Raw genomic sequence first — 57,671 nt, forward strand, 5'->3', positions numbered from 1 at the left:
CTCGCCGCCGAGCCGCTTGAGGTGGGGCAGCAGCCGGGCGCCGACCCGGCCGGTCGCGCCGGTGAGCAGGATCCGGCCGAGCGGCGCCGGCTCGGCGTCGACGGTCTCCAGGGGTACGCGCATGGCTGTCGCCTCTCTGCGAGGTGGCCGCGCGAACAGGTGCGGGCGTACGCGGCCGGGTTCCGTCCTATGCGGCCGCGCGCAGCGGCCGGCGCTCCTCGGCCAACCGCTCCAGCAGCTCGATGCCCCGTTCCACGCCGGGCATCCCGGCCATCTCCGCCTGGAGCCGGGCGGCGTTGCGCCGGTAGAGGTCGTCGTCCAGGGTGGCGCGCACCGCGTCGCGGATGCGTTCCGGCGTGGCCGCTGCCTCGTCGAGGCGGATCGCCACCCCGGCCGCGCTGAGCCGGTGGGCGTGGTACGGCTGGTCGACGGCGACCGGGACGACCACCATCGGCAGGCCGTGCCGCAGCGCGCCGACTGTGGTCAGGTAGCCGGCGTGGTGCAGCACCACTGCGGTGCGGCGCAGCACCTCGTCCTGCGGGATGTACGTGGCCAGCCGCACGTTCGGCGCGTCGATGCCGGTGGCGGCGAGGTCGACGCCGGAGCCGAGCGTCATGACCACGTCGACGTCCTCGTCGCGCAGGCCCCGCGCGGCGGCGCGGAACAGGTGCGGCGTCTGGTTGAACGCCGTGCCCATGGTCATGTAGATCAGCGGCCGTGTGGCCGGGGCGGTGAGCCAGTCCGGCACCGGGCCGTCCACCTGGTACAGCGGCGGCATGATCGGGTGCACCACCTCGTCCTCGGCCCGTCCGCCGAACCACAGCAGCGGGTCGTCGGACAGCGGCTGCATGCTCGGCAGGTACGCGTCGAGGTAGAGGTACGGGTAGAGCCGCGCCATGCCCGGGTCGGCGGGCAGTCCGAGGCGGGTGCGGGCCTGGCTCCAGCCCGCGCCCATCGTCTGCGCCGTGACCGCCCGGGGCAGGCGCGGGAGCTGGCCGAGCGCCGCGTAGGGCACGCCCACCGCGTCGGCGGCGAGCGGCCCGGCCCACTCCAGCGACTCGTGCAGCAGCACGTCGGCGCGGGTGTCCCGGAGCACCTCGACGATGCCGGGGATGAGCGCGGCGGTGGCCATGGCCATCAGCCGCAGCCGCCGGCGCTCGTCGTCGAACGCCGACGTCCTCGGCCCGTCGGCCAGCCACGCCGGGCCCACTTCCACCACGTCCAGCCCGGCCCGGGTCACCCAGGGGCCGAGGCCCCGTCCGGTGACCACCGTGACGTCGTGCCCGGCGGTGCGGGCGGCGAGCGCGAGCGGAGCGATCGCATGGAAGTGCCCGACTGCGGGCTGGCAGGTCACCACGACTTTCATGAGGGCCATCCACCTCCGGATAATGGGTGACGGAGCCCTGGCCCCCGGTATTCTCGCCCAGCCGATCCGCAGGCACCACAGTCGACGGAGGCCACCGATGACCACCTCCTCCCCGCCCGGAATCGCGGCGGATTTCCTCGCCACCGTGACCGGCGCCGCGTACGCCGACGACCCGTACCCGTTCCTGCGCCGGCTGCGCGACGAGGCGCCGGCGGTACGCACCAACGCGGGCATCTGGCTGGTGTCCCGGTACGACGACGTCCGCGCCGGGCTGCGCGACCCGCGACTGAGCTGCGACCTGGGCCGGCTCACCGCGTACGACGAGTACTTCCGGACCCGGGGCATCGACGCCCGGTTCCCGCTGCCGCTCAACGCGCTCGACGCGCCGGACCATCCGCGCATCCGCTCGGCGATGAGCCACGAGTTCGTGCCGCAGGCGGTGGACGCCATGCGCCCGGCGATCGACGCGGCCGTCGCCGAGGTGGTGGGCGCGCTGCCGGACCGGGGTGAGATCGACCTCGTCGCCGACGTCGCGTACCCGGTGCCGATCGCGGTGATCGGACGCCTGTTCGGGCTGCCCCGGGCGGACTGGCCGCTGCTGGAGCGGTGGTCCCGCGCGTTCGGCGCCGCCTCCGACCCGGACGCGCTGCTCAGCGACGCGCAGCGGGACGCGGCGGCCGAGGCGACGCGGGAAGCGGGCGACTACTTCGGTCGGCTGCTGACCCGCCGCCGGCGCGAGCCGACCGGCGACCTGATGAGCAGGTGGCTGGCCGCACAGCGCGCCGAGCGGACGATGACGCTCGCCGAGCTGCTGGTGAACGGCGTCTTCCTGCTCATCGTCGGGCACCACAACACGGTGAGCCTGATCGGCAACGGGATGCTGGCGCTGCTGCGGCACCCGGAGCAGCTCGACCGGCTCCGCGCCGGCCCGGCGCTGATGACGGGCGCGGTGGACGAGCTGCTGCGCTACGACAGCCCGGTGCAGACCGCGACCCGGGTCACCACCGGGGAGCACCGGGTCGGCGACGTCACGATCCCGGCCGGGCAGCCGGTGATGCTGCTCGTCGGCTCCGCCAACCGGGACGAGCGGGCTTTCCCCGACCCGGACCGGCTCGACGTGGACCGGCCCGGCGCGAACCGCAACCTCGGCTTCGGGCGGGGCGCGCACGCCTGCGTGGGCGGCTACCTGGCGCGGCTGGAGACGGCCGCGACGCTCACCGCGCTGCTGCGCGCCCGGCCCGGGCTGGCGCTCGCCGGTGCGCCGCGCCGGGCGGTGCCGAGCTTCAGTCTGCGGGCGCTGACCGCGCTGCCGCTGCGCGTCGACCGGGTGCCTCACTCCTCCCGGTAGCCGCGCGACGCGACCTCGGCGACCAGGCCCGGCAGTACGGCCAGGGACGGGCAGCGCGCCTGGTCGCCGGTCTCGGCCAGCTCCGCCACGGCACCGGCGACGGCCGCCACGACACTGGTCACGAGGTCGTCGCCGACGTCCCGGAACGCCAGGTCGTTGGTGCCGAACCGCAGCCCGCTCGTCTGCCCGACCGGTCGCGGGTCGTCCGGCACCGGGTTGCGGTTGGCGAGCACACCGTGCGCCTCCAGCACGTCGCAGACGTACCGGCCGGACACCGGGGCGTGCCGCAGGTCGACGAGCACCATGTGGGTGTCGGTGCCGCCGGTCAGCACCGGTACGCCCCGCCCGGTGAGGGCGTCGGCGAGCTGCCCGGCGTAGCGCACCACCCGGCCCATCGCGGCGGCGAACGCCGGCCGGGCCGCGTGGCGCAGCGCGACCGCCTTGCCGGCGATGGCACCGAAGTCGGGCGTGCCCTGGAAGCCGGGGAACACCGCCCGGTCCAGGTCGGCGGCGCGGATCCGGGACCGGGCGCCGAGCAGGGCCAGCCCGCCCCGGGGGCCGCGCAACTGCTTGTACGTGGACGTGGTCACCACGTCGCAGTGGTCGAACGGCGACGGGTGCAGCCCGGTGGCGACCAGGCCGCTGACGTGGCTGACGTCGGCCATCAGCAGCGCGCCGGTCTCGTCCGCGGCGCGGCGGAACGCGGCGAAGTCGACCGCGCGGGGACAGGCCGAGCCGCCGCAGATGAGCAGCCGGGGCCGGACCTCGCGGACCAGCGCGGCCACCGCGTCGGTGTCCACCAGCCCGTCCGGGCCGACCCGGTAGTGCCGGGCCCGCACCCGGCGGGAGACGCTCGCCGCGCCGGAGACGTGCGACAGGTGCCCGCCGTGGCTCAGCTCCAGCGACAGCACGGTGTCGTCCGGCCCGAGCAGCCCGTAGAGCACGGCCAGGTTCGCCGCCGAGCCGGACGCCGGCTGCACGTTCGCGTGCGCGGCGCCGAACAGCAGCTCGGCGCGGGCCCGGGCGAGCCGTTCCACCGCGTCGACGGTCTCGGCGCCGGAGTGGTAGCGCTGACCCGGGTACCCCTCGGCGGTGACGGCGCCGAAGCCCAGCGCACCGGCGGCCAGCACGGCCGGCAGCGTCGGGCTGGCCGCCGCGACCAGGTTGAGCTGCCGGCACCGCCGCTCCCGCTGCCGGTGGGCGAGTGCCACGAGCGCCGGGTCGGCGGCGGCGAGCCGGGCGAACCCCTCGCCCCCGGCGGCGGCTACGGCGGACAGCGCCGCGATCCGGTCGGTCGTGCCGGTGTCCGGCGCGCCGGTGAGCGCCTCGCTGGTCACGGCGTCGACGGCCAGGCTGCGGCGGCCGGCAGTGACCACGCGGTACGCAGCACCTCGGCGATCAGCGCGCCCCGCTGCGGCACCAGGTAGAAGTGGTCGCCGGGGAACAGCCGGGCGGTGAACGTCCCGGTGGTCACCGACCGCCAGCCGTCCAGGGCGGCCGGGTCGACCTCCGGGTCGCGGTCCCCGGAGCAGGCCAGCACCGGGCAGGCCAGCAGCGGCAGCGGCGCCGGCCGGTAGGTCTCGCTGAGCCGGTAGTCGGCCCGCAGCACCGGCAGCAGCAGCGCCCGCAACTCGTCGCTGTCGAGCACCTCCTGCCGGGTGCCGCCGGAGCGGGCCACGTCCTGCCACAGCTCGTCGCCGCTCATCAGGTGCACCGAGCGGCCCGGGTCCACCGGCGCCTGCCGGCCGGACACGACGAGCAGCACCGGCGACGGCAGGCGGCGGGCGGTCTCGAACGCGACAGCCGCGCCGAGGCTGTGCCCGAACAGGACGGTGGGCGCCGGGTCGAGACCGGCGAGCGCGTGCGACACCTCGGCGGCGAGGCGGCACAGGTCGGTCGCGGGCGGTTCGGCGATGCGCTCCTCCCGGCCCGGGTACTGCACGGCCAGCAGTTCCACCCCGCCGGGCAGGTGCCCGGCCCACTGCCGGAAGCCGCTCGCCCCGCCACCGGCGTGCGGGAAGCAGACGAGCCGCGTGGCCGGCGCGGCGGGCGCGGCGTACCGCTGGAGGCAGCGGGTCAGCGGGGTCATGCCGCCTCCGGTCCCGCGGACAGGTGCCGCGCGGACAGCACCGTGGGGGTGTCCCGCCGGACCAGGTGCATCGGCCCGAGCAGATCGAGCACGTCCTGGGTGAGGCGGCCGAGCGTGAGATGGTACTGGCCTCTGGTCATCGGATCCTCGCCGTCGGTCACCGCGTCCCACAATCCCGTCATGGCGGTCTGGACCGCCGCCGGCCACTGTCGTGTGAAGACCTCCGCGAACGTCGGCGCGGTCGCCGGACCAACCGGCTCCGCGACGCCGTAGCTCAGGTGCGCGTCGGCCAGCTCGTCGAACCCGGCCAGCCGGTCCGTCGGCGGCAGGTGCGGCCGGGGGCACCACAGCACCGGCCCGTTGCTGCTGACCAGCGTCAGCGTCCCGCCCTCGGCGCCGACGGTGATCCGGTGCCACAGGTGGGCGTGGTTGTCCGGCTCGCGCGGGTCGAGGTGGTGCTGCACCCGCAGCGTGGCCGGCACGCCGCCGAGCACACCGGCGAGGCTGTGGAACGGCGCCTCGGCCGGCGGGACGCCGGGCGGCGTGACCGGCGGGGCGAACGTCCACGGACGCAGCCGGGGCAGCGCCTCGCCGAGCACGTCGAACAGGGTGTAGAGCACCTGCACGCTGGTGGCCGCGTCGACGAACAGCAGGTCCTGCCGGGCCGCGAGGTCGCGTACCGCGGCGATGAAGCGGCGTACCGCGGCCACGTGGACGTGGTGGCTGTTGAGCCGGTACCGCACCCCGGAGGCGCGGGCCTGGCGCAGGCACTCCGCCAGTTCCCCCGGGTGCACCGGGTGCTCCTGGAGGACGTGCACGCCTCGGCGCATCAGCTCGACCGCGAGCCGGGCGCCGGGCCCGCCGGTGGGCGCGGAACCCACCACCACGCAGGCCACGTCCACGTCGCCGGGCAGGTCCGCCACCCGGGTCCACAGCGGTACGCCGTAGCGCTCGGCGCAGGCCCGGGACCGCTCGCTGCCCCGGGCGAGCACGCCGGCCAGCTCGAACGGGAACGCCGGGTCGGCGACGCCGGCCAGGTAGACCCGGCCGAACCCGGTGCCGGCGACGACCACCCGGGGCCCTGTCACAACGCGCCCTCCTCGACCGCCGACGCCGCCTCGGCGGCTGGTACGTCGAACGTCTCGAACGCGGTGAGCGCGCCGGTGCGCAGCAGCGCCTCGACCAGCCGCTCCGGGTGCAGGCCCTCGGCCGCGAAGTGCGTCCCCGGTTTCACCAGCCCGTCCAGCACCTGCCGCGCGGCCAGCGCCAGGACCGTGCCGGTGAGGGCGGACGTGTCGGTCGAGCGGGCCAGCACGGTCCGGGTGACCGGGTCGCCCGCGGCGTCCGCGCCGGACAGTTCCAGCAGCATCAACTGGTACGGCCGGCGCGAGAACATGTCCAGGTCGGCGGCGCGGGCCAGCTCGGCGGCGGCAAGGCTCAGGTCGCTCTGCCCGGCCATCGCCCCCTGGAGGCGGCCCAGTGTGGCCATCATCGCGGCGCCGCCGTCGAAGACGGAGTTCCAGCGGACCTCGTCCAGGCCGAGCCCGGCGCCGAGCCGGCGCGCCTCGTAGCCGAGGTACGGGTGCACGCCGACCGGGTTGGGGAAGAACGGCACCAGCGCGTCCACCTGTGGTTCGGCGGCGCGGGCGACCGGCCGGCCGCCGATCCACACGGCGCGCGACTCCCGCTCGCGGTCGTGCAGGCTGAGCAGGTAGTCGACCGCGCCGGCCGGGGTGAGCCGGTCCATCACGCCGAGGTGGGCGATCAGGCGCCGGGGCCGGGTCACGCCCCGCGCCGCCAGCCAGCGGGGCAGCAGCCCGCTGAGTCCCGGCATCATCCCGGCGGTGACGAGCGCGATCCGGCCCCGCGCGGCGAGGTCGCGCCCGGCGAGGCGGTCGTACAACGGCTCGTCCCCGCCGGCGTCCACGTAGTCCGCGCCGGCGGCCAGGGCGGCCACCGCCACCCGGTCGAGTACCTGGTGTGACGCGCCGCCCGCGCAGACGACGAGCCGGCAGCCGGCGCAGAAGCGGGCCAGCGAGTCCCTGTCGTACACGTCGACGGCGGCCGCCTCCCCGGCACCGCCGAGCCGGTCACGGACCAGCGCCGCAGCCCGGTCGGGGTTCCGGCCGCCGACGCGCAGCGGCCCCACGCCGTCGCGGTGCAGCCGGGCGACGGCGGCGCTGCCCACCGCGCCGTACCCGCCGACCACGGCGACCGGGCCGGCGGTCACCGCGACCACCGCACGTCGACCGCGCCGAGGCACTGGTCGCGCCAGCGGGCCGGGATCGCCTCCGCCGCCGCCGGCCAGAGCCCACTGTCGAACGCGAGCACCAGCGTGACGTCCCCGGCGTACGGCTCGGCGCGGTGCCGGGCCGCCGCGTCGAGGCTGTGCCGGAACATCTCGTACCGCCGCTCGGTCTCGGCCCCGGTCAGGCCGGCCCGCGCGGCGATGGCGGCGAGCCGCTCGCCGGCCGGGCGTTCGGCCTGCCGCAGCAGCACGTCGGTCACGCCGGGCGCCTCCTGCCCGGCCGGCGGATAGGTGAGCCGTCCCGGCGGCAGCACGCCGCCACCGGCCGCCTCGACGGCACGTGCCAGGTCCGCCTCGGCGGGCAGCCCGACGTCCGGCGGCGCCACGCCGAGAGCCCTGGCGAAGGCGTACTCGACGAGCAGGTCGTCGCGCAGGTCCGGGGTGAACGGCTCGGTGACGACGGCGACCAGCCGGCTGATCTCGCCGCCCTGCTCCAGCCGGCGCCGGGCCACCTCGACCGCGAGCAGGGCGCCGAAGTCCCGCCCGGCCAGCGCGAGCGGCGTGGTCCCGGCCAGCACGTCGGCGCAGGCGGAGGCGTGCCAGTCGACGAGCACCGCCGGGTCCAGGCCGAGGTACGTCTGCGGCGCGGCCACCACCAGGCCGGACCCGGCGGCGGCGAGGTCACCGGCGACCGGGGGGAGCCCGCCGGTGCCGTCGTGCACGAGCACGTCCGGCCCCGGACCGTCCAGGCCGACCAGTGTCACCGGCCCGTCCGGCCCGGCCTCGTCCCCGGACCGGGGTTCGGCGGCGGAACCGGCGCCGAGACCGGCCGCGAGTTCGGCGAGCGTGCACCCCTCCAGCAGGTCGCGCAGCATCTGGTCGAAGAAGGCGTCGGCGGCCGCCGGCACCGACTCGCGGATCCGGGCGACGAGCTGTGCCGCCAGCAGAGAGTCGCCGCCGAGCTGGAAGATGGTGTGGTCGCGGCCGACGGTGGGCACGCCCAGCACCTCCGCCCACGCCTTCGCCAGCGCGATCTCGACGTCGCCGGACGGCTCCGCCGACACCGGCGCGGCTCCGCCCAGCTCCGGTGCCCGCAGCAGCGCCGGCAGGGCGGCCCGGTCGACCTTGCCGTTGCCGGTCAGCGGCAGCGCGTCGACCACCCCGATCGTGCCCGGCACCATGTAGCCGGGCAGCCGCTCGCCCAGGTGCGCGGTGATCTCGGCCGGGGTGACCGGCACCCGGTCGGCCTTGAACCGCACCGCGAACACGTGCATGCCGATCCGGTCCAGGGCCTCGTCCTCGTCGGACAGGCACACCACTGTGGAGGCGCCGGCCTCGGTGAGCAGCGCCTGCCACTGCGGCCGGGAGATGAACGTCTCGTCCTGTCCGGCCCGTACGTCCTCGAAGTCGCCGGCGGTGGCGTCGAACAGGAACTCCATCGAGGTGAGGATCTGGTAGTTGTCCCGGGTCGTCTCGATGAAGACCAGCCAGCCGCCGGGGCGCAGCATCTCCCTGAACCGTGCCAGCGCCCGGCCGGCGTGGCGGGCGTAGTGCAGCACGTTGGCGCAGAGGATCACGTCGAACGCGTTGGACTCCAGGCCCTGCGCCCGGTAGTCGGCGTTCAGGTCGTAGATGCCGTAGCCGACCCAGGGGTACGCGGCGAAGCGTTCCTGCGCGGCGTTGAGGAAGAAGGTGGAGACGTCGGTGAACAGGTAGCGCACCGGGTGCGCGGCGAGCGCCGGGATCAGGTCGATGCTGGTGCCGCCCACCCCGGCGCCCACCTCCAGCACCTGCATCGGCCGCCCGGCCGGGAAGTCGGAGGCGAGCGTGCACATCGCCTCGACGACCAGCCGGTTGACCGTGTCGCTGAGGAAGTTGCCCTGGTAGGCCGACTCCTGGATGTCCAGCCGCCCCTCGGGGAACAGCAACTGGATCGGGTCGGCGTCGTCGCGCAGCAGCTCGGGGAGCCGGGTGGTGGCCGCGCGGAAGTACTCGACGAGTTCGGGCCGGTGCCCGCCACCGGGCAGCAGTTCGTCGACCCGCGCCCAGGCCGCCGCCACGTCGTCGGCGGTGACCGGCGGTACGCCGGTGAGCCGGTCGCCGTCGCGGTGCATCATGCCGCCCGCGATCAGGCCCTTGACCCAGCGCCGGACCAGCCGGTGGTGCTTCGGGGCGACGCGGGCGGCGTCGAGCACCTCCGGCAGCGTGTGCGCCGACCCGGCGGTACGGAACAGGCCGGCTCCGCGCAGCGTGGTGACCATCGCCAGCAGCGCGGTGCGGTCCAGTTCGCGGGCGAACGCGACTGCCGCGTCGGCGTCCATCTCCCGGCGTACCTCGGCGAGCCGGCGCCGGGCGCCGTCGAGGAGCCGGGCGGTGTCGCGGACGGCGGCCTCCCGGTCCGGCTCCCGGTGTGCGGTCTCGACCACGGCGGCGAGGCGCCGGTCCAGCGGCGGCTCGCCCTCCACGAACGCGACGGCGGCACCGACCGCCGGGTGCGACTGCATCGCCGCCTCGACCTCGGCCAGTTCGATCCGGTGGCCGCGGATCTTGACCTGGTCGTCCTCCCGGCCGAGGAACTCGATGACGCCGTCGGGCCGGTAGCGGCCGAGGTCGCCGGTACGGTACCGGCGCTCGCCGCCGGGCTCGTGCACGCTGAACCGGCGGGCGGTCTGCTCCGGGTCGCCGAGGTAGCCGGCCGCGACGCCCACGCCGCCGATGTACAGCTCCCCCACCGTCCAGTCCGGGCAGTCACGTCCGGCCTCGTCGAGCACGTGGAACGTCTGGTTGGTCAGCGGCGTGCCGTACGGGATGCTGCGCCAGTGCGGCGGGACCGCCTCGATCGGGTGGTGGATCGACCAGATCGACGCCTCCGTCGCGCCACCGAGGCTGACCAGCCGCAGCCCGGGCAGCCGACCGCGGATCTGGTCCGGCAGGGTGACCGGGATCCAGTCGCCGCTGAGCAGCGCCAGCCGCAGCGACGGCAGGTCGACGCCGGCCTCCACGGTCAGGTAGTCGGCGAGCATCTGCATCTGCGCCGGGACGGAGTTCCACAGCGTGACGCTGTGCAGCAGCATCGTGTCGACCCAGTGTGACGGGTCGGCGCGCCGGTCGTGGTCGGGCAGCACCAGTGCGCCGCCGACGGCCAGCGGGCCGAACAGGTCGTACACGGACAGGTCGAAGGCGAGGCTGGCCAGGGCCAGCACCCGGTCGTCCGGCCCGACGCCGAAGCGGGCGTTGACGTCCTCGACGGTGTTGACCGCGCCCCGGTGGTCGATCATCACGCCCTTGGGCGTGCCGGTCGAGCCGGAGGTGTAGATGACGTAGGCCAGGTCCGCCGGGCCGGCGGCGGGCGTCAGTAGCCGCTCGTCGGGCTCGACCGGGTCCAGCCGCTCGACCAGGATCGGGGCGTCGAGCCCGTCGGCGGTGGCGGCGGTGGCCAGCACGTGCCGCGCGCCGGCACCGGACAGCAGCGCGTCGCGGCGCGCCCGGGGGCTGCGGGTGTCGATCGGCAGGTAGACGCCGCCGGCCAGCAGCGCGCCGAGCGCCGCGACCGGCTGCTCCCAGCCGGTGTGCATGACGATGGCGACGATGTCGCCGGGCGCGCAGCCACGTTCGCGCAGCGCCGCCGCCACCGCGCCGGCCCGGCCGAGCAGCTCGCCGTACGTGAGCGTGCGCTCCCCGGACAGCACCGCCGGGCGGTCCGGGGTGCGCCGGCACTGCTCGACCACGCCGCTGTGCAGCAGCCGCCCGGACAGCGGCGCCGCGGTGTCGTTGACCTCGGCGCGGCGGCGGCGCTGCCGCTCCGGCAGGTCCACAGGGGACGGCTGCGACCAGGGCGGCGCGTCGCCGGCCAGCCGTCGTATGAGGTCGCCGAACGCCGCGAACATGTCCTCCGCGACACCGTCCGGGAACACCCCCTGCCGGACGTCCCAGTGCAGTTCGAGGCCGTCGCCCCGTTCCAGCGCCTGGCAGTCGATCCACACCTGCGGGGTCTGGCTGATGCCGTAGCCGGTCTCCCCCGCCTCCGGCCCGGGCGCTGTGGTGTCGCCGAGACCGAGCGCGCTGGTGAACACCACGGGCATGAGCGCGGCGTCGGCGCCCCGGCGGCGGGCCAGTTCCCGCAGCACGGTGACGCCGCCGACCAGCCGGTGGTCGAGGTCCTGCCACAGCCGCCGTTGCAGGGCGCCACCGCGTTCGGCGAGCGTGGTCCCCTCGGCGCCGTCGACCTCCAGCAGCACGGCGGAGGTGAAGTCGCCGACCAGCCGGTCCACCTGCGGGTGCAGCGGCAGCCGGTTGAGCATCGTCAGGTTCAGCACGAACCGTCGCCGCCGGCTCCACCTGCCGATCACCTCGGCGTACGCGGTGAGGACCGCCGCGGTCGGACTGAGCCCGTGCGCGGCGGCGGCCTCGCGCAGCGCGGCGTACCCGGCGCCGCCGAGACGCAGCTCGTGGCGCCGGAACCGGACCGGGTCGCCGGCGGACGGGTCGCCGAGGACCGGCAGGTCCGGCGCGGCCGGCAGGGTGTCGATCCGGTCGAACCAGTACGCCTGGTCCCGCTCGTAGCGGCGGGTGCCGCGCAGCCGCCGCTCGGCGGCCAGGTAGTCACGGAACGTGACGTCGAGCGGCGGCCGGACCAGGTCCGGATCGGTGTAGTGCTCCTGGAACTCGGTGAGCAGCAGCTGGATGCTGACGAAGTCGGCGATCAGGAAGTCGATCGAGACGTGCAGCAGCGCGCCGTCGTCGGCGCGGGTCACCGCCAGGTCGAACAGCGGCCACTCGTGCGGTTCGTAGACCCGGTGGTCCATGGCGGCCCGCACGGCCGCGACGTGTGCCTCGACCTCCTCGGCGGGGCGCCCGCGCAGGTCGGTGGCGGCGACCCGGACCGGCGGCACCTCGGCCAGGACGCGCTGCGAGCCGTTCGCGTCGATCACCGCCCGCAGCATGTCGTGCCGGTCCACCAGCGCCTGCCAGGCGTCACGGACCCGCTCCGGGTCCAGGTCGCGCAGCCGCACCTCGCCGTAGGCGTGACAGCCGACCCCGCCGTACGCGAACACGGTGCGCCGGCCCATCAGGTACGCGGCCTGGATGTCGGTGAGCGGGAACGGCTCGTGGCGGGCCGCCGGTTCGGGCTCGATGCGTCCCGACTCGGCCTCGGCGAGGTACGCGAGCAGTTCGGGTTTGGCGGCGAGCAGCCGGGCCCGCCGTTCCTCGGTCAGCACGCCCTGCGGCGCGCGGAAACGCAGCCGGGCGTCCTCGGCCCACAGCCGGACGCCGGCGGCCTCCAGCTCGGCCAGGATCGCGGCGGCGTCGGCACGCAGCGCTGCGGTCACAGCACACCCTCCTCGACGGCGAGTTCCACGGTGGACTGGGCGGCGACGAGGGCGGCCTGCTCGGCGACCGTCGGCGCGGTGAGCAGTTGGCGCAGCGACAGCTCGACCCCGAACCGGGCCCGGGACGCGGCCACCAGCCGGGTGGCGAGCAGGCTGTTGCCGCCGAGCGCGAAGAAGCTCTCCCGGCGGCCGGTGACGGGCTGGCCGAGCAGGTCGGCCCAGAGTTGCGCCACCGCCTCCTCGACCGGGTCGCTGATCCGTTCCCCGCCGGTGTGGTCGGGCCGGTCGACGATCGCCTCGACGCGTGCCCGGTCGACCTTGCCGTTGGCGGTCAGCGGCAGCTCGGCGAGGTGTTCGACGCGGGTCGGCACCATGTGCTCGGGCAGCCGGCGGGCCAAGTGCGCGCGCAGGTCGGCGGGATCGACGCCGCCGGGTGCGACCACCGCCGCGAGCAGCCGGCGCTGCCGTCCCCCGGGAGCGACGGCCACCGCCCGGGTCACCGCCGGGTGGCTCTCCAGGGCCGCCTCGACCTCGCCCAGTTCCACCCGATGGCCGCGGATCTTCACCTGGTGGTCGGCGCGGCCGAGGAACTCCAGCGTGCCGTCCGGCCAGTAGCGGCCCAGGTCACCGGTGCGATACCAGCGGCCGCCGTCGTGACGGACGAAACGCTGGGCGGTGCGGCGTTCGTCGCCGTGGTAGCCGAGCGCGACGCCCGCCCCGCCGATCCACAGCTCACCCGGCACCCAGTCGGGCCGGTCCGCGCCGGCCGGGTCGGCGACCCGGTAGCGCTGGCCGCGCAGCGGGAAGCCGTACGGGACCGACGTCCACTCCGGGGGCACCTCGGTCACCTCGAACGCGTTCGACCAGATGGCCGCCTCGGTGGCACCGCCGAGGGCGATCAGCCGGCAACCGGAGGTCACCGCGTCGAGGCGCCGCCGCAGGTCCAGCCCGACCCAGTCGCCGGAGACCAGGGCCAGGCGCAGCGGCAGCGGCGGCCGGTCGCCCGCCATGGTGAGCAGCATGTCCAGCAGCGCCGGGGCCGAGTTCCAGACCGTGACCCGGTGGGTGTCGGCCAGGCGCAGCCAGGCGGCCGGATCGGCGCGCTCGTCCTCGGCGGTGAGCACCACGGTCCCGCCGGCCGCGAGGACGCCGAACAGGTCGTAGACGGACAGGTCGAAGTCGAGGGCGCTGACCGCCAGCACCCGGTCGCCGGAGCCGACGCCGAAGCGCGAGCTGATGTCGTCCACAGTGTTCCAGGCGGCACCGTGCGCGGTCACCACGCCCTTGGGTTCGCCGGTGGAGCCGGAGGTGAAGATGACGTACGCGGGCTGGTCGGGCGTGACGGTGACCGGTTCGGCGAGCTCGGCGGCGGCCAGCGCCCGCGCGATCGGCAGCGCGGTCACGCCGTCGGGCACCGCCGACGAGGTGAGCGCGACCCGGATCCCGGCGCCCCGGTGGATCCGCTCCCGGCGCAGCTCGGGCTGGTCGGCGGCGACCGGGACGTACGCGGCGCCGGCGTGCAGGACGCCGAGCACCGCGGCGACCTGGTCCGGTCCCCGGGGCAGCGAGACGGCCACGTTGTCGCCGGGCCGCACGCCGGTGGCGACGAGCGCGCCGGCGACGCGGCGGCCCCGCCGGGCGAGTTCGCCGTAGCTCAGCGTCTCACCGTCGCCCCAGGCCAGTGCGGTACGGCCGGGGTCGTCGCGGGCGACGGCGGCGAACCCGGCGTGCAGCAGCCGGTCGGTGACGGGGGCGCCGGTGTCGTTGACCCGGGCCCGCACCTGCGCCTGCCCGGCCGGCAGCGGCACCGGCGCGGGCCGGTCCCAGCCGGCGGTGGCGAGGTGGCGCAGCAACGCGCGGTACGCGTCGAACATCGCGTCGAGCACGCCCGGCGCGAACAGCTCCTCGACCGCGTCCCAGTTGAACAGCAGCCCGCCCTCGTGTTCGGTGACCTGGTGGTCGAGCCACACCTGCGGGGTCTGGGACAGGCCGGTGACGTACCGGCCGAACGGGGTGGTCAGGCCGAACGGGCGATCGGTGGCGGCGCTGACGCCGATGGTGCTGGTGAACACCACAGGCATGGCGACCTCCGCCGAGCCGGTGTGCCGGGCCAGTTCCTGCAGAACCGCGATGCCGGAGAAGGAGCTGTGCTCGATGTCGGCCCAGACGCGGCCCTGGAGCCGGCGGACGGCGGCGGCGAAGCTCTCCCCCGGCTCGGGCGTGTTCGCGACCAGCAGCAGCGAGGTGAAGTCACCGACGATGCGGGGGATGTCGGGGTGGGTGGCGGGCCGGTCGAACAGCGTGAGGTTCAGCGTGAAGTCCGGCGTGGCGCTCCACCGCCCGAGGACGGCCGCGAACGCGGCGGCGACCACAGTGGACGGGGTCACGCCGTGCTCGGCGGCCCGCGCGACCAGGCGCGACCACGCCTGGTCGTTCAGGCGTCCCTCCCGCCGGGTGAAGCGGGGCCGGTCGACCTGGCGGGGGTCGCGGGCCAGCGGGAGCCGCGGGCCGGGCGGCAGGTGCGGCAGCCGTTCGACCCAGTGGCGCCGGGCGGCCTCGCGGCGCTGCGGGTCGGGATCCCCGGCCACCACGCAGTCGCGGAAGGTGATCCCCAGTTCGGGCAGGGCGGCCGCCGGGTCGGCGTACAGCTCGGCCAGGTCGGCCAGCACGATCATGATGCTGAGCGCGTCGAGGACCAGGAAGTCGAGGCTGAGGCCGATGCGGGTGCGGTCCGCCGAGCGGACCGCGCGGACCGCGAACATCGGCCAGGCGGCCGGGTCGTGCACCAGGTGGGCGAGGTCGTCGCGCATCCGCTCGACCGCGATCGGGTACGCGTCACCGTCGGCGTCGGTGACCGTGATCCGGTAGCGCGGCACCTCGGGCAGCACCCGCTGCCGGGCGTCGTCGTCGAAGACGGCGCGCAGCATGTCGTGCCGGGCGACGACCCGGTTGAACGCCTCCTCGAACCGCTCCAGGTCGACCTGCTCGCCCTCGAACTCCCAGTACCAGTGCGAGCCGACGCCGCCGAGGGTGAACTCGGGACGCCGGCCCAGCCAGTAGGCGCGCTGGACCTCGGTGGCGTCGAACGGGTCGTACCGTCGCTCGGGGTGGGCCTCGACCGGCACGGCAGTGGCGGGCGCGGCCGGGGCGACCGGCGCGGACGCCTCGCCGAGCCGGTCCACGAACGCCCGGAGCGTCGGCGCGGCGAACAGCGTGGACAGGCGCGCGCCCGGGAATCCGGCCGCCCGCACGGCGGTGACCAGGCGGGTGGCGAGCAGGCTGTTGCCGCCGAGGGCGAAGAAGCTGTCGTCGGGGCCGACGGCGGGCCGGCCGAGCAGGTCGGCCCAGACGGCCGCGACGGCGAGTTCGGCCGGACCGGTCAGCCGGCCCGCCGCCTCGGGTGCGGGCCGGGCGTCGTCGCTGAACCGGGCGGCGAGCGCGGTCCGGTCGATCTTCGCGTTCGTGGTGAGCGGTAGCGTGTCCAGCACGTCGACGCGGTACGGCACCATGTACGGCGGCAGCCGCTCCCCGGCGTACGCCCGGAGCGTCTCCGCGTCGACGGGCCCGCCGGCCGCCGGGGTCACCGCGGCGACCAGCCGCGGCCCGGCCTCGCCGGGTACGGTCAGCGCGACCGCGCGGGCCACGCCCGGGTGCTCGCGCAGCGCCGCCTCCACGTCGCCGAGGTCGAGCCGGTGTCCCAGGATCTTCACCTGGCCGTCGAGGCGACCGAGGAACTCCAGGCGCCCGTCGGGGTGGAAGCGGGCCAGGTCACCGGTGCGGTACCAGCGCTGCCCGTCCCGCTCGACGAACCGCGCGGCGGTGCGTTCCGGGTCGCCCCGGTAGCCCGGCCCGACGCCGACGCCGCCGAGCCACAGCTCGCCGGGCACGAGGTCGGGCCGGTCCCGGCCGAGCCCGTCGGCCACGCGGGTGAGCTGGTTGCGCAGCGGGGCGCCGTACGGCACCGACCGCCAGTGCGCCGGCACCTCGGTCACCTCGTGCCAGGTGGAGTGGATGCCGACCTCGGTGGCGCCGCCGAGCGCGACCAGGCGGGCGCCGGGCGCCCGCGCGGTGAGCCGGTCGTACAGGTCGAGCCCCACCCAGTCGCCGCCGACGAGAGCCAGCCGCAACGGCAGGTCGCCGGCCTGCTCCGCCGCCTCGCCCTCGGCCGCCACGAGCAGCATGTCCAGCAGCGCCGGTACCGACGTCCACACCGTGACGCGGTGGCGGCGGACCAGGTCGAGCCAGTGCTCGGCGTCGCGGCGGGCGGTGTCGTCGACGCAGACCAGCGCGGCGCCGGCGGTGAGGAACGCGAAGATGTCGTACACCGACCAGTCGTGGTCCAGCGCGGACAGCGCGAGTCCCCGGTCGTCCCGGCCGATGCCCCACCTGTCGCCGATGTCCTCGATGGTGTTCATCGCCGCCCGGTGCGTCATCTCCACGCACTTCGGGCCGCCCGTCGAGCCGGACGTGTGGATGACGTACGCCAGGTCGTCGGGCCCGGCCGGCCGGAGTTCGGCGAGCGGTGGCGCGTCGGTGGCCTCCTCGACGGCGAGCACCGGCAGTCCGTGGCTCCAGATCGGCTGGTCCCGGGTGGCCGTGTCGGTGAGTACGATCCGCACCCCGGCGGCCCGGTGGATGGCGGCGCGGCGCACCGGCGGCAGGTCGACACCGACCGGGGCGAAGACGCCGCCGGCGCACAGCACGCCGAGCACCGCCTCGATCTGCGCCGGCCCCTTCGGCAGGGTCACCGCGACCGTGTCGCCCGGGTCCAGTCCGGCGGCGACGAGCCGGCCGGCGATCCGCCGGGCCCGCTCGGCGAGGTCGCCGTAGCGCACGACGGCCCCGGCGGCGAGGAGCGCGATCCGGTCCGGTTCGGCGGCGGCGTGCGCCAGGAACCCCTCGGTGAGCGTGGTCCGCCGTTGCGGGCCGGCGGTGTCGTTCAGCGCCGCGCGGCGGCGGGCGGCGGCCTCCGGCAGCAGGCTCGGTACCGGCTCGGTCCAGGCCTGCGGATCGGTGACGATCCGGTCGAGCAGCCACAGGTACGCGGCGAACATGTCGTCGAGCACGTCGGCGGGGATCAGGCCGTCGACGGCGTCCCAGTTGAGCAGCAGCCCGCCGTCGTCCTCGGTGACCTGGTGGTCCAGCCAGACCTGCGGGGCCTGGGAGATGTTCCAGCCGGCGTCGCCGAAGCAGTCGCGTACCTTGCGGCTGAACAGCTCGCCGAGGCCGAGCGCGCTGGTGAACACCACCGGCGCGAGCGCCTGCGCGCCGCGTTCGGCGGAGAGCGCGCGCAGCACCTCCAGGCCGGAGAAGTCGCTGTGCAGGGCGTCGGCGCGGACGCGGTCCTGCAGCCGGCGGCAGGCGTCGAGGAACGTGCCCTCCCCGGTGTGCACGGCCACGATCAGCAGGTTGGTGAAGTCGCCGACCAGGTGCGCCACGTCCGGGTGCAGCGGATCCCGGTCGAACAGCGGCACGTTGAGCAGGAAGTCGGGCTCGGTGCTCCACGCGGACAGCACCTCGGTGAAGGCGGCGGCGAACACCATCGACGACGTGACGCCGTGCGTCCGGGCCCGCTCGTCGAGGCGTTCGCGCCAGGCCGCGTCGAGGCGGTGGAAGCGCCGGACCACCCGGTGGACCGCCAGGCGCTCGGGCGCGGTCGCCAGCGGCACCTGCGGCGCGGCCGGCATCTCCGGCAGGCGTTCGCGCCAGTACGCAACGGCCGCCTCTCGTCCCCGGGCCGGTGCGGCGCGGCGCTCGGCGAGGTACCGGCGGTAGCTGTAGCGGATCGGCGGCAGCGCGGCGTCCGGGTCGGCGTACAGCTCGGCCAGGTCGTTGAGGATGATCCGGAAGCTCAGCGCGTCCGCGACGATCATGTCGATGTTGAGGTGCAGCCGGCTGGCGCCGCCGGGCAGGACCGAGACGGCCAGGTCGAAGACCTCGCCCCGGGCGATGTCGAAGCGCCGGTGCGAGAGGCGGTCGCGGATCTCCGCCAGCCGCGCGGTGACCGCCGGCCCGTCGAGGTCGCGCAGGTCGTGGACGGTGGCGCCGGACCACGGCGAGGAGTCGGCGACCCGCTGCCGGCCGTCGTCGAGGATCGTCACGCGCAGCATGTCGTGGCGGGCGATGAGCGCCCGGGTGGCCGCGTCGAGCCGGGCGGTGTCGATCGCGGCGCCGTCGAACTCGGCGTAGAAGTGGGTGGCCACGCCGCCCAGCACGAGCTGTTCGTGCCGGCCGACCCAGTAGGCGTACTGCATCGGGGCGAGGTCGAACGGCTCTCCGGGGTCGTCCGCCGGGGCGCCGGACGCGGCGGGAGCGGCGGTGGCGGGTGCGGGCGCCTGGCGTGCGGTGAGCAGGTCCATCCAGCCCGCGAGCGTCGGCCGTTCCATCAGTTCGGCGTACTTGACGTCCACTCCGGCCGCCCGCCACCGGCTGGCCAGCCGCATCACCTTCAGCGAGTCGAGGCCGCAGGCGATGAGGTCGCCGTCCGAGGCGTCGAGCGCGTCGGTGTCGCCGACCGCGGCACCGATGTCGGCGCGGACCCGGTCGAGCGTCAGCTCGTGCTGCGTATCCATTTGTCCCCAATCCCACCGGTGGCGACGTCAGGCCGCCTCGTTCGCCCGCTGCCGGAGCTGGTCCGCGAACTCGAGCCACTCCTCGGCGATGCTGCGCGCGATGTCGGCGACCACGTACGTGCAGTGCGCCGGGATGGTGCCGATCAGCTCCGCGTAGCCTTGCGGCCCGGTGGCCTGGCTGTCGAGCCAGCGCAGCAGTGCACGGCCCGACTCGGTGAACCGGACGGACGGGTCGTGCCGCAGGTTCTGCAGGTTGACCGAGCGCTCCCGCATCGGTGGCCGGCGGCTCAGGCCGGAACGGGCCGGACGCGGCTCACCCCCGCGCTGACGCAGCGGCAGCGGGTCGTCGCCGCGCTTCATCCGCTCGCGTACGTCCCGGGCGGTGGCCGGGGAGATGCCGGCGGTCTTGGCGATCTCGCGCAGCGACGCCTCCGGTTTGCGGCTGATCAGCTCGCTGGCGATGCGGCGGCCCTCGGCGCTGTTGACCGGGCGCAGCCGGCCGTCGCGGCCGAGCCGGGCGTGCACGTCGGGGGCCCCGATGTCCTGCCGTCGGATGCTCGCCACGGTCTTCGCCGCGAGCCCGGCCGCGGTCGCGACCGCCCGGTCGGACCAGTGCGGGTGCGACCGGAGGATCCGCTGGGCCGCCGCCTCGCGGTCGGCCAGCGACAACGGCAGTCCATGGGTGACGTTGGCCTGCACCGCGAGGACGAACGCCGCCTCGACGGTGCCGTCGAACAGGCGGGCGGCGATCTGCGTCTCGCCGCGCAGGACGGCGGCGCGCAGCCGGTGCATGCCGTCGATCACGCGCATGGTGCCGCGGTGGACCAGGATCGGCGGCAGTGGCGCGTCCGTCTCGGCCAGTGTCTGCGCGTGCAGGTCGTCCTCGCCGGCCAGCCGGGGCGAGTCGGCCGCGCGCAGGCACGCGATGGGCAGCAGTTGCACCGGCCCGCCCTCGGCCGTACCCGTCGGCTCCTCGTCGAGGTCCGCCACCACCGTCATGGCTGCTCCCTTGGTCACGCCGCCTCCAGGGGATGTCGTATCTAGCTTTTACGTCTCTCGTCGCTTCGCAAGAGCCGTGATACGTGAATCCTAATCAGACGGGGAAGCCGAGCACACGCCCCGGACGTGCCGGGATCGCGACAGGTCAGTGATCGCCGTCGCTGCGCTATCTCGCTTTCAAGCGTCCCACCGGCGCTACGATCCCGTCGTGCGAGTGCGAGTGCGATACGACGCGACCGCGATCGCCGGACTGGACGACCCCTACCCCGCCTACGCGGCACTGCGGGAGGCCGGGCCGGTCGTGCCCGCCGGTCCCGGCGTGTGGGCGGTCACCGGGCACGCCGACGTCACCGCCCTGCTGGCCGACCCGCGCGTCGGCCACGAGTTCCCCGACGTCGTGTACCAGGCCTCGGGCGAGCCCGACGCGGTCACCGGCTTCTTCCGGGCCACAGTGCTCAACCGGGACGCGCCCGTGCACACCGTGCTGCGCCGGGCGATGTCCCGGCTGCTCGCGCCCCGGGCCGTGGCCGGGCTGCGCGGCCGCGTCGACGAACTGGTCGGCGAGCTGTTCACCGCGATGGACGGGGACGCCGACCTGGTCACCGGGCTGGCCGCGCCGCTGCCGGTGACCGTCGCCGCCGAGCTGCTCGGCATCCCCGTCGCCGACCGCGACCTGGTGCGCCCGTACGCGATGACGCTGGCCCGGGCCTTCGGCGCCGGCATCCGGGTGGAGGGCGACCGGGACGCCACCGCCGCCGCGGTGACCTGGCTGCGCGCCTACGTGCGGGAGCTGCTGGCCGAGCGCGAGCGCCGGGGTCGCGACGACGATCCGCTGGCCGGCCTGCTCGCCACCGCCGACCCGGGCGGCGCGATCACCGCCGAGGCGCTGGTGGACAACGTGATCTTCCTGTTCTTCGCCGGCTTCGACACGACCACCAACCTCATCGCCACCGGCTGCGCCGCCCTGCTGTCCCGCCCGGAGGTGCTGGCCCGGCTGCGGGCCGAGCCGGAGCTGGTGCCGAGCGCGGTCGAGGAGTTCCTGCGCTTCGACGCGCCGATCCAGGCCACCGCCCGGCTGACCCGCGCCCCGATCGAGGTGTCCGGCCGGCGGATCAACGCCAACCGGCTGGTCGTGCTGCTGCTCGCCGCCGCCAACCGGGACGGCAGGCGGTTCGCCCGCCCGGACGAGCTGGACATCGCCCGTACCCCGAACCCCCACGTCTCCTTCAGCGCCGGCCCGCACTTCTGCCTCGGCGCCACGCTCGCCCGGCTGGAGGGAGCGGCGGTGTTCGACCGGATCGCCCGCGGCCTGGCCGGCTTCGAGCCGGCCGGCGTCCCGGTACGCCGCCGGCACATGAGCTTCCGGGGGTACGACCACCTGCCGGCACGTGTTCGACTGGGCGCCTTCCCCGGTTGAACACCGCTACCGGACCAGGCGCACCGGCAACGACTTGATCCCGTTCATGAAGTTCGAGGCCAGCCGCTGTGTCGGGCCGACGCGGCGAAGATGCGGCAGGTGCGGGTGCAGCGCCCGCAGCAGCGCCACCGCCTCGGCCCGGGCCAGGTGCGCGCCCAGGCAGAAGTGCGGGCCCACGCCGAAGGCCAGATGCGGGTTCGGGGCCCGGTCCAGCCGCAGGCGGTCCGCGTCGGCGAACACCGCCTCGTCCCGGTTGGCCGACGCGTAGTACAGGACCACCTTGTCACCGGCCCGGATCGGCTGGCCGTCCAGCTCGGTGTCGGCGGTGGCGGTCCGGCGGAACTGCATGATCGGCGTGACCCAGCGCAGCAGCTCCTCCACCGCCGCCGGCACCCGGTCCGGGTCGGCCAGCGCGTCGCGGACGGCCGGGTCGTCGGCGGCCAGCTCCAGCGCGCCGGAGACCAGGTGACGGGTGGTCTCGTTGCCGGCCACCACGAGCAGCAGCCACAGGCCGCACAGCTCCGGCTCGGTCAGCGGCCGGCCGTCCACCTCCGCCGTCGCCAGCACGCTCGTCAGGTCGTCGCCCGGGTCGCGGCGGCGCGCGGCGGCGGCGTCGGCCGCGTACCCGAACGCGTCGGTCATGGCCCGCTTGAACGTCCGGACGTCGCCACCGCCGAACTCCGGGTCGTCGAAGCCGACCAGGTGGTTGCTCCAGGTGAACATCAGGTGCCGGTCCTGCGGCGGCATGCCGAGCAGGTCGGCGAGGACCACCAGGGGCAGCTCGGCGGCCAGGTCGCGTACCGCGTCGACCTCACCCCGGCCGGCCGCCGAGGCGACGATCCGGGCGGCGTGCGCATCGATGGAGTCCTGCAGCGCCCGGACCGTGCGCGGCGTGAACGCGGCGGTCAGCACCCGGCGCAGGCGGGTGTGCCCGGGCGGGTCCATGCCGGACAGCAGCTGGCGGGTGCGCTGCAGGTCGCCCCGGGTCTTCGGGTCGGCGAGGAACGGCCCGCGGGTGGCCGAGGAGAACAACGCCGGGTCGCGGGAGGCCCGCACCACGCTGTCGTACCGGGTCACCGCCCAGTACCCGTCGCCGCGGTGCAGCACCTCGCCCACCGGTCCGTCGCCCGCGCGCCCGGAGCGGCGGCGCAGGGCCGGCTCCCGTACCCAGGCCACCGGCGCCTCGGCCCGCCGCCTGGCGAACTCCCGCCACGGCGGTCCGGACACGTACGTGGCCGGGTCGGCGAGCAGTTCCGGCGACGCGTCAGGGCTCACCGCCGCCGTCATCCGTGGACCTCCGCCAGGATGCCGCGCTCACGCAGCAGCGGCAGCACGCCCTCGCCGAACCAGTACGCCTCCTCCAGGTGCGGCTGGCCGGACAGCAGCAGATGCTCCACGCCCAGCCCGTGCAGCTCGGCGATCCGGTCGGCGACCTGCTCGTGGCTGCCGACCAGGGCCGCCCCGGCGCCCGGCCGGAGCAGGCCGTACCCGGCCCAGACGTTCGGGTACACCTCCAGCCGGCCCTCGGCGCCGGCGCTCATCCGGGCCATCCGGCGCTGTCCCTCGGACTCGCTGCGCCGGAACCGCTCCTGGGCGGCGGCCACCGTCTTCGGGTCCATCCCGGCGGTCAGCCGGTCCGCCTCGGCCCACGCCTGCTCCGGCGTGTCCCGGGTGATCACGTGGAAGCGGGTGCCGCAGGAGAGCTTGCCGCCGGCGCGTTCGCGTACCTCGCCGAGCAACGCGCCCAGCTCCGGCGGCGACTCCCCCCAGGCCAGATAGACGTCACCGTGGCGCAGCGCGGTGTCCTGCGCACCGGCCGACGAGCCGCCCACGAACACCGTCGGCGCGGTCCGCGGCGGGCGTGTCACCAGAGCAGCCCGGACCCGGTGGTGCGCCCCCTCGAAGTCCACCGGTTCGCCGGTCCACGCCCCGCGCAGGATGGTGAGGAACTCGTCGGCGCGCTCGTAGCGCCGGTCGTGGTCCAGCCAGTCGCCGTAGCGGCGCTGCTCGTCCGGGTCGCCGCCGACCACCACGTTGAGCATGAGCCGGTCCCCGGACAGGCGCTGGAACGTGGCCACCATCTGCGCCACCAGGGTCGGCGACATCAGCCCGGGCCGCAGCGCGATCATGAACCGGATCCGCTCGGTGCGCCCGGCCAGCGCGGCCGAGACCAGCCAGGGGTCCTCGCAGAACATCCCGACCGGGATCAGCATGCCCTCGAAGCCGAGCCGCTCCGCCGCGAGCGCGACCTGGGCGAGGTAGGCGAGGTCGGGCTCCCGGCGTACCGTGCGCCGCGCGCCGGCACCCCGCGGACGCCAGCCGATGTCCCGCCCGTCGCTGTGCGACGGCAGGAACCAGTGCAGGTGCAGTGTCATCCGATCGTCCCTTCACCGGGCCGGGCACACGTTACGACTCCGCACATACGAGAGTCGACAAAGGAGGCCGCCGAAACCTACGTTGCTGGGGTCACCGACGGGCCGGGTGGCACCGCCCGGGCGAGGAGGATCCGCGATGGCGCAGCTGCTGCACCCGATGGTGGCCGCCGCGCCGGACGCGGTCGCGCTCGACGACGGCTACGCCGCGCTGAGCTGGCGGGCCCTCGACGAGCGGGTGAACCGCTGGTGCGACCTGCTGCGCCGGGAGGGGCTGCGCCCGGGCGACCGGGTGGGCGTGCTCGCCGGCAACCGGCACGAGGTGTTCGAGCTGCTGCTCGCCTGTCTGCACGCCGGTCTGGTGATCGTGCCGATGAACTGGCACCTCACCGGCGCCGAGGTCGCGTATCTGCTCTCCGACTCCGGCTGCCGGGCGCTGATCACCGACACCGAGCGCCTCCCGGCGGCCCGGGACGCGTGGCAGCGCAACGACCGCCGCCCCGGACTGCGCGTCGTGCTCGGCGACGAGCCGGTGAACGGGTTCGCCGCCGCCGAGCCGCTGCTCGCGCACGCCGACGCCGCCGAGCCGCCGGAGGCGGGCAGCGGCGCCACCGGCCTCTACACCTCCGGCACCACCGGCGCGCCGAAGGCGGTGGTCAGCCGGCTGTTCCGCCAGGGCGAGCCACTCCCCCGGCTGCGCGGACGCCTGAACCGGCTGTGCACGGTGCTGGGCATGCCGGCGGACGGGGTGAACCTGCTGTGCGGCCCCTGGTACCACTCCGGCCAGCTGTTCTTCTCGCTGCTGCCGCTGATCCGCGGGTTCCGGCTGGTCACCCGGCCCCGGTTCGACCCGGCCGCGACGCTGCGGCTGATCGACGCCGAGGGCGTCACCATGACGCACCTGGTGCCGACCCAGTTCGTGCGGCTGCTGCGGCTGGACCCCGCGGTACGGGCCGCGTTCGGCGGCGCCACGCTGCGGCGCGTCTGGCACGGGGCGGCGCCCTGCCCGGTGGACGTGAAACGGCAGATGATCGCCTGGTGGGGCCCGGTGCTGAGCGAGTACTACGCGGCCACCGAGGCGGGTATCGCCACGATCATCCACGCCGAGGACTGGCTGGCGCACCCGGGCAGCGTCGGCCGGCCGCTGCCGCGCACCGAGATCGTGGTGGTCGGCGCCGACGACATGCCGCTGCCGGCCGGGCACGAGGGCCGGGTCTACCTGCGCCGCCCGGACGGCTTCGAGTATCGCGACGCACCGGAGAAGACCCGGGCCGCGCACCGCGCCGACGGCAGCTTCACCTACGGCGACCGCGGCTACCTGGACGCCGCCGGCTACCTCTACCTGACCGGCCGCGCCGACGACATGATCCTGTCCGGCGGGGTGAACGTGTACCCGGCCGAGGTCGAGGCCGTCCTGCTGCGCCACCCCGCGGTCCGCGACGCGGTCGTCTTCGGCGTGCCGGACGAGGAGTTCGGGCAGCAGGTCCGGGCCGTGGTCGAGGTGGACACCCACGCGCTCACCGACGACCTGACCACCGCGCTGGACCGGCACTGCCGCCGCGAACTGGCCGGGTTCAAGGTGCCGCGCTCCTACGAGTTGTCCACCGCGCTGCCCCGGGAGGACTCCGGGAAGGTGCGGCGGCAGGCGCTGCACCGCAGTTCGGCACACCGATCGCAGATACCAGACAGCTGGCGGTGAGATGGACAAGGCCGGTTTCTACCGCGAGGCACGTCACGACGTGGACGGGCCGCTGCACGGCGTACGGGTGCTGGAGATCAGCAAGGTGTGGGCCGGGCCGATGACCGGCGCGGTCCTGGCCGACCTGGGCTGCGAGGTGATCCGGATCGAGATGCCCGGCAACCGGGAGGGCCGGATGCCGCCGGACATCCCCGGCACCGGCCTGTCCTGGTTCCGGGAGACGGTGCACCGCAACAAGCGCAGCGTGTCGCTGGACCTGCGCCGGGAACCGGCCCGGGAGGCGTTCCTGCGGCTGGTGGTCACCGCCGACGTGGTGGTGGAGAACTACCGGCCGGGCACGCTCGACGGATGGGGCGTCGGCTACGCGCAGTGCCGGCGCGTCAATCCCGACATCGTCTTCGTCTCCATCTCCGGCTGGGGCCAGTACGGCCCGCGCGCCACCGACGCCGGCTTCGACCCGATCGCGCAGGCAGCGGCGGGCTGGATGGGCCTCAACGGCGAGCCGGACGGCACACCGATGAAGGCGCCGTCCTTCCTCGCCGACGATCTGGCCGGGCTGCACGGCGCGATCGGCGCGCTGGCCGCGCTGCGCCACCGCGACCGCACCGGCGAGGGCCAGCACGTCGACGTGTCACTGCTGGACGCGTTGCTCGCCAACAGCGGCGGCTACCTGACGCTCGGCGCGACCGGCGTGCCGCTGCGCCGCTGGGGCGACCAGGCCGACTTCGTCGTACCGGCCGGCACGTACCGCTGCCGGGACGGCTGGCTCTACCTGGCGGTCGCGCTCGACAAGCACTGGCGCTCGCTCGCCGCGGCGATGGACCGGCCGGAGCTGGCCCGGGCCCCGGGCTTCGCCACGAACGAGGAGCGCCGTGCCCGCCGCGACGAGGTCAACGCGCTGGTCGGCGCGTGGTGCGAGGCGCGGACCGTGGCCGGGGCGGCGGCCGGGCTCGCCGCCGCGGGCATCCCGGCCGAGCCGGTACGCGACTTCGCCGACGCCGCCGCCGACCCGCACGTCCGGGAACGCGACATGGTGCAGACCGTCCCGCTGTGCAACGGCACCACGGGCCCGCTGACCGGCCCGGCTGCCAAGTTCTCCCGGACACCGACCCGGGTGCGGCACGGCGCGCCGGCCGTCGGCGCGGACACCGAGGCGCTGCTCACCGAGGCCGGCGTCGACCGGGCGGAGCTCGCGCGGCTGCGCGCGTGCGGCGCCACCGACCGACAGGAGGCCCCGGCGTGTACCCGCCCCCACTGAGCCCCTTCGACAGCATCGAGATCGAACGCTCCGGTCACGGGGTGCGCATCCGCACCCGTACCGTCGTCGAGCCGGACGGCCCGTACCTGTCCGGTCACTTCCCCGGCCGGCCGATCCTGCCCGGGGTATTCCTTGTCGACACGCTGCTGCGCGCCGTCTGCGCCGGAGTGGACGGCGCGCGCCTGACCGTGCTGCGCTCGGCCCGGTTCACCGCGCCCGTGCTGGCGCCGGGCGAGTTCACCATGCGCGTCGAGGTGACAGGTGACCCGGCGACCGGACCGCTCACCGCCCGCGCCCGCTGCCACCGGGGCGACGGGGAGCAGTGCGCCCGCCTGGAGGCGCAGTTCGACGCCGGGCGGTATCGGTGAGTGCGCCGGTCGGGCAGGAGGCGATCCGCGGGCTGCTGCCGCAACGGTTCCCGCTGCTGCTCGTGGACCGGGTGGTGGAGGTCCGGCCCGACGGGATCGTGGCCGAGAAGGCGGTCACCGCCGCCGAGTGGTGCTACGCGGGCCTGGACGAGACCACGTCTCCCGAGGCGTACGCGTATCCGGTGGCGCTGCTGCTGGAGTCGTTCGGCCAGGCCGCCGCGCTCGCCTGGTTCCTGCGCGCGGGCGTCGGCGTGCCGGGGCCGGGCAGCGGGCTGCTGCCGTTGTTCGTCGGCGTGCGTGAACTGCGGCTGTCCGGCGCCGCGTACCCGGGAGACGTGCTGCGCCACGACGTACGGCTGGACAAGGTCGTCGACGGCGCGGCCGTCGCGTCGGGCACCGTCACGGTCGGCGGGCGGACCACTGCGGTGATCGGTGAGCTGATCGCCGCCGTCCGGCCCGGCGCCGCGCTCGCGGAGCTGGGGTAGGCCGCGATGCCGGTGGAGATCGCGGCGAGCGCGGTGCGGACCTGCTTCGGCGACGGCGACGCCACGTTCGCCGCGCTGCTCGGCGGCCGGTGCGGGGTGGCGCCGCTGTCCGGCTACGACCCGGCCGCCGTGCACGTGCGGCACGGCTATCCGATCCCGGACGGCTCCGGCGGCGAGTTGTGGCCCGCCGCCGGCTGGCTGCGCGACTGCGTCCGGCGGGCGCTCGCCGACGCGGCGCTCGACCCGGCCCGGCACCGCGTCGCGGCGCTTGTCGGCACCGGGCTGCGCGAGCTGCGCGCGGTCGAGCGGGCGGTGGCCGACCGGGCGCCGTTCCGCGCGGGCGGGCTGCACTTCCGGTCCGCCGTCGCGGACGCCGGCGTGCCCGGCGCGGTCACCGTCGCGAACGCGTGCAGCGCGGGCGGGCACGTCCTCGCCCTCGCGCAGGACATGATCGAACTCGGTGAGGCCGACGCCGTCGTCGTCGCGGCCACCGACGCGATGACCGAGTCGATGCTCGCGATGATCGGCCGGGTCGCCGACGAGCCCGCCGACCGGGTACGCCCCTTCGACCGGGACCGGGCCGGCGTCCTGCTGGGCGAGGGGGCCGCCGCGCTCGTGGTGACCCGGGCCGGGCTGGCGCCACGCGTGCTGGCCCGGGTGGTCGCCACCGGACTGTCCTGCGACGCGTACCACGAGACCGCGCCGTCGGCCGAGGGTGTGCGCCGGGCGATGGACGACGCGTACGCCCGGGGTGCCCGGGAACCGGCCGACGCGGGCCTGGTGGTGGCGCACGGCACGGGCACGGCACTCAACGACCCGACGGAGGCGGCGGCGCTCGTGGCGCTGGGCGGCCCCACCACCGTCACCGGCCTCAAGGGCGCGATCGGGCACACCTCCGGCACCGCCGCGCTGCACGGCCTCGACGTCGCCGTCCGCTGCCTGCGTGCCGGGGTGGTGCCGCCGATCGCCGGGTTGCGCACGCCGCTGCCCGAGGCCGAGGGCCTCGACCTGGTCCGCGACCGTCCGGCCCGGACTCGGGCGACGCTGGCGCAGGTGAACGCGTTCGGCTTCGGCGGGGTCAACGCGGTGACGCTCGTCGAGGCCGCCCGATGACCGCCTCCGGACCGGCGGCGGCACTCACCGCCTGGTACGCGTACCTGCCCGGGCCGGACGCGCCGCCGGCGGAGCGGGCCCGGACCGTCCTCGGGCGCAAGGGACTGCTGTACAAGGAGACGGCGACCCGGCTGGCCCTGTGCGCGGTGCACCGGGCGCTCGGCCGGGCCGACGGCGACGGCACCCCGCCGGATCGGGTGGACCCGCGCACGGCGGTGGTGGCCAGCAGCAACCTGGGCAACGTCGGCACCGTCGCCGGGATCGTCACCACCGCCCGCGCCGACGGCTGGCGGGCGGTGTCCCCGCTGTCCGCGCCGAACGCCTCCCCCAACGTGGTGGCCAGCTCGGTGGCGATCTGGTTCGGCTTCGGCGGCCCGAACCTGATGTGCTGCTCCGGCGCCACGTCCGGCCTGGACGCGCTCGCCGCCGGGCTGCGGCTGCTGGCGGCGGGCCGGGCCGGCCGGGTGGTGGTGGTCGGCGCCGAGCCGGACGACGACATCGCCGTCGCGCTGCACGCGACCCGCCCGGACCGCCCCGGTCCGCTGCGTGCCGGCGCCGCCTGCCTGGTGCTGGAGCCGCTCGACCGGGTGCCCGCGCCGCACCTGGTGGTCGGTCCGGTGCGGACGGTTCCCGGTGACCCGCCGGACGGCCACGGCACCGGCGGCGAGGGCGGCCACTACGGCGCCGACGGCCTGGTCCCGGTCGCGCTGGCGGCGGACGCCCTGCGCGCGCCCGGCGGGCCGGCGGTCGTGGAGGTCCGCTGCGGCGACGACGAGGACGGGTTCCGCGCGGTCACGGTACGCGCCGCGCCGGACCCCGGGCCCGCACCCCGATCCGACAGTCGAGAGGAGACCCGGTGACAGCGGTCCTGCCGGACGAGACCACCACCGTGGCGCTGCGCCCCCGCTTCGAGGGCGCCAACATCCGTACCTGGGTGGGGTTCAAACACTTCATGTACCTGGCCGAGGAGGCGGTGCTCGCCTGGTTCCGCGAGCGCGACGCCGGGCCCTCGCGGCTGTACCACGAGCACGGCCTCGGCCTGGTGATCGCCGACGCCTCGGTGCAGTTGCCGGCGGTGCTCGACGTGGACGACGAGGTGACCGCCGAGGCGCGGCACCGCGGCGGCGGCGAGTTCGCGGTACGGCTGACCGCGCGCGGCGTGCCGGTGCTGCGCGGCCGGGTCCGCGCGGCGCTGGTCCGGACCGGCCCGGCCGTCGACGTCGCGGTCCCCGGTGACGTGCCGGTCGTGGCCGAGGTCCGGGCGGACGCTCCCGCACCCGCCGCCGACGCGGCCGGTACGCCGTTCGAGTGGCGGTGGCGGGCGCCGTACTTCTACTGCCAGTACTCGCAGCCGGTGCAGCACTCCGGCTACGTGCGCGCGGTCGAGGAGGTCGTGGACCGGTTCCTGGCGGCACGCGGCATCTCCGTCGGCCGGATGCTCGACGTGCGCGGCTGGATCCCGGTCGTGTCCCGCGCGTCCGTGCGGGTCCTCGCCGCCGCGCGGATGGAGGAGGAGATCGAGACCACGTTCACCGTCACCGACGTGCTGCGCGGGACCATGTTCGACGCCGACGTCCGCTTCGCCGTGCGGCGTGACGGCGAGCGGGTGCCGGTGGCCCACGCCCGCATCCTGCACGGGTACGCGATCAGCCGCGGCCCGGACGCGGGGCGGCTGGCCGAGTTCGACGACGAGGTCGTCGCCGCGCTGCTCGGGACGGCGTGATGGGGGCCCGGAGCGTCGCGGAGGAGCGGCTGCGCCGCAAGCAGCGCCTCGCGGCGGCGTTGCGGCTGTTCCACAGGTACGGCTTCGACGAGGGCGCCGGCGGTCACCTCACCGTCCGCGACCCGGGCGAGCCGCACCGGTTCTGGATCAACCCGTTCGGCCGGTCGTTCGGCCGGCTGTGCGTGAGCGACCTGCTGCTGGTGGACTCCGACGGCACCGTCGTGGACGGCGAGGGCACGATCAACCCGGCCGGTTACGCCATCCACAGCCGCATCCACGCGGTCCGCCCGGACGTCGTGGCGGCCGCGCACAGCCACAGCGTGTACGGGCGCGCGTTCGCCACGCTGGGCCGGCTGCTCGACCCGCTGACCCAGGACGCGTGCGCGTTCTACGAGGACCACGGCCTGCACGACGGCTACTCCGGGGTGGTCCTCGACCGCGACGAGGCGGACCGGATCGCCAAGGCGCTCGGCCCCGGCAAGGCGGTCATCCTGCGTAACCACGGCCTGCTGACCGTGGGCGGCAGCGTGGACGAGGCGGCCTGGTGGTTCTTCAGCATGGACCGCTGCTGCCGGATCCAGCTCACGGCGGAGGCGGCCGGCACGCCGGTGCCGATCGCGCCCGCCGAGGCCCGTCTCACCCGGGCCACCATCGGCACGCCGGGGCTGGGCCGGCTGAACTTCCGCCCGATGTACGAGGACGTCGTGCACGCCGAACCGGACCTGCTCGACTAGGGCTGGTCATCCGAGGGCGGCCGGACCAGGACGTGCGGCTGGGTGTACCCGGCCAGTCCCCAGTGTCCGTTCTCGACCCCGGGGCCGCTGTCCTTCCGCCCGCCGAACGGCAGGTCGGGCCGGACCCCGGCGGCGTGCGCGTTCACCGACACCTGACCCACGTCCAGGCGGGCGGCCACCGCGGCGGCCCGGTCCGGGTCCGCCGACCAGACCGAGGCGGTCAGGCCGAACGGTGTCGCGTCGGCCCGGGTGAGCGCCTCCTCGACGTCGTCGAACGCCAGCACCGGCAGCACCGGCCCGAACTGCTCCTCGGTGACGACCCGGTCGGTGTCGGACACGCCGGCCAGGACGGTGGGCGGATGGAAGTGACCGGGCCCGTCGACGGCTCGACCACCGGCGGCCACCGTCGCGCCGCCGGCGACGGCCGCGCGGACGAGCCCTGCCACGTACTCCCGCTGGGCCCGGGTGGTCACCGGGCCGAGCCGGACACCGGGGTCGGCGCCGGGGCCCATCGGGACGGTGGCGGCGCGGTCGGCGAGCGCCTCGACGAGCGCGTCGTGCACCGGCCGGGCCACGTACACCCGCTTGACCGCCATGCACATCTGGCCGCTGTTGGCGAAGGCCGCCCAGAACAGGTCGTCGGCGATCCGCGCCGGGTCGGCGTCGTCGAGCACCACTGCGGCGTCGTTGCCGCCGAGTTCGAGCGTGACCCGCCGGAGCCGCGCGGCGGCCTCCGCCGCGACCCGCCGGCCGGTCGCTGTCGACCCGGTGAAGGTGATCTTCCTGGGTACGGGGTGGGCGCACAGCCACGCCCCGAGCGGATCCGGCCCGGTCACCACGTTGAGCACGCCGGGTGGCAGCAGGTCACGCAGCAGTTCGCCGAGGGCGAGCGTGGCGAGCGGGGTGTGCGGGGAGGGCTTCAGCACCACGGTGTTGCCCGCCCGCAACGCCGGAGCGATCTTCCAGGCGGCGAGCGCGAGCGGATAGTTCCACGGCGTGACGGCGGCGACGACGCCGAGGGGCCGCGCGGTGACGATCGCCGTGTCGCGCCGACCGTCGACGATCTGGGGTCCGGTCTCGATGCCCGCGAAGTAGTGCAGCCACGCGGCGGCGGCGCGTACCTCGGTGGTCGCCTCGGCCAGCGGCTTGCCCTGCTCGGCGGTGACCAGCGCGGCGAGGTCGGCCACGGCGCCGAGGACCGCCCGGGCCGCGGCGCGCAGCACGCCGCGCCGCGCCTCGTCGTCGTGAGCCCACTGCGGGTACGCGGCGGTCGCCGCGGCCATCGCCCGGTCGAGCAGTTCGGGCGGGCAGGCCGGGGCGGTGGCGAACACCGCGCCGGTGGCCGGGTCGACGACGTCGAAGGTTCCGGCGCCGGCGGCCGGGCGGCCGTCGACGGTCATCGTCAGCGCCACGGCTGCCCCTCCGTCGCTGGTGCCTGCGGCTGGCAGCGTATCCGCGGGTGTGCGGGGTGGGCAGCGTGCACGTTGTCCCGCCGCGGCGCTCCGCAGATGATGAGAGTCGGACCGGTCCGTGCGCTCCCCCGCCGTCGCGCGCGTCGGGGCCGGCCCGGGGCCGTCGCGCGGAAACCCGCTCCCGGCGCCCGTCCGGCGCTTAGCGTGGGACGAGGGGCGGCCTGCCGGAGGCGCCGGTGAGCGGAGGGAGAACGCGGTGACGGAGCCGGAGGAGGAGCAGGAGAAGACCCGCAAGACCGATCGGGTGCTGTTCTCGCCCGACGGCGACCCGCACCACACGCTCGCCGAGGCGCCCCAGCCGGACGAGCACCTGCCGCCCACGGTCACCCGCGACGGCCACACGGACGTCCTCGACGACGAGCAGTGAGCACACCGTCCCGCCCGGCCCGCCGGCCGCGCGGGACGTGCCGCGGTCGGACCGGCGGATCACCGTCACGCAGCCAGGACGTGTCGCGGTCAGACCGGCGGGATGCCGGAGCGGCCGATGTCCGACATGTCGTCGCCGATCTCGGTGCGGGTGCCGGCCACCGGCCCGGCGCCGGCCTCGGTGCGGTCCTCGACGCAGGCGTCGCCCAGACCGTGCATGAGCTCCCCCACCACGGCGAGCGCCGAGCCCTTGTCCGGGCAGGGCGCCCCGGTGGCGAGCAGCTGACCGTCGCCGCCGACGACGGTGAACCCCACACTGCCGTCGGCCTCGCTCTCGATGACGAACTTCACAGTGCTCCTCCCGCCCCGCTCAGCTCACGCCGTGCGTCTGCAACCACAGCTCCAGCAGGCCCAGTTGCCACAGCTTGTTGCTGCCGGCGGCGGCCTGGGCCCGGTCCGGCTCGGCCAGCAGCTCGTCGACGTACGCCCGGCGGAACAGCCCGCGCCGGCGCGCCTCGGGCGCACCCAGCGCCTCGACCACCAACTCTCGCACGGGACCGTCGACGTTGCGCAGCGCCGGCACCGGGAAGTAGCCCTTTGGCCGGTCGATGACCTCGGCCGGCAGCACCTCGCGGGCCACCTCCTTGAGCACGCCCTTGCCGCCCTGGGCCAGCTTGTGCTCCGGCGGGCACGCCGCGGCGAGCGTGACCAGGTCCTGGTCGAGGAAGGGCGTACGCACCTCCAGCCCCCACGCCATGCTCATGCTGTCCACCCGCTTGACCGGGTCGTCGGGCAGCATCAGGTGGGTGTCCAGGCGCAGCACGGCGTCCACGGCGGTCTGCGCGCCCGGCGCGGCCAGGTCGGCGGCGACCAGCTCGCCGCTGGCGTCACCGTCGCAGGCGTACGCCGGTTCGACCACCTCGGTCAGCTCGGCGTGGTCGCGGTCGAAGAACGCGGCGGTGAACTCGGCCGTCGCGTCGTCGCGGGCCGTGTCGGCCAGCCGGTGGTGGTAGCCGTAGCCGGCGAACACCTCGTCGGCGCCCTGGCCGGACTGCGCCACCTTCACGTGCCGGGCGACCTGCTCGGAGAGCAGGTGGAACGCCACCACGTCGTGGCTGCCCATCGGTTCGGTCATGGCCGCCACGGTGGCGCGTACGGCCGGGCCGAGGTCACCGTCGGCGAGCCGGATGCGGTGGTGGTCGGTGCCGAACGCGCGGGCCACCAGGTCGGAGTAGTGGAACTCGTCGCCGCTCTCGTCGCCGCGGCTGTCGAAACCGATGCTGAAGGTCTGGAGGTGGTGCTGTCCGGCACCGTCCAGCAGCGCCACGATCATGCTGGAGTCCAGGCCACCGGAGAGCAGCACCCCGACCGGCACGTCCGCGACCAGCCGGCGGCGTACGGCGGTGCGCAGCGCGTCGCCGACGGCGGCCCGCCAGTCGGCGGCGTCCATGCCCTCGTGGGCCGGGTCGCGCCGGTACTCGGGCCGCCAGTAGACGCGCTCGCGGCTGCGCCCGTCGGCCTCGACCACCCGGACGGTGGCCGGGGGCAGCTTGCGGATGCCGCGCAGGATCGTGCGCGGCGCCGGCACGATCGAGTGCCAGGACAGGTAGTGGTGCAGCGCGACCGGGTCGATGCCGGTGTCGACGTCACCGCCGGCCAGCAGCGCCGGCAGCGTGGAGGCGAAGCGGAGCCGGCCGGGCGACTCGGCGAGGTAGAGCGGCTTGATGCCGAGCCGGTCGCGGGCCAGCACGAGGCATCGCCGCCGCCGGTCCACCAGCGCCACCGCGAACATGCCGATCAGGTGGTCGACGAACCGCTCCCCCCACTGCGCGTACGCCACCAGGATCACCTCGGTGTCGCTGGTGCTGTGGAAGGTGTGCCCGGCCGCGCGCAGCTCGTCGCGCAGCTCCGGGTAGTTGTAGACGCAGCCGTTGAAGACCAGGGCCAGGCCGAGGTCGTCGCGCACCATCGGCTGGGCGCCGGCCTCGGACAGGTCGATCACTGTCAGCCGGCGGTGCCCGAGGGTGATCCAGCCGTCACTCCACGCGCCCTCACCGTCCGGGCCGCGGGAGCGCATGGCGGCGGTCATCCGGGTCACCGCGGCGGCGTCGGGGGTGGCCCCGTCGAATCTGGCCTCACCGCTGATCCCGCACATCTCAGCGTCCGCCGGTCGGTCGAGGAGCACCCACCATGCCAACCTCCCGCCACGTCGTCTCCCGGGCGGTCCGCCGGGTACGGCGACTACCCGGCCTGTGGCGAAGGAAACCCGGATGGGCTGTTGGCGAGCCGGGCACGGCGCGCCGTCGTACGGTGGCGGTACGGGCCATGTCCCCGGGCGGTCCGGCCACGGGACGTGGCCAGGATCAACGACGCCTGCCAGGAGGACGTGTGTTCGCCAATTCCGAGGAACTCCTGCGATACCTCACCGACGAGGACGTGAAGTTCGTCGACGTACGTTTCTGTGACCTGCCCGGCGTGATGCAGCACTTCAACCTGCCGGTCGAGTCGTTCGACGACAGCGTCTTCACCGACGGTCTCGCCTTCGACGGCTCGTCGATCCGTGGTTTCCAGTCGATCCACGAGTCGGACATGCTGCTGCTGCCGGACGTGGCGACCGCGTTCGTGGACCCGTTCCGCACGCAGAAGACCGTCGCGTTGAACTTCTTCGTCCATGACCCGTTCACCCGGGAGGCGTACTCCCGCGACCCGCGCAACGTGGCGAAGAAGGCCGAGGCGTACCTCGCGGCGAGCGGCATCGCCGACACCGCCTACTTCGGCGCCGAGGCGGAGTTCTACATCTTCGACTCGATCCGCCACGAGACCTCCGCGCACCAGTCGTTCTACTACATCGACTCGATCGAGGGCGCCTGGAACAGCGGCCGGATCGAGGAGGGCGGCAACCGCGGCTACAAGACCGCCTACAAGGGCGGCTACTTCCCGGTGCCGCCGGTGGACCACTACGCCGACCTGCGCGACAGCATGGTCCGCCGGATGGTGGACGCCGGTTTCACCGTGGAGCGTTCGCACCACGAGGTGGGCACCGGTGGGCAGTCCGAGATCAACTACAAGTTCTCGACGCTGCTGCACTCGGCCGACGAGCTCCAGCTCTTCAAGTACCTGATCAAGAACGAGGCGTGGGCGCACGGCAAGACCGCGACGTTCATGCCGAAGCCGCTGTTCGGTGACAACGGCTCCGGCATGCACACCCACCAGAGCCTCTGGCGCGGCGGCGAGCCGCTGTTCTACGACGAGACCGGCTACGCCGGCCTGTCCGACACCGCCCGCTGGTACATCGGCGGCCTGCTGCACCACGCCCCGTCGCTGCTGGCCTTCACCAACCCCACGGTGAACTCGTACCGTCGTCTGGTGCCGGGCTTCGAGGCGCCGGTCAACCTGGTCTACTCGCAGCGCAACCGCTCCGCCTGCACCCGCATCCCGGTCACCGGCAGCAACCCGAAGGCCAAGCGCGTCGAGTTCCGCGTGCCGGACCCGTCCAGCAACCCGTACCTGGCCTTCTCCGCCATGCTCATGGCCGGTCTCGACGGCATCAAGAACAAGATCGAGCCGCCGGCGCCGATCGACAAGGACCTGTACGACCTCCCGCCGGAGGAGTGGGGCGACGTCAAGCAGGTTCCGGGCTCGCTGCCCGAGGCGCTGGCGGCGCTCGAGGCCGACCACGACTACCTGCTCGACGGCGGCGTGTTCACCGACGACCTGATCTCCACCTGGATCGACTGGAAGAACGCCAACGAGGTCGACCCGGTCCGGCTCCGGCCCACTCCGCACGAGTTCGCGCTCTACTTCGACTGCTGAGCCGCACCGCCACCGCCCCCGCCACCCGCGGGGGCGGTGGTCGGCGGAAACGGCCTCGGGCCGGCCCTCGCCCTCGTACCGTCGAGACATGACTCCGCCTCACGTCGACCCGCCGACCGCTCCGTGCCGGTGGAGCCGTCGGTGAGGCCGCGGCCCACCACCACCGCCACCACCACCCCGCAGATCCCCACCGTCCTGACCCTCGGGGTGGAAGAGGAGTTCCTGCTGCTGGACCCGGCCACCGGCGAAAGCATGCCGGTCGCCGACCGGGTACGCGGCGCGCTCTCCGGCACCGCCCGTGAGCAGAGCCGGCAGGAGTTCCGGCACAGCATGGTCGAGATGGTGACGCCGGTCAGCCCGGATCTCGGAGAGCTGCGGGAGCACCTGGTCACGCTGCGCCGGGCGGCCGCGCGGGCGGCCGACGCGGCCGGGGCGCGGCTGGTCGCCGTCGGCGCCACCCCGGTCTGCGAGGCCCACCGCACGGTGCCCGACGAGCAGCGCTACCACGACATGTCCCGCCGGTTCGGCCCGGTGGCCCACGACCCGGCGGTCTGCGGCTGCCACGTCCACGTCGGCGTGCCGGACCGGGAACTCGCCGTGCAGGTCTGCAACCACCTGCGTCAGTGGCTGCCGGTGGTGCAGGCGCTCACCGCGAACTCGCCGCTGCACGACGGGCGGGACACCGGGCACGCGAGCTGGCGCTCGATGCAGCTGGAACGGTGGCCGAGCATCGGACCGACACCGCACTTCGACTCCGCCGCCGACTACGACGCCACGGTCGCGGACCTGATCACCGCCGGGATCATGCTCGACGCCGCGATGGTCTACTGGTACGCCCGCCCGTCCGCGTCGTACCCGACGGTGGAGGTCCGGGTCGGCGACGTGTGCCCCACCGTGGACGACACCGTGCTGGTCGCCGGGCTGGTCCGGGCGCTCGTGGCCACCCTGATCGAAGACGTCCGCGCCGGCGTACCCGCACCCCGCATCCGGGACTGCCTGGTCGCCGCCGCGCACTGGCGGGCAGCCCACGACGGCGTCGACGGCGAGCTCGTCGACCTGCGCACCGGACGGCCCCGGCCCGCCTGGGACCTCGTCGACGACCTGGTCGTCACCGTCACGCCCGCGCTGACCCGCCACGGCGACCTGGACCTGGTCCGGCGCGAGCTGGACCGGGTGCGCCGGGACGGCACCGGCGCCACCCGGCAACGTCAGGTCATGGCTGACACCGGCGGCGACATCCGCGTGGTGCTCGCGCACCTGGCCGCGCAGACCGTCTCGACGTGAGTCGATGACCTCCCCGGACCGGACCGGCGACCGGTCAGCGCAACCCGGCGAACAGGTCGTCCTCGGGGGTGGCGGCGCCGGTGGTGTCCCGCACCCGCACGAACGTCTCCATGCCCATCAGCTCGGTGAACCGCTCCTGCCCCAGGCGCAGGAAGAAGATGTTCTCCGCCTGGCTGGCGTGCGCGGCGAGCGAGGCGAACTTCTGCCCGCCGTAGCCGCTGGTGTCGACCCAGGTGGTGATCTCGTCGTCCGGCAGGCCCAGCGCCGGCATCTCGTCGGTCGCCTCCGGCTCGGGGAACTCCACCCCGATCTCCCGCATGATCGTGCCGAACTGCTGGAACGCGCTGCGCGGCACGGTGGTCCAGTAGACCTTGGCCGGGATGCCGGTCTGCTCGACGGCGGCCATCGTGATGCGGTGGGCCTGGATGTGGTCCGGGTGGCCGTAGAAGCCGTTCTCGTCGTAGGTGACCACGACGTCGGGGCGGTAGCGCCGGATCAGCTCGGCCAGCCGGTCGGCCGCCTCGGCCACCGGCGTGTTCCAGAACGCGCCGGGCGCGTCGTTCGTCGCCCAGCCCATCATCCCGGAGTCGCCGTAGTCGAGGGTCTCCAGGTGGGTGACCTTGAGCGCCTCGCAGCTCGCGGCCAGCTCGGCGCGGCGCATCTCGACCACGGCCTTCGGGTCGTGCCCGGGGTCGCCCGGCTTGATCCCGCCGGGGCCGTCGCCGCACCCCCCGTCGGTGCACGTCACGAGCACTGTGGTGACGCCCTCGGCCGCGTAGCGCGCCAGGACGCCGCCGGTGCTCGTCGCCTCGTCGTCGGGGTGCGCGTGCACCGCCATCAGGGTCAGGGATCGATCGGTCACCCCGTCACCATACGAGCATCGGCCGACGAACTAGCATTGCCCGGTCCGCAGACGGCGACGGAAGCGAGGCGCGATGGGTTGGCTCCAGCGGTTGCTCGGTGGCGGACGGGTCGAACTGGACCCCGCACGTCAGCAGGAGCTGCTGCGGGACGTCCGGCGGTCCTACGGGGCGCACGCCCGCCTCCGGTTCCCGGAGCAGGCCGACGCGATCACCCGGCTGCTGTCCGATGACGACGGTCTCGTGGTGGCCGCCGGGATCGTCTGCGAGGCCGCCGACCAGGCGCACGCCGACCTCCAGGGGCAGGCGCAGGAGGTGTTCCGGCGTACCGGGCGGCGGCTGCTGGTGCACCGCCGCAACTACCGGCCCCTGTGGAAGGAGGCCGGGCCCGCGCTGCGCTGGCCGCTCGGCGCGCTACCCAGCGGGCTGCACCCGTACGCGCAGGTCAGCGCCGCCGTGGCGGTGGTCGGCGGGCGGGCCGACCGGCTGGACCGGGTGACCGACCCGCAGCCGTTCGTGACGCGCCTGTTCGAGGTGCTCGACCTGACCACCGCAGGCTGGGAGTTCGGCCGGGTGCGTGTGGACACCGACAGCGCGACGCTTGTGGAGCGGCTGATGGGCACCGGCGCGCGGGTGCTCGCGACGATGGACGACCCGCCCCGGCTGCCGCCGGCCGTGCGGGAGATGATGCGCCGCAACCACCGCATCGCCGTGTACGACCCGGCCGGTCCCCGGGTGGTCGGCCAGCTGAACCTGGGTGCGCGACTGCGCGAGACGCTGCTGGCCTGACCGGCGGCACGCCCCGCCCCGGCCGGGTGGCCGCGGCGGGCCGCGCCTGTGCTCAGGTGGTCGTGCAGGTGAGGTTCGCCGGCGGGTTGTTGGTGCCGTTGACGGCACCGATGAAGCCGAACGTGGTGGAGCCGCCGGCCGGCAGCGAGCCGTTGTAGTCGACGTTGCGCACCGTCACGTCAGCGCCGTTCTGGGTGTGCGTGCCGCTCCAGATCTGGTTGATCACCTGCCCGTTCGGGAAGGTCCAGGACACCGTCCAGCCGCGGATCGCGGTGGCGCCGGCGGTCACCGTGACCTCGGCCTGGAAGCCGCCCGACCAGGAGCCGGTGATCGCGTACGTGGCACGTGCGCCGGACGGCGCCGGGGAACTGGTGGTGGGCGCGGGGCTCGGCGTCGTACTCGATGGGGGTGTGACGGTCGGGGTGGGCGACGGCGTCACGCCGGGCCGGGCGGCGCGGTAGGTGTGCCGGGCTCGGACGGCGAGCGCGACGACGTCGGACTCCGGCCGGGTGGTGGCGGGTGTGCTGCCGTCGGTGACGTCGGTGAGAGTGAAGGTGCCGGTGAACAGCCGGGACCGCAGGCGCAGCGTGCCGTCGCGGTCGGCGCGGACGGTGATCTCGTCGGCCTGGCCGCTGCTCCAGGTCAGCGCCACCGTGTAGCCGCCCCGGCCGCGCAGGCCCGCGACCTGCCCGGCGGGCCAGGCGCTGGGAAGCGCGGGCAGCAGGTGCAGTTCGCCGGTGTGGCTGTGCAGCAGCATCTCGGCGATGCCGGAGGTGGCGCCGAAGTTGCCGTCGATCTGGAACGGCGGGTGCAGGTCGAACATGTTCGGCGCGAGCCGGTCGGTGCGGACCAGGTCGCGCAGCAGCTTGTGGGCGCGGGCGCCGTCCTCCAGCCGCGCCCAGAAATTGATCTTCCAGGCGAGCGACCAGCCGGTCCCGTCGTCGCCGCGCAGCTCCAGCGTCCTGCGGGCGGCCTCGTACAGCGCCGGGGTGCCGCGCTTGGTGATCTGGTTGCTGGGGTGCAGCCCGTACAGGTGGGACACGTGCCGGTGGGTGCGCTCGGTCTCGACCCAGTCGGCGAGCCACTCCTGCACGTTGCCCCGGGAGCCGACGCGGCTCGGCGGCAGCCGGTCCTTTGCCGTACGCACCTGGGTCCGGAAGGTGGTGTCGACGCCGAGCACCTCGCCGGCCCGGGCCGCGGCGTCGAACAGGTCGCGCAGGATCTGGTTGTCCATCGTCGGGCCGGCGCAGACGCTGGCGTTGGCATGGTGCGCCAGTTCCGGCGAGTTCGACGGGTTCGTCACCAGGTAGCCGAGCGTCGGGTGGGCGACCAGGGTGTCGAGGAAGAACTGGGCGGCGCCCTTGAGGGCCGGATAGTGGGCCTGGAGGAATCCGCTGTCGCCGGTGAACAGGTAGTGGTCCCAGATGAGCGTGCTCAGCCAGGCCCCGCCGGTCTGCCACATGCCCCAGAACGCGCCGTCCACGACCGACGCGCCCCGCCAGGCGTCGGTGTTGTGGTGGGTGACCCAGCCGCCGGCGCCGTACTGCGCCTGGGCGACCCGCGCGCCGGTCACGGTGAGGTCCTTGACCATGTCGAAGACCGGCAGGAAGCACTCGGACAGGTTCGTGGTGTCGGCCGGCCAGTAGTTCATCGGCAGGTTGGCGTTGACCGTGTACTTCGAGTCCCAGGACGGCGTCAGCGAGTCGTTCCAGATGCCCTGGAGGTTCGCCGGCTGGGTGCCCGGCCGCGACGACGAGATCAGCAGGTACCGCCCGAACTGGAACAGCAGCGCGGCGAACTGCGGGTCGTTCGTGCTCGCGTGCTGCGCGATCCGTACGTCGGTGGGCTGGTCGGCGGCGGCGGTACGGCCCAGGTCGATGGTGACCCGGTTGAACAGCGCCTGGTAGTCGGCGCGGTGGCGGGTGCGGAGCTGGTCGACGCCCACGCCCTTGGCGGCGTTCAGCCGGTTGCGGGCGATGCCCTGGTAGTCGCCGTTGACGGTGCGGTAGTCGACGTAGCTGGTGCCGATCGAGATCAGGACCGTCACGCTTGTCGCGCCGGACACCCGCAGCGTGCCGCCGGAGCTGCTGACCGTGCCGCCGGTGACGGCGGCGTTGGCCAGCGCGAGGAACCGCACCGAGCCGTTGACGCCCTCCATCGACCCCGAGATGCCGTCGAGCGCGATGGTCGCGCCGTCCGGGCTGGACACGGTGGTCCGCTGCGGGCTGTCGAAGGCGGCGGAGAACGTGATCGCGTTGGCCCGGTCGGCGGTCAGCCGGAGCACCATCACCTGGTCGGGGGCGCTGGCGAAGACCTCCCGCTGGTGCCGTACGCCGTTCAGCACGTACGTGGTGGTGACGGTGGCGGTGGTGAGGTCGAGCGTCCGGTTGTACTGCGTCGCCCCGCTCGCCGAACCGAAGGTGAGCCGGAGGTCGCCGACGGTCTGGTAGGCGAGCTGACCACCAGGGCTGCCCATCATGGTCTGGTTGATCAGATCCTGGGCGGAGGTCCACTGGTCGGCGAAGACACGACGCCGGATCTCGGCCAGGTTGGCCGCGCCCCTGGTGTTCGCCGAGTCGTACGGGCCGCCGGCCCAGACGGTGTCCTCGTTGAGCTGGAGCCGTTCGGTGTCGACGTTGCCGAACACCATCGCGCCGAGCCGCCCGTTGCCGATCGGCAGGGCGCGCAGCCAGTCGGTGCCGGCCGGTTCGTCGTACCAGAGTGCCAGGTCGTTCGCGGCCAGCACCTGCGCGGGCGCCGCCGACCCGGCGCGTGCGGCGACGCTCCAGGCGGCCGGCACCAGCGCGGCACCGGCGCCCGCCGCCGTGGCCTTGATGACGTTTCGTCGTGTCACTTCGGACATGGTTTCTCCCAACCGCGCGGATCAGTGGGCGGGGCCCGGGTGGGCGACGGTGCTGTTATCGCTAACAGCCATCGCTCGCACACCCGGGCGCCGCATTCCTGCCACTACGCGCCCAGGGCTCCCGACCGGGCGACACATCAGCCAACATGGACTCTCATGGATGAAGTGACACCGCGTCAAGAGGTGTTACCGCTAACAGGCTCGATCCGTGTTTCACTCGCCGGGCCGAGCGGGGCGCGGGGGCGGCCGGCCGGCCCACCCGGGCCACGTGCACGATCCGCTCCGGCGCCACGTCCAGCAGCGCGCCGAGCGCGTCCCGGGTGGCTGCGACGTCGACGAGCTGACTGAGCGGGTGGGCGGCCAGCCCGGCCGTGTGCAGCGTCAGCCACATCCGCATGAGCACGCGTCCGAACTCGACCTGCCCGGCCGCGTCCAGACCGGGCGGCGCCACGAGCGCCAGCACCCCGCCGCCCTGCGCCAGCGGGTCACCGCCCGCGGCGGCGAGCAGCCGGGGCAGCCCCAGCGGGTGCAACGCCGGGTACGCCGCGAGCGCCGCCCGCAGCCCGGTGGCCGTAGCCCGGCCCAGCCCGAGGCACCTGTCACTGAGCCCGTCGGCCCGGTAGCGCGGGCCCGACCGGTCCAGGCGCAGCCAGCGGCGCAGCTCCGCGACCACCGCCGGGTCGGCGTACACCTGCCGGTCGGCAGTGCGCAGCAGCGCGCGCAGCCGCCCGGCCGCCGGCACCGCGCGGACCGCGCCACCGGCCCGGCGGGCGACCGCGTCCACGGCCGCGACCACGTCGGCGTCCGGGCCGCCGGTGAACCGGCCCCGGTGGGTACGCCGGTCCCACACGTCGGCGGTGCGGAACGGCGTCCGGTACGGCTGCCGTGCCGGACGCAGCCGCCCCACCCGCCGGTCGGACTCGTCGTGGTCGGCGGCCCAGTCCAGCCGCAGCCCCGCGTCGGCGGCGACGATCAGGCAGGTCTCCACGAACGCGCCGAGCGACAGCCGCAGATCCCGCCCGGTCGGGTCGCCCGCGGGCAGCGCGTCGGCCGGATCCCAGCCGACGGTGATCGCCCAGCGCTCGTAGCGCAGCCGCCACGGCTGGGTGTTGTGTGCGCTCGGCGCCCGCCAGCACAGCGGCTCCAGCGCGTGGAACGCGGCGAGGTCCATGCTCACCGCTCCCTGGCGTAGAACGTGTAGCCGTGCAGCGGGCGTCCGCCGAGGTGTCGGTACTGGGCCGCCGACGCCGGGTTGTCCCGCCCGACGTACGTGCTGCGCAGCGCCGTGTAGCCGCCGTCGTGCAGGTTGCGGTGCAGGTGCGCGGAGAGCAACCGCTGGTAGCCGCGCCCCTGGAACTCCGGCACCACGCCCTTGACGATCAGCACCGCCTCCCGGCGGTACCGGCGCCGGGAGGCCAGCAGCCGCAGCTGGCTGACCGGGTTCAGGTCACCGCGCACCGCGACCAGGAAGTCGCTGATGTCCGGCACGCAGAGCACGAACGCCACCGGCCGCCCGTCGCGGGTCAGGTAGAGCAGCAGGGACTCGTCCAGCAGGTACGCCAGCCCGTCGGTCTGCCGCCGCAACTGGGCCGCCGAGATCGGCGTGTAGTAGCCGAGCTGGGCGAAGGAGTCGTTGAGCATCCCGCGCAGCAGGTCGAGCTGCGCGTCGAGCCGCCTGGTGCTCCCCCGGTGCAGCTCCAGCCGCGCGCCGTCGGGCTGCACGCCGAGCGCGGGCGGCGCCCCGGCCGGCGGCGGCACCGGGCAGATCCAGGTGTCGGAGACGAACCGCCCGGTGAACCCGCTCTCCTCGTACGCGTCCGGGTAGTACGGCGGGTTCCACGCGCTGTCCACGAAACCCCGGTCGGCGTACCCGGAGGTGATCACGCCACCGGCCTGGTTGGGCAGCAGCGCCACCGGCCCGAACAGCAGGTCCCGGCCGGGCGTCGCGTGCGCGGCGATCGCGTCGAACAGCGGCCGGGCGGCCGGCGCGGTGAACTCGGTGAGCCCGAACAGCTGGCAGCGGCGGCCCAGCTTGGCGTCGAGGTCCGCGTCGGTGTGCAGCGTGGTCCGCCCGGCCACGACGCCGGTGGCGTCGCGCAGCACGTACATCGGTACGCCGTCGCGCCACCAGCGGCGGATCTGCTGCCGGGGCGTCGGCACGTACCGGGGTTCGTCGGCGTACAGCCGGTCGGTGAGGGTGAGGAAGTCGCGCAGGCCGCGCCGGCCGGTCACGCGCTCGAACCGGTGGCCGGTCACCGGCGCACCGCCGGTCCGGTCGTCTCCGCGCCCAGCGGCGTGAACCGCTCGATGTGGCCCATCGCGCCGTCCTCGGCCCGCCACGCGCCGTTGGAGTAGCCGTCCGGGGAGGCGGTGTAGAGCCGGATGAACCCGGCGGTGGCGTTGCGGTCGCCGTCGGTCAGCCACATCATCAGCTTGCGGTGGTGCCGCGTGCGGGCGAAGCGCAGCAGCGCGTCCCGGTCGGTGAAGAACGCGATGGTGCCGAGCGTCAGGGGGAACTGCCAGTAGACGGTGTGCCAGCAGTAGCCGGACATCCGGCGCATGTCGCGCACCATCCGGATCCAGTCGGGGGCCAGGCGCAGCAGCACCAGCGGGTTCGCGTACCGGGTGCCGCCGATGAACATGGCACCGGCGCGGGCCTGGGCCGGGGCGCGGGAGAAGTCACGGGTACGCATCGTTCACCTCACCAGGTAGACGTTCTTGATCTTCTGCATGTCGGCGAACGGGCCGCCGTCCGGTTCGTGCAGCTCGACCCGCAGGTCGCCGGCGGTCGGGTCCTCCACCAGGGACTGCGCGAAGTCCCGCGACACCGAGGTCAGGTGCGCGCGTACCCCGTCGCGGCACGCGTCGGCGAGCGCCGCGCGGACCGCGGTGTCCAGCGGGCGGCGCAGCTCGACGTGGATCACCGGCCGGGTCTCCAGCGCCGCGTCCTCGTGCAGTGTGAGACAGAACCTGTTGATCTCGGCGGCGTACGGGTTGCCGGTGTAGAGGCCGTACTCGACGTCCTGGGGGTAGAGGTTCGCACCCAGGTAGGACACGGTGGAGTCGCTGCGGCCGAACAACAGCAGCAGCGGCAGCGTCATCCGCTCCTCGGCCACCGCGGTACGGAACTCGGCGCGGCGTACCGGGTCGGCGTGCGCCAGCTCGACGATCCGCCGGTACGGCACGAGCCGCGCCTCGTCGCCCACGTTGTAGCGCAGCCGGGGCTGGAGCACGTGCGGGCTCGTCACGGTGCAGAGCAGTTCCCGCCGCTCGTTGGTCTCCAGATAGGTGGCGAACGGGTTGTACTGGAACACCATCGGCAGCCGCTGCTCGCCGCGGCCGAGCAGTTCCGCGCGCAGTCCCGCGTCGGTGCGCAGGCGCCGCCGCAGCCACACCGTGAACCGGGTCTCCGCGCCGATGCCGATGGTCAGGTCCGACGCCCCGTACGCCGACCGCACCCGCACGAACCGCTGTTCCAGGTAGTCGCGCAGCGCCTCGGTCATCCCCTCGCCGCCGCAACTGGCGAAGATCCGGTACCGCGACCAGGGGAAGTCCTCGGCGTCGAGCCGGTCCCGCAGGTGCTTGAGGAACGGCGGGTAGGCGGTCACCAGGTAGTCGTGGCCGGGACCGAACTCGCGCAGCGTGTCGACGATCTTCCCGAGGTCCGGGCCGGTGTTCTTCACGGTGGCGATCCGGGCCATCGCCGCGCCGGTGGTGGTGCCGGTCGCCCAGGCGCCCATCGAGTACGCGTTGATGACGAACGGCCGGCGCATCGGGAAGGCCAGTCCGGTGTACCCGGCGATGTCGCGGTGCACCGCCCGCAGCTCCCGCTCGCCGCGCGGCCAGTTGAACGGGCGCCCGGACGAACCGGCCGACTCGTCGACCACCACGCCCCGCTCCGGCATCCGCCCGTCCCGGCAGCGGGCGAAGGCGCCGTACGCCATGACGTACCCACGCTTGTCGGTCTCCGGGAAGTCCCGCAGCCGGCGGCGCAGGCTGCCCGGACGGGCCCGCAGGAACGCCTGGTAGGCGGGCACCCGCCGGGCGGCGCGCACGCAGGTCGATCGCGCGTTCGCGGCGGCGAGCCGGTCGAGGACCGGGTGGTGGCGCCGGGCCAGCCAGCGCCAGCCGGCCGGGTGGTGGGCGACGAGCCGGGCCAGCGCGGCGACCGCGCGGCCGGCCGGGGCCAGCGCGGCCTCGGCGGGCAGCGGCGTGTCGACGGTACGTGCAGCGGCGTGTCGGTGCAGCGTCTCGGCCATGACAAGGATCCTGTCGACGCCGCCGCGCCCGCACATGAGCGACGAGACGGTACTGCGCTGAGTACCCGTACCCAGTGGAAGACCACCCGGCCCGGCCACGCTCAGTCACCATGGCGACACTCGTCTGGTGTGTCGTGCCTGGTCCGGTGACACTTCGCCCATGACAGAGGGCAAGCGTGAGCGCGCGAACGAGCGCTTCGAGAAGGTGGCCGAGGAGACCTCGGAGACCGTGACCCACGCGGCCACGGTGCTGGAGGAGGAACTCGCGGCGGGGCTGGCCGGCGCCCGGCGGCTCGAGGAGAAGCTGACCGAGAGCCGGCGCGTGGACCCGGAGGCGTTCGACGAACTCGTCGCCCGGGTCCGCACCGACGGGCACGCCCTGATCGACACCGTGGTCGGGCAACTGAAGATGGCCGACGACCAGCGCGGTGAGGTGATCCGGCGGTACACGTCGGACGCGCACGACGCGCTGGACACCGTACTCAATCTGGCGCGGCTGGCCCCCGAGGTCGCCAACGGGCTCGCGGACCGGCTGGCGTCGCCGGCCCCGAAGCGGCCGGCGGACCGGTAGCGGCGCGATGGCGCCGACCGCCGGGGTGGCCGGCGGGCACGTGGAACGGATGCTGGAGCGCTATCGTGGGCTCGCCCTCGGCGCGCTGCTCGACGACGTGCCCGACGGCGGCCCGCGATACCTCTACGACCTCGTCGCGGAGTACCCCCGGCGGTGGGGCAAGGGGCTGCGCGCCGCGCTGTGCCTTGCGACGTGCCGGGCGTTCGGCGGCGGCGACGCGGTGGGCCTCAACGCCGCAGTGACGGTGGAGTTGTTCCACAACGCCTTCCTCATCCACGACGACATCCAGGACGAAAGCGAGCAGCGGCGCGGCGGGCGGACCCTGCACGCCGAGTACGGCGTCGGTGTCGCGCTGAACGTCGGCAACATGACGAACCTGCTGGCGTTGCGGCGGCTGGCCGCGAACCGGGCGGCGCTCGGCTCCGGGATCGCGTGGCGGCTGTTCACCGAGACCGAGCTGATGATGCGCCACTCGCTGGAGGGGCAGGCCATCGAGATCGGCTGGATCCGCGACAACGTGTGCGACCTCGACGCCGACGACTACTACCGGATGTGCCTGAAGAAGACCTCCTGGTACACGTGCATCTACCCGTGCCGCACCGGCATCCTCGTGGCGACCGGCCGGGAGAACGCCGTCGACGTGCTGGACCGGTACGGCTGGTACCTGGGCGCGGCGTTCCAGATCCAGGACGACGCGCTCAACCTGACCGGCGACTACGCCCGGTACGGCAAGGAGATCGCCGGTGACCTGTGGGAGGGCAAGCGCACGCTGATCCTGATCGACTTCATGCGGCGGTGCACGTCCGAGGAACGCGAACGGCTCGTGCGGCTGCTGAGCCGGACCCGCGCGGAGCGCACCGACGCCGAGGTGCGCTGGCTGCACGGGCGGCTGCTCGCGTACGACTGCGTGGAGTCGGCGCGGCGCAGCGCCCGGGATCTCGCGCTGGCCGCCCGGCGGGAGGGTGAGCGGGCGCTGGGCGACGCCGCCGACACCGAGGACGGCCGGTTCCTGCTGGAGCTGACCGACTACGTGGTGGATCGGGCCCGTTAGCCGCCCAGGATCCCGCGCAGCCAGGTGAGCTGTTCACGCTGATGCCCGGCTTCGCCGCCCTCGTGGTCGTTGAACTCGTACACCCGCACGTCCTTGTCGCCGCCGTAGCGGTGGTAGGCGGCGAAGCAGGTGGACGGCGGGCAGACCTGGTCGCGCAGCGAGATCGAGAACAGCGCGGGCGCTGTGGCGCGCGGCGCGAGCACTGCGGCGTCCAGGTAGGACAGCGTGCGGAACACCTGGTCGGCGCGGTCGCGGTGCAGCGCGAGGTACTCGACGACCTCGGCGTACGGGCTGTCCGGGCCGGCGACGCGCACGCCCCGGCGGATGTCGCACAGGAACGGCACGTCCGGCATGACCGCGACGACGTCCGGGCACAGCGCGCCGGCGGCCAGGGCGAGGCCGCCGCCCTGGCTGAAGCCGGTCACCGCCACCCGGTCCGGGTCGACGGCCGGGTGCCGCCGGGCGGCCTCGGCGAAGCGGACCGCGTCGGTGATGAGCCGCCGGTAGTAGTGGTCGGCCGGGTCGGCGACGCCCCGGGTGAGGAAGCCGGGCACGGTGCCGGCCGGGTACGGGTGCGGGTCGGGCGTGCCGCCGGTGGCGGCACTCCAGCCCTGGCCCCGGCTGTCCATGATCAGGTGCGCGAAGCCCGCCGCCGCCCAGAACAGCTTCTCGTGCGGCAGGCCGCGGCCCCGGCCGTAGCCGAGGTATTCGACCACGCAGGGCAGCGGCCCGTCGGCACCGGCCGGCAGGTGCAGCCATCCGCGCACCGGCTCGCCGCCGAAGCCGGGGATCGTGGCGGCGTACGTCCGGATCTGGGTCAGCCCGGTGTCGACCGGCTCGTAGACCGCCGCCTCCGGATCGCCGCCGCCGTCGAGCGTGCGCGCCCAGAACGCGTCCAGGTCCGCCGGCACGTGAAGCTCCGGCCGGTACGCCAGACAGCCGGCCAGGTCGAGGTCGGTCAGCGGCACGACGCGGCCTCCCGTACGGCGGAGGCGAACCAGCCGGTGATCGTGCTCGGATGGGTGATGGCGGTGCCGACCACCACCGTCCACGCGCCCGCCCGCAGCGCCTGCGCGGCCTGCTCCGGCGTGTGGATGCGTCCCTCGGCGACCACCGGGACGTCGACCGCGGCGGCGAGCCGGGCGACCAGGTCCAGGTCCGGCCCGTCGCCCTTCGTGGTGTACGCGGTGTACCCGGCGAGCGTGGTGCCGACCAGGTCGGCGCCCGCTGCGGCGGCGGCGATGCCCTCGTCCAGCGTGGAGCAGTCGGCCATCACGAGCGCGCCGGTGCGCTCGTGCACGGCGGCGATCGTCTCGGCGAGCGTACGGCCGTCGGGCCGGGGCCGGTACGTGCCGTCGAGCGCGACGACGTGCGCCCCGGCGTCGGCGACGGCGAGCGCGTGTTCGAGGGTAGGGGTGATGAAGACGTCGTCGTCGCCGTCCTTCCAGAGCCCGATCAGCGGCAGGTCCACCGCTGCACGGATGGCGGCGATGTCCGCCAGTCCCTGGGCGCGGATGCCGGCGGCGCCGCCGCGTGCGGTGGCGAGTGCGACCCGGCGCATGGTGTCCGGGTCGCGCATCGGCTCCCCCGGATACGCCTGGCAGGAGACCACCAGGCGGTCACGGAGCTGGTCGACGAGCGTGTTCATGAGACCTTCCAGGCGAGCGAGGCGGCGCCGAGCAGCGGCGCGTCGGGGCCGAGGGTGGAGGCGAGCACCGGCACACCGGCCAGGGCGGGCAGCGTCTCGGCGGGCACCGCGTCGCGCAGCGCCCGCCACCACGGCTCACCGAGGCCGGTGACGCCGCCGCCGATCACCACGGCGGCGGGGTCGAGCACGTTGACCAGGCCGCCGACGGCGGAACCGACAGCCGCGCCGCCGAGCCGGACGACCTCCCGGGCCGTCTCGTCGCCGCCTACCGCGAGCGCGGCGACGCCCCGCAGGTCGGCCACCGGCCGGCCGGTACGCCGGGCGTACTCGGCGGTGAGCGCGGGCCCGGCGGCGATCGCCTCCAGGTGCCCGCGCCCGCCGCACGTGCAGGCAAGCGTTCCGGCGTACGGCGACGGCTGGTGCCCGGCGTGCCCGGCGGCGCTGTGCGCTCCGGTGAGCACTGTGTCGCCGAGGACGAACGACGCCCCGACACCGGTGCCGACGGCGACGTAGAGCACCGTGCCGTACCCGGCCGCGACGCCGTGACGCGCCTCGCCCAGCGCGTGGGCGTGCACGTCGTTGATCACCGTGACCGGCACGTCCAGACGCCGGCGCAGGTCGCCGCGCAGGTCCGTGCCGGTCCACCCGGTCAGCACGTCGGTGGCGGACAGCACCAGGCCGGAGCCGCTGTCGATGACTCCGGCGCTGCCGACGCCGAGCGCCCGTACGACACCCGGCGCGTCCGCCCGCAGCTTCTCCACCAGACCGGCGGCGGTGTCGAGCACCGCGGCGGCACCGGAGCGGCCAGGTGTCGGCGCGGTGCGCCGGCCGACGACCTCTCCGGCGGCGGTGACCAGGGCGGCTGTGGTCTTGGTGCCGCCGATGTCGAGCGCGGCGACCAGACCGGTCGTGCTCACCTCGGGCATGGTCAGAGCAGCCCGGCCAGTTCCAGCTGGGTACGCACGCGGCCCGTCTCGGCGGCGTCCAGCGGCCGCAGCGGCAGCGACACCGCGTTGCCCGCGATGACGCCGAGCAGGGACAGCGCGGTCTTGAACGCGCCGACGCCCCGGGTGGCGCCCGCCGAGGTGGCCGGGTCGGCCGCGTCGACGATGCGGAACAGCCGGGTCAGGCGGTCCTGCTCCCGGCGGGCCGCAGCCCAGTCACCGGCCACGCAGGCGCGGTGCAGCCGCACGTACGCGGCCGGGTCCACGTTGCCCAGTCCGGGCACCGAGCCGGAGCCGCCCGCGAGCATCATCGCGTCGACCACCACCTCGTGGCCGGTGAGCAGGCTGAAGTCGCGCTCCGGCGCGTGCTCGGCGACGGCCAGCGCGAGCTGACGGAACGCCACGTCGTCGCCGCTGGAGTCCTTGACACCGGCGAGCACGCCGTCGGCGGCGAGCCGGGTCAGCAGGTCGACGGAGAGCTTGCTGTGCACGCAGACCGGGATGTCGTACGCCAGCAGCGGAAGCTCGACCGCCGCGGCGACCGCGCGGAAGTGCCGCTCGATCTCGTGCGGGCCGACGATGGCGTAGAACGGCGCGGTCACGACCAGGCCGTCCGCGCCCAGCCGGGTGGACGCCTCGGCCCGCTCCACGACCCGGCGGGTGGTGGGTTCGATGCAGCCGGCGATGACCGGCACGGCGCCGCCGGCGGTCTTCACGATGGTCTCCAGGGCCAGGTCCCGCTGCCGGTCGGTGAGGAAGACCGTCTCGCCGGAGCTGCCGAGCGCGAAGATGCCGTCGACGCCGGCGTCGAGCAGCCACTCGACCAGCCGTTCCAGCGAGTGCACGTCGACCTCGCCCTCATCGGTCAGGGGGGTCACGGCCGGCGGCACGACTCCGGCGAACCGCGGGGCGGGGGTGGTCACAGGTTCTCCTCGACAGACTCGGTTGTGGTGCGGCCGGTCGCCGAGGTGGCGAGCGCGACCAGTTCGGTGTTGGCGGTTCCGGCGGGCACCGGGTGGTGGCAGCGGAACTCGTGGCCCTCGCCCTCGGCGGGGCGCGGCGCGGGCATGTCCACGGCGCAGCCGTCGGTGGCGGCCCAGCAGCGGGTCCGGAACGGGCAGCCGCTCGGCGGCCGGGTGGCCGACGGGACCGGGCCGACCAGCGGAATGGGCTCGATCGGGGACAGCAGGCCCGGCGTGGCCGAGAACAAGGCCCGGGTGTACGGGTGCCGGCCGCCCTCGGGCAGCAGGTCGGCGGGCGTCTGCTCGACGATGCGGCCCAGGTACATGGTGACGACCCGGTCGCTGACCCGCTTGACGGTCTGGATGTCGTGCGACACCAGCACCATCGCCAGCCCGAGCCGGTCCTTGAGGTCCAGCAGCAGGTTGAGGATCTGGGCCCGGACCGACACGTCGAGCGCGCTGGTGGGCTCGTCGGCGATGACCAGTCCCGGTTCCAGGGCCAGCGCGCGGGCGATGGACACGCGCTGGCGCTGGCCGCCGGAGAGCTGGCTGGGCAGCACGTCGGCGACCGAGCGGGGCAGGCCCACCAGGGCCATCAGCTCGGCCACCCGCTGCTCGCGCTGCTGCCGGGTGCCCCGGCGGTGCACGTCGAGCGGGTCGCGCAGGATGTCGCGCACCGGCATGCGGCGGTTCAGCGACGTGGCCGGATCCTGGAAGATCATGCCGACGCCCGCGCCGATGTGCTCGCGCCGCTCGGCGGCGCTCATCGACCACACGTCCTTGCCGGCGAACGACACCGTGCCGCTGGTCGGCCGTTGCAGGCCGACGAGCACCTTGGCCAGCGTCGACTTGCCGCAGCCGGACTCGCCCACGATGCCGACCGTCTCGCCGGCCCGGATGACCAGGTCGGCGCCGGTGAGCGCGTAGACCTTCTCCCGGCTGAACATGCCGCCGCCGCGCGCGGCGTGCACCACGTGCACGTCGCTCAGCTCGGCGATCGGCCGGTGCTCGGCGGTGGCGCTCATCGGGCCGGCTCCTTCTCGCTGACGGTGACGGCGGGGTGGTGGCAGGCGTACCCGTGGCCGTCCGTGCCCTCCAGGGCGGGCGCGGTGTCCCGACAGATCTCGGTCGCCATCGGACAGCGGTCGGAGAACCGGCAGCCCTTCGGGAAGTCGGCGGGTGACGGGACCACGCCGCGGATCTGGGTGAGCCGTTCCGCGCCGGTCTCCAGCGACAGGACGGAACCGAGCAACCCGCGGGCGTAGTGGTGGGCGGGTGCCTCCATCACGTCGGCGGTCACGCCGGTCTCCACGATCTGCCCGCCGTACATCACCACGACCCGGTCGCAGACGTCGCTGACCAGGGCGAGGTCGTGGCTGACCAGGATGAGGGCGAAGCCGAGCCGCTCGCGCAGGTCCAGAAGCAGCTTCATCACCTGGGCCTGCACGGTGACGTCGAGCGCGGTGGTCGGCTCGTCCGCGATGATCAGCTTCGGGTCGCGGGACAGCGCCATGGCGATCACCACGCGCTGCCGCTGCCCGCCGGACAGCTCGTGCGGGTACGCGGCGAGCGTGCGCTGCGGGTCCAGCCCGACCAGCCGCATCAGTTCCTCGGCCGAGCGGGTGCCGCCACGGCGGATCATCTGGGCGAGCTGGGCGCCGACGCGCAGCGCCGGGTTCAGCGCCGACAGCGCGTCCTGGTAGACCATGGCGATCTCGCGGCCCATCAGGGCCCGGCGGCCCTTCGCGTTCAGCTTCAGCAGGTCCGTGTCCTGGAAGCGGATCTCGCCGCGTACCCGGGCACCCTGCGGCAGCAGGCCCATCACGGCCAGGACGCTGAGCGACTTGCCCGAGCCGGACTCCCCCACCAGGCCGACGACCTCGCCGGGGCGGACGTCGAAGGAGAGCCCGTCGACGATGTCCACGCCGCGGTGGCGGCCCTCGAAGCCGATGGACAGGTCGCTGACCTGAAGCACCGGCTTGCCCTGCGGCAGCGGGCGGGCGCGCTCGCGCAGCCGCTGCGCCGCCTCGGCGAGACCCGGCAGCTCGACCACCTCGCCGGTGCCGGGCTTCGCCTGCTCCAGCGCGTCCCCGTTGGTGGTGGACGTGGCACGGCGCGCGGCCGGGGCGGCCCACGCGTCGGACATGCCCTCGGAGAGCACGTTGAGCGCCAGCACGGTGAGCAGGATCAGCAGGCCGGGGAAGAACGTGGCCCACCAGCCGCCGATCTGCACCATCTCCTTGCCGAACGCGATCACCGAGCCCCACGAGGAGGCCGCCTCCTGCGGGGCGAGGCCGCCGCCGATGAAGGACAGCGACGCCTCGAAGACGATGGCGTCGGCCACCATGACGGTGACGAAGACCAGGATCGGGGCGGCGCAGTTGCGCAGGACGTGCCGCCAGAGGATGTGCGGCCGCCGGGCGCCGATGATCCGCTCGGCGGCCACGTAGTCCTCGCCGTACTGGGACAGCACGTTGGCGCGGACGATGCGCGCGACCGACGGGGTGAACACGAAGCCGATCGCGATGACGAGGACCAGCAGGCTGTTCTTGCCGAACGAGATGATCAGCAGCGCGGAGAGCACGATCGTGGGGAAGGCCATGACCACGTCGAGGCAGCGCATGATGATCTCGTCGACGACGGTGCGGCTGCTGCCGGCGATCGCGCCGAGGATCGCGCCGAGCACCAGCGCGATGCCGGCCGCGCCGAAGCCCACGATCAGGGAGCGCCGGGTGCCCGCGACCAGCCGGGAGAAGACGTCCCGGCCGAGCTTGTCCAGGCCGAACCAGAAGTCGCCGTTCGGGCCGGTCAGCGCCGGGCCGAGCCCGGTCTGGGTGGGGTCGTGACGCAGCAGCAGCGGGGCGAGCAGGCCGACCACGACGATGAGCGCGACGAAGCCGAGCGCGAACCGGGCCGCGAGACCGAGCCGGGCGAAGGCCATGCCGGGGCGGGACAGCCGCGTGGTGAGGGACCGGCGCATCAGTGGCCTCCGCGCAGTCGGGGGTTGGCGAAGAGGTAGAGGATGTCGACGACCAGGTTCACCAGGACGAAGCAGAGCGCGATGGTCAGCACGGTGCCCTGGGCCAGCGCGGTGTCGTTCTGCTGGACCGCGCTCATGATCTGGGTGCCCATGCCTGGCAGCGAGAAGATCGCCTCGATGACGACGGTGCCGCCGATGAGGTAACCGATCCGCAGGCCGAGCGCGGTGAGCGGATTGACAAGCGCGTTGCGCAGCACGTTGCGGCCGATCACCACGCGCGGTGGCAGTCCGGCCCCGATCGCGGTGCGGACGTAGTCCTTGTCGAGTTCCTCGACCATGGACGTCCGGACGATGCGGGCCAGCGAGCAGCCGACCGGTACGGCCAGCGCCAGCGCGGGCATGGCCAGCGACTGCAACCACAGACCGACCGAGTCGGCGGGGTTGACGTAGCCGCCGGTCGGGAAGAGCGCCCGGCGGACGGAGAACTCCTGGATGAACAGCAGGGCCAGCCAGAACGAGGGCGTGGCGATGCCGGCCATGGAGACGATCCGGATGACCTGGTCGGGCCAGCGGTCCCGGTACAGGGCGGCCGGGATGCCGAGCGCCAGCGCGATGACGAGCGCGCCGACGACGCCGAGCGCGGTGAGCTGGATGGTCAGCGGCAGCGCCATGGCGATCTTCTCGGCGACCGGGACCGACGGCGGGAACGTCATGCCGAGGTCGCCGCGGACGAGGTCGCCGAGGAAGTGCAGGTAGCGCAGCGGCAGCGGGTCGTTCAGGCCGTTGGCGGCACGGAACGCCTCGACCTGCGCCGGCGTCGCCTGGTCACCGAGGACTGACAACGCCGGGTCGATCGGGGAGAACTGCATGATCACGAAGACGAAGAGCGTGATGCCCAGCACCAGGGGGATCAGCGTCAGGAATCGTCGTGCGACCAGGTTCAGGACGGTCAGCATGGATTCTCTTTCTCGTGGCGGGGCGCCGGGACGCCCCGCCCGGCCGCACGGGTCACGTGGGGCCGGGCGGGACGCCTGCGGGGCCGGAACCCCGAGCGCGGGCTCAGCCGGTCCGGCCGGTGCCCAGGAAGTACAGGCCGGTGGTGGAGGCGCCGGAGAAGCCGTCCACCTTGGCCGGGTCGTACGCGGTGACGACCTTGGTGTGCAGGATCGGGTACAGCGGCACCTGGTCCGCCGCCATGTCCAGGGCCTGCTTCCACAGCGCCTTGCGGGCCGTCTCGTCGGAGGTCTGCGCGGCCTTGTCCAGCAGGTCGCCCATGGCCTTGCGGTCGGCGTCGCTCCAGCGGTAGCGCTGGCCCGGCCAGGTCTCGCCGAAGTAGTACCAGCGCATCAGCAGGTCGGTGTCGACGCCGAAGACGCTCGGGTCACCGGTGGCCATGAGCACCCGGAAGGTGTCCTTGGGGACGATGTCGCCGTAGATGGCCGAGGACGGCACGGTGTTCAGCGTGGCGGTGACGCCGATCTTCTTCCACTGCTCGATGACCAGCGGGGCGACGTCCTTGACCACCGAGCTGTCGGTGGTGTCGAGCCGGAACGACAGATTGGTGACGCCGGCCTCCTGGAGCAGGGCCTTGGCCTTGTCCGGGTTGTAGTCGTAGACGGTGGCGGCCTTCTGGTAGGCCTTGTTGCCCTCGTCGAGGTAGCTCGTCGCCGGGCTGCCGTAGCCGTTGAGCGCGGTCTTGATGACCGCCTCCTTGTCGATGGCGTAGTGCAGGGCCTGGCGCACCCGCTTGTCGCTGAACGGCGCGGCGGCGTTGTTGAACATGAGGAAGACCTGGTTGAAGGCCTGCTTCACGTCGATCGTGTACTTGTCCTTGAGCGAGTCCACGTTCAGGTACGGCACGGCCTCGATGGCCTGCACCCGGCCGCCCTGCAGGTCCGACACGCGGGCTGACGCCTCGGTGGTGGTGTTCCACGTCATCGTCTCGACCTTGGCGGCGCGCGGGCCGTTGTAGTTCGCGTTCCTGCTCAGCTTGATGCCGGATTCCTTTGACGCGCTGTCCACCTTGAACGGGCCGGAGCCGATCGGGGCGGTGTCGAACGCCTTGGCCGCGGCCGCGTCACCGGTCTTCGCCTTGGGGACGATCTTGATGACCGCGATCCGCTCGCTGAACAGCGCGAACGGGTACTTCAGCGTGAACTCGACGGTGGTCGCGTCCTTGGCGGTCACGGTGTCCAGGAACGACACGAAGCCCTGCATCAGCGGCGGCGCCTTCGGGTCCGCGGGCTTGAGCACGCGGGTGAAGGACCAGGCCACGTCCTCGGCGGTGACCGGGGTGCCGTCGGAGAACTTCGCCCCGTCACGCAGCGTCACGGTGTAGGTCCGGCCGTCGGCCCCGGGGGTCGGGTCGCTCTTGGCCAGGGCGTTGTAGGGTTCCCGCGTGATCGGGTCGAGGTCGACGAGGCCCTCGAAGACGTGCTGGTTGACCGCTGTCGCCACGGCCGAGGAGGCGTTGCTGGGATCGAAACCGCTGGAGAGCGTGAAGGCCAGCGTGGCCTCGATGGACGTGCCCCCCTTCCCGTCGCCCACGGCGTTTGTCGAGGCGGGACCGCCACTGCAGGCCGCCAGCGCGACCGCGAGGCCGCCCGCGAGGGTGGCGGCGGTCAGGGAGCGGACGCGGCCGCGCAGGGCGCGCCGGCTCCTCGACGGCTTACCGGTGGTGCTCACGTA

General features: G+C 74.5%; 43 protein-coding genes and 2 pseudogenes. 16 read left to right on the plus strand and 29 right to left on the minus strand.

The genetic code is table 11. The features are described from left to right. Positions 1–187 precede the first annotated feature (187 nt). Complete coding sequence (locus tag ACPCK6_RS13375; protein WP_366620415.1) at positions 188–1,366, minus strand: glycosyltransferase; 1,179 nt, start codon at positions 1,364–1,366, stop codon at positions 188–190. 97 nt (positions 1,367–1,463) lie between these two features. Here ACPCK6_RS13375 and ACPCK6_RS13380 point away from each other — a divergent pair, with 97 nt between their 5' ends. Beyond that, the gene (locus ACPCK6_RS13380; protein ID WP_396881524.1) at positions 1,464–2,714 is read left to right on the plus strand and encodes a cytochrome P450; all 1,251 of its coding nucleotides are present in this window, start codon (positions 1,464–1,466) and stop codon (positions 2,712–2,714) included. Here ACPCK6_RS13380 and glyA read toward each other — a convergent pair. From glyA to ACPCK6_RS13415, 9 genes and pseudogenes are all read right to left on the minus strand, one after another. Next, positions 2,699–4,090, minus strand: coding sequence for a serine hydroxymethyltransferase (gene glyA / locus ACPCK6_RS13385; protein WP_423481264.1), 1,392 nt, complete (start codon positions 4,088–4,090; stop codon positions 2,699–2,701). The two genes, ACPCK6_RS13380 and glyA, sit on opposite strands and share 16 nt — an antisense overlap. Continuing rightward, positions 4,048–4,803 carry a thioesterase II family protein gene (locus ACPCK6_RS13390; protein ID WP_194800047.1) on the minus strand — a complete coding sequence of 252 codons (756 nt, stop codon included), beginning with the start codon at positions 4,801–4,803 and terminating at the stop codon, positions 4,048–4,050. The genes glyA and ACPCK6_RS13390 overlap by 43 nt, the downstream gene beginning before the upstream one ends. After that, on the minus strand, positions 4,800–5,891 hold the full coding sequence (locus ACPCK6_RS13395; RefSeq protein ID WP_423481265.1) for a Gfo/Idh/MocA family oxidoreductase: 1,092 nt from the start codon (positions 5,889–5,891) through the stop codon (positions 4,800–4,802). The genes ACPCK6_RS13390 and ACPCK6_RS13395 overlap by 4 nt, the downstream gene beginning before the upstream one ends. Then, on the minus strand, positions 5,888–7,033 hold the full coding sequence (locus ACPCK6_RS13400) for a saccharopine dehydrogenase NADP-binding domain-containing protein (RefSeq protein ID WP_423481266.1): 1,146 nt from the start codon (positions 7,031–7,033) through the stop codon (positions 5,888–5,890). Before ACPCK6_RS13400 ends, ACPCK6_RS13395 begins: the two co-directional genes overlap by 4 nt. After that, the gene (locus ACPCK6_RS29720; protein ID WP_514132352.1) at positions 7,030–9,555 is read right to left on the minus strand and encodes a class I SAM-dependent methyltransferase; all 2,526 of its coding nucleotides are present in this window, start codon (positions 9,553–9,555) and stop codon (positions 7,030–7,032) included. The genes ACPCK6_RS13400 and ACPCK6_RS29720 overlap by 4 nt, the downstream gene beginning before the upstream one ends. Positions 9,556–9,582: 27 nt before the next feature. Beyond that, a pseudogene (locus ACPCK6_RS29725) lies at positions 9,583–10,938 on the minus strand (amino acid adenylation domain-containing protein); the annotation flags it as partial. Then, positions 10,912–12,381, minus strand: a pseudogene (locus ACPCK6_RS29730) (condensation domain-containing protein); the annotation flags it as partial. The pseudogenes ACPCK6_RS29730 and ACPCK6_RS29725, both read right to left, overlap by 27 nt. Next, positions 12,378–18,953, minus strand: a complete 6,576-nt coding sequence (locus ACPCK6_RS13410; RefSeq protein ID WP_423481268.1) for a non-ribosomal peptide synthetase — start codon at positions 18,951–18,953, stop codon at positions 12,378–12,380. The gene ACPCK6_RS13410 and the pseudogene ACPCK6_RS29730, both read right to left, overlap by 4 nt. Before the next feature lie 27 nt (positions 18,954–18,980). Further along, a complete protein-coding gene (locus ACPCK6_RS13415; RefSeq protein WP_396881517.1) occupies positions 18,981–19,970 on the minus strand; it encodes a ParB/RepB/Spo0J family partition protein in 990 nt (329 codons plus the stop codon). Positions 19,971–20,160: 190 nt separating this feature from the next. On the opposite strand from ACPCK6_RS13415, the gene ACPCK6_RS13420 reads away from it, so the two are divergent. After that, a complete protein-coding gene (locus ACPCK6_RS13420) occupies positions 20,161–21,369 on the plus strand; it encodes a cytochrome P450 (protein WP_423481269.1) in 1,209 nt (402 codons plus the stop codon). Positions 21,370–21,375: 6 nt separating this feature from the next. Here the strand turns inward: ACPCK6_RS13420 and ACPCK6_RS13425 are convergent, their stop codons facing one another. Both ACPCK6_RS13425 and ACPCK6_RS13430 read right to left on the minus strand, forming a co-directional pair. Then, positions 21,376–22,656 (minus strand): cytochrome P450, encoded by a 1,281-nt coding sequence (locus tag ACPCK6_RS13425; protein ID WP_194800041.1) that lies wholly within the window; start codon positions 22,654–22,656, stop codon positions 21,376–21,378. After that, positions 22,653–23,744, minus strand: a complete 1,092-nt coding sequence (locus tag ACPCK6_RS13430) for an LLM class flavin-dependent oxidoreductase (protein WP_194800040.1) — start codon at positions 23,742–23,744, stop codon at positions 22,653–22,655. Before ACPCK6_RS13430 ends, ACPCK6_RS13425 begins: the two co-directional genes overlap by 4 nt. A 136-nt stretch (positions 23,745–23,880) precedes the next feature. Between ACPCK6_RS13430 and ACPCK6_RS13435 the strand changes: the two genes are divergently transcribed. From ACPCK6_RS13435 to ACPCK6_RS13470, 8 genes are read left to right on the plus strand one after another with little or no spacing between them, the layout of a single operon-like run. Next, positions 23,881–25,440, plus strand: a complete 1,560-nt coding sequence (locus ACPCK6_RS13435) for an AMP-binding protein (RefSeq protein WP_281600894.1) — start codon at positions 23,881–23,883, stop codon at positions 25,438–25,440. A 1-nt stretch (position 25,441) separates the two neighbouring features. Then, positions 25,442–26,698 carry a CaiB/BaiF CoA transferase family protein gene (locus ACPCK6_RS13440; RefSeq protein WP_194800038.1) on the plus strand — a complete coding sequence of 419 codons (1,257 nt, stop codon included), beginning with the start codon at positions 25,442–25,444 and terminating at the stop codon, positions 26,696–26,698. Continuing rightward, positions 26,680–27,066: an ApeI family dehydratase gene (locus ACPCK6_RS13445; protein WP_167796877.1), complete on the plus strand. Its 387-nt coding sequence runs from the start codon at positions 26,680–26,682 to the stop codon at positions 27,064–27,066. The genes ACPCK6_RS13440 and ACPCK6_RS13445 overlap by 19 nt, the downstream gene beginning before the upstream one ends. Continuing rightward, a complete protein-coding gene (locus ACPCK6_RS13450; protein ID WP_269696747.1) occupies positions 27,063–27,551 on the plus strand; it encodes a 3-hydroxyacyl-ACP dehydratase FabZ family protein in 489 nt (162 codons plus the stop codon). The genes ACPCK6_RS13445 and ACPCK6_RS13450 overlap by 4 nt, the downstream gene beginning before the upstream one ends. Before the next feature lie 6 nt (positions 27,552–27,557). Next, on the plus strand, positions 27,558–28,664 hold the full coding sequence (locus ACPCK6_RS13455) for a beta-ketoacyl synthase N-terminal-like domain-containing protein (protein WP_355511157.1): 1,107 nt from the start codon (positions 27,558–27,560) through the stop codon (positions 28,662–28,664). Further along, entirely contained in the window at positions 28,661–29,524 is an 864-nt protein-coding gene (locus ACPCK6_RS13460) for a beta-ketoacyl synthase N-terminal-like domain-containing protein (protein ID WP_423481270.1), read from the plus strand. Before ACPCK6_RS13455 ends, ACPCK6_RS13460 begins: the two co-directional genes overlap by 4 nt. After that, positions 29,521–30,387, plus strand: coding sequence for an acyl-CoA thioesterase (locus ACPCK6_RS13465; RefSeq protein WP_396881509.1), 867 nt, complete (start codon positions 29,521–29,523; stop codon positions 30,385–30,387). Before ACPCK6_RS13460 ends, ACPCK6_RS13465 begins: the two co-directional genes overlap by 4 nt. Further along, a complete protein-coding gene (locus tag ACPCK6_RS13470; RefSeq protein ID WP_396881508.1) occupies positions 30,387–31,121 on the plus strand; it encodes a class II aldolase/adducin family protein in 735 nt (244 codons plus the stop codon). Before ACPCK6_RS13465 ends, ACPCK6_RS13470 begins: the two co-directional genes overlap by 1 nt. Here the strand turns inward: ACPCK6_RS13470 and ACPCK6_RS13475 are convergent. Next, positions 31,118–32,533 (minus strand): aldehyde dehydrogenase family protein, encoded by a 1,416-nt coding sequence (locus ACPCK6_RS13475; RefSeq protein ID WP_396881507.1) that lies wholly within the window; start codon positions 32,531–32,533, stop codon positions 31,118–31,120. The two genes, ACPCK6_RS13470 and ACPCK6_RS13475, sit on opposite strands and share 4 nt — an antisense overlap. Positions 32,534–32,789: 256 nt before the next feature. On the opposite strand from ACPCK6_RS13475, the gene ACPCK6_RS13480 reads away from it, so the two are divergent. Further along, the gene (locus ACPCK6_RS13480) at positions 32,790–32,960 is read left to right on the plus strand and encodes a hypothetical protein (protein ID WP_013285860.1); all 171 of its coding nucleotides are present in this window, start codon (positions 32,790–32,792) and stop codon (positions 32,958–32,960) included. Between the two features lie 89 nt (positions 32,961–33,049). On the opposite strand, the gene ACPCK6_RS13485 is transcribed toward ACPCK6_RS13480, so the two are convergent. Together ACPCK6_RS13485 and ACPCK6_RS13490 are read right to left on the minus strand one after the other, a co-directional pair. After that, the gene (locus tag ACPCK6_RS13485; RefSeq protein ID WP_135239679.1) at positions 33,050–33,310 is read right to left on the minus strand and encodes a YegP family protein; all 261 of its coding nucleotides are present in this window, start codon (positions 33,308–33,310) and stop codon (positions 33,050–33,052) included. A 19-nt stretch (positions 33,311–33,329) separates the two neighbouring features. Continuing rightward, positions 33,330–35,114 carry an N-acetylglutaminylglutamine amidotransferase gene (locus ACPCK6_RS13490; RefSeq protein WP_396881683.1) on the minus strand — a complete coding sequence of 595 codons (1,785 nt, stop codon included), beginning with the start codon at positions 35,112–35,114 and terminating at the stop codon, positions 33,330–33,332. Between the two features lie 233 nt (positions 35,115–35,347). Between ACPCK6_RS13490 and glnA the strand changes: the two genes are divergently transcribed. Next, positions 35,348–36,772, plus strand: coding sequence for a type I glutamate--ammonia ligase (gene glnA, locus ACPCK6_RS13495; RefSeq protein ID WP_423481271.1), 1,425 nt, complete (start codon positions 35,348–35,350; stop codon positions 36,770–36,772). 141 nt (positions 36,773–36,913) lie between these two features. Continuing rightward, the gene (locus ACPCK6_RS13500; protein WP_396881503.1) at positions 36,914–38,056 is read left to right on the plus strand and encodes a carboxylate-amine ligase; all 1,143 of its coding nucleotides are present in this window, start codon (positions 36,914–36,916) and stop codon (positions 38,054–38,056) included. Positions 38,057–38,090: 34 nt separating this feature from the next. Here the strand turns inward: ACPCK6_RS13500 and ACPCK6_RS13505 are convergent, their stop codons facing one another. Beyond that, complete coding sequence (locus ACPCK6_RS13505) at positions 38,091–38,918, minus strand: PIG-L family deacetylase (RefSeq protein ID WP_396881502.1); 828 nt, start codon at positions 38,916–38,918, stop codon at positions 38,091–38,093. A gap of 73 nt (positions 38,919–38,991) precedes the next feature. On the opposite strand from ACPCK6_RS13505, the gene ACPCK6_RS13510 reads away from it, so the two are divergent. After that, a complete protein-coding gene (locus tag ACPCK6_RS13510) occupies positions 38,992–39,705 on the plus strand; it encodes a hypothetical protein (RefSeq protein ID WP_423481272.1) in 714 nt (237 codons plus the stop codon). Between the two features lie 52 nt (positions 39,706–39,757). Here ACPCK6_RS13510 and ACPCK6_RS13515 read toward each other — a convergent pair whose 3' ends face one another. The 5 genes from ACPCK6_RS13515 to ACPCK6_RS13535 all read right to left on the minus strand — a co-directional run bounded on the left by ACPCK6_RS13515 (position 39,758) and on the right by ACPCK6_RS13535 (position 46,827). Next, the gene (locus tag ACPCK6_RS13515) at positions 39,758–42,568 is read right to left on the minus strand and encodes a glycosyl hydrolase family 95 catalytic domain-containing protein (protein ID WP_423481273.1); all 2,811 of its coding nucleotides are present in this window, start codon (positions 42,566–42,568) and stop codon (positions 39,758–39,760) included. Between the two features lie 154 nt (positions 42,569–42,722). Beyond that, the gene (locus tag ACPCK6_RS13520; RefSeq protein WP_423481274.1) at positions 42,723–43,739 is read right to left on the minus strand and encodes a nitroreductase family protein; all 1,017 of its coding nucleotides are present in this window, start codon (positions 43,737–43,739) and stop codon (positions 42,723–42,725) included. A 2-nt stretch (positions 43,740–43,741) separates the two neighbouring features. After that, positions 43,742–44,824, minus strand: a complete 1,083-nt coding sequence (locus tag ACPCK6_RS13525) for a GNAT family N-acetyltransferase (RefSeq protein WP_423481275.1) — start codon at positions 44,822–44,824, stop codon at positions 43,742–43,744. Beyond that, positions 44,821–45,261: a hypothetical protein gene (locus ACPCK6_RS13530; protein ID WP_013285846.1), complete on the minus strand. Its 441-nt coding sequence runs from the start codon at positions 45,259–45,261 to the stop codon at positions 44,821–44,823. Before ACPCK6_RS13530 ends, ACPCK6_RS13525 begins: the two co-directional genes overlap by 4 nt. A 3-nt stretch (positions 45,262–45,264) precedes the next feature. Beyond that, positions 45,265–46,827 (minus strand): phenylacetate--CoA ligase family protein, encoded by a 1,563-nt coding sequence (locus tag ACPCK6_RS13535; RefSeq protein WP_423481276.1) that lies wholly within the window; start codon positions 46,825–46,827, stop codon positions 45,265–45,267. Between the two features lie 160 nt (positions 46,828–46,987). Here ACPCK6_RS13535 and ACPCK6_RS13540 point away from each other — a divergent pair, with 160 nt between their 5' ends. Both ACPCK6_RS13540 and ACPCK6_RS13545 read left to right on the plus strand, forming a co-directional pair. Beyond that, the gene (locus tag ACPCK6_RS13540) at positions 46,988–47,398 is read left to right on the plus strand and encodes a hypothetical protein (protein WP_318333709.1); all 411 of its coding nucleotides are present in this window, start codon (positions 46,988–46,990) and stop codon (positions 47,396–47,398) included. Between the two features lie 7 nt (positions 47,399–47,405). Then, entirely contained in the window at positions 47,406–48,449 is a 1,044-nt protein-coding gene (locus ACPCK6_RS13545) for a polyprenyl synthetase family protein (RefSeq protein ID WP_423481277.1), read from the plus strand. Here the strand turns inward: ACPCK6_RS13545 and ACPCK6_RS13550 are convergent. From ACPCK6_RS13550 to ACPCK6_RS13585, 8 genes are all read right to left on the minus strand, one after another. Next, positions 48,446–49,417, minus strand: coding sequence for an acetylxylan esterase (locus ACPCK6_RS13550; RefSeq protein WP_423481278.1), 972 nt, complete (start codon positions 49,415–49,417; stop codon positions 48,446–48,448). The two genes, ACPCK6_RS13545 and ACPCK6_RS13550, sit on opposite strands and share 4 nt — an antisense overlap. After that, positions 49,408–50,097 (minus strand): N-acetylmannosamine-6-phosphate 2-epimerase, encoded by a 690-nt coding sequence (locus ACPCK6_RS13555; protein WP_396881493.1) that lies wholly within the window; start codon positions 50,095–50,097, stop codon positions 49,408–49,410. Before ACPCK6_RS13555 ends, ACPCK6_RS13550 begins: the two co-directional genes overlap by 10 nt. Beyond that, complete coding sequence (locus ACPCK6_RS13560) at positions 50,094–51,023, minus strand: ROK family protein (protein ID WP_423481279.1); 930 nt, start codon at positions 51,021–51,023, stop codon at positions 50,094–50,096. The genes ACPCK6_RS13555 and ACPCK6_RS13560 overlap by 4 nt, the downstream gene beginning before the upstream one ends. A 2-nt stretch (positions 51,024–51,025) precedes the next feature. Further along, positions 51,026–51,964 carry a dihydrodipicolinate synthase family protein gene (locus ACPCK6_RS13565; protein WP_396881491.1) on the minus strand — a complete coding sequence of 313 codons (939 nt, stop codon included), beginning with the start codon at positions 51,962–51,964 and terminating at the stop codon, positions 51,026–51,028. Then, on the minus strand, positions 51,961–53,028 hold the full coding sequence (locus ACPCK6_RS13570; RefSeq protein ID WP_423481280.1) for an oligopeptide/dipeptide ABC transporter ATP-binding protein: 1,068 nt from the start codon (positions 53,026–53,028) through the stop codon (positions 51,961–51,963). Before ACPCK6_RS13570 ends, ACPCK6_RS13565 begins: the two co-directional genes overlap by 4 nt. After that, complete coding sequence (locus ACPCK6_RS13575) at positions 53,025–54,983, minus strand: dipeptide/oligopeptide/nickel ABC transporter permease/ATP-binding protein (protein WP_423481281.1); 1,959 nt, start codon at positions 54,981–54,983, stop codon at positions 53,025–53,027. Before ACPCK6_RS13575 ends, ACPCK6_RS13570 begins: the two co-directional genes overlap by 4 nt. Beyond that, entirely contained in the window at positions 54,983–55,939 is a 957-nt protein-coding gene (locus ACPCK6_RS13580) for an ABC transporter permease (RefSeq protein WP_423481282.1), read from the minus strand. The genes ACPCK6_RS13575 and ACPCK6_RS13580 overlap by 1 nt, the downstream gene beginning before the upstream one ends. 103 nt (positions 55,940–56,042) lie before the next feature. Further along, positions 56,043–57,668, minus strand: coding sequence for an ABC transporter substrate-binding protein (locus ACPCK6_RS13585; RefSeq protein WP_423481283.1), 1,626 nt, complete (start codon positions 57,666–57,668; stop codon positions 56,043–56,045). Between the last annotated feature and the right edge of the window lie 3 nt (positions 57,669–57,671).

Source organism: Micromonospora sp. AB353, from assembly GCF_049538395.1.
GTDB lineage: Bacteria > Actinomycetota > Actinomycetes > Mycobacteriales > Micromonosporaceae > Micromonospora > Micromonospora aurantiaca.

Bases quoted from the DNA above. Each gene is read 5' to 3' on its own strand.
- ACPCK6_RS13375 (WP_366620415.1), bottom strand. From the start codon at position 1,366: ATGAAAGTCGTGGTGACCTGCCAGCCCGCAGTCGGGCACTTCCATGCG.
- ACPCK6_RS13380 (WP_396881524.1), top strand. From the start codon at position 1,464: ATGACCACCTCCTCCCCGCCCGGAATCGCGGCGGATTTCCTCGCCACC.
- ACPCK6_RS13390 (WP_194800047.1), bottom strand. From the start codon at position 4,803: ATGACCCCGCTGACCCGCTGCCTCCAGCGGTACGCCGCGCCCGCCGCG.
- ACPCK6_RS29720 (WP_514132352.1), bottom strand. From the start codon at position 9,555: ATGCAGTCGCACCCGGCGGTCGGTGCCGCCGTCGCGTTCGTGGAGGGC.
- ACPCK6_RS13410 (WP_423481268.1), bottom strand. From the start codon at position 18,953: ATGGATACGCAGCACGAGCTGACGCTCGACCGGGTCCGCGCCGACATC.
- ACPCK6_RS13425 (WP_194800041.1), bottom strand. From the start codon at position 22,656: ATGACGGCGGCGGTGAGCCCTGACGCGTCGCCGGAACTGCTCGCCGAC.
- ACPCK6_RS13430 (WP_194800040.1), bottom strand. From the start codon at position 23,744: ATGACACTGCACCTGCACTGGTTCCTGCCGTCGCACAGCGACGGGCGG.
- ACPCK6_RS13435 (WP_281600894.1), top strand. From the start codon at position 23,881: ATGGCGCAGCTGCTGCACCCGATGGTGGCCGCCGCGCCGGACGCGGTC.
- ACPCK6_RS13440 (WP_194800038.1), top strand. From the start codon at position 25,442: ATGGACAAGGCCGGTTTCTACCGCGAGGCACGTCACGACGTGGACGGG.
- ACPCK6_RS13455 (WP_355511157.1), top strand. From the start codon at position 27,558: ATGCCGGTGGAGATCGCGGCGAGCGCGGTGCGGACCTGCTTCGGCGAC.
- ACPCK6_RS13460 (WP_423481270.1), top strand. From the start codon at position 28,661: ATGACCGCCTCCGGACCGGCGGCGGCACTCACCGCCTGGTACGCGTAC.
- ACPCK6_RS13470 (WP_396881508.1), top strand. From the start codon at position 30,387: ATGGGGGCCCGGAGCGTCGCGGAGGAGCGGCTGCGCCGCAAGCAGCGC.
- ACPCK6_RS13490 (WP_396881683.1), bottom strand. From the start codon at position 35,114: ATGTGCGGGATCAGCGGTGAGGCCAGATTCGACGGGGCCACCCCCGAC.
- ACPCK6_RS13510 (WP_423481272.1), top strand. From the start codon at position 38,992: ATGGGTTGGCTCCAGCGGTTGCTCGGTGGCGGACGGGTCGAACTGGAC.
- ACPCK6_RS13515 (WP_423481273.1), bottom strand. From the start codon at position 42,568: ATGTCCGAAGTGACACGACGAAACGTCATCAAGGCCACGGCGGCGGGC.
- ACPCK6_RS13520 (WP_423481274.1), bottom strand. From the start codon at position 43,739: ATGGACCTCGCCGCGTTCCACGCGCTGGAGCCGCTGTGCTGGCGGGCG.
- ACPCK6_RS13530 (WP_013285846.1), bottom strand. From the start codon at position 45,261: ATGCGTACCCGTGACTTCTCCCGCGCCCCGGCCCAGGCCCGCGCCGGT.
- ACPCK6_RS13535 (WP_423481276.1), bottom strand. From the start codon at position 46,827: ATGGCCGAGACGCTGCACCGACACGCCGCTGCACGTACCGTCGACACG.
- ACPCK6_RS13540 (WP_318333709.1), top strand. From the start codon at position 46,988: ATGACAGAGGGCAAGCGTGAGCGCGCGAACGAGCGCTTCGAGAAGGTG.
- ACPCK6_RS13545 (WP_423481277.1), top strand. From the start codon at position 47,406: ATGGCGCCGACCGCCGGGGTGGCCGGCGGGCACGTGGAACGGATGCTG.
- ACPCK6_RS13555 (WP_396881493.1), bottom strand. From the start codon at position 50,097: ATGAACACGCTCGTCGACCAGCTCCGTGACCGCCTGGTGGTCTCCTGC.
- ACPCK6_RS13560 (WP_423481279.1), bottom strand. From the start codon at position 51,023: ATGCCCGAGGTGAGCACGACCGGTCTGGTCGCCGCGCTCGACATCGGC.
- ACPCK6_RS13570 (WP_423481280.1), bottom strand. From the start codon at position 53,028: ATGAGCGCCACCGCCGAGCACCGGCCGATCGCCGAGCTGAGCGACGTG.
- ACPCK6_RS13575 (WP_423481281.1), bottom strand. From the start codon at position 54,983: ATGCGCCGGTCCCTCACCACGCGGCTGTCCCGCCCCGGCATGGCCTTC.
- ACPCK6_RS13580 (WP_423481282.1), bottom strand. From the start codon at position 55,939: ATGCTGACCGTCCTGAACCTGGTCGCACGACGATTCCTGACGCTGATC.